36 protein-coding genes are annotated in these 44273 nt (G+C 63.3%); 11 read left to right on the top strand and 25 right to left on the bottom strand.

All coding sequences use genetic code 11. The features are described 5' to 3' along the window. Nucleotides 1–382 precede the first annotated feature (382 nt). Complete coding sequence (locus ACFXIV_RS45710; RefSeq protein WP_379403752.1) at nt 383–3823, top strand: protein kinase; 3441 nt, start codon at nt 383–385, stop codon at nt 3821–3823. 464 nt (nt 3824–4287) lie between these two features. Here the strand turns inward: ACFXIV_RS45710 and ACFXIV_RS45705 are convergent, their stop codons facing one another. From ACFXIV_RS45705 to ACFXIV_RS45665, 9 genes are all read right to left on the bottom strand, one after another. Continuing rightward, the gene (locus ACFXIV_RS45705; RefSeq protein WP_379403753.1) at nt 4288–5058 is read right to left on the bottom strand and encodes an enoyl-CoA hydratase/isomerase family protein; all 771 of its coding nucleotides are present in this window, start codon (nt 5056–5058) and stop codon (nt 4288–4290) included. Nucleotides 5059–5100: 42 nt separating this feature from the next. Continuing rightward, a complete protein-coding gene (locus tag ACFXIV_RS45700; RefSeq protein ID WP_379403754.1) occupies nt 5101–5439 on the bottom strand; it encodes a putative quinol monooxygenase in 339 nt (112 codons plus the stop codon). Between the two features lie 55 nt (nt 5440–5494). Next, nucleotides 5495–7765: a molybdopterin-dependent oxidoreductase gene (locus ACFXIV_RS45695; protein WP_379421471.1), complete on the bottom strand. Its 2271-nt coding sequence runs from the start codon at nt 7763–7765 to the stop codon at nt 5495–5497. Between the two features lie 76 nt (nt 7766–7841). Then, nucleotides 7842–9527: a 4Fe-4S binding protein gene (locus ACFXIV_RS45690; protein ID WP_379403756.1), complete on the bottom strand. Its 1686-nt coding sequence runs from the start codon at nt 9525–9527 to the stop codon at nt 7842–7844. Nucleotides 9528–9585: 58 nt separating this feature from the next. Then, nucleotides 9586–10689 carry an acyl-CoA dehydrogenase family protein gene (locus tag ACFXIV_RS45685; protein WP_379421470.1) on the bottom strand — a complete coding sequence of 368 codons (1104 nt, stop codon included), beginning with the start codon at nt 10687–10689 and terminating at the stop codon, nt 9586–9588. Beyond that, entirely contained in the window at nt 10689–11912 is a 1224-nt protein-coding gene (locus ACFXIV_RS45680) for an acyl-CoA dehydrogenase family protein (RefSeq protein ID WP_379403758.1), read from the bottom strand. The genes ACFXIV_RS45685 and ACFXIV_RS45680 overlap by 1 nt, the downstream gene beginning before the upstream one ends. Nucleotides 11913–11923: 11 nt before the next feature. Beyond that, a complete protein-coding gene (locus tag ACFXIV_RS45675; RefSeq protein WP_379403759.1) occupies nt 11924–12700 on the bottom strand; it encodes an SDR family NAD(P)-dependent oxidoreductase in 777 nt (258 codons plus the stop codon). A 99-nt stretch (nt 12701–12799) separates the two neighbouring features. Further along, nucleotides 12800–13219 (bottom strand): nuclear transport factor 2 family protein, encoded by a 420-nt coding sequence (locus tag ACFXIV_RS45670; protein WP_379403760.1) that lies wholly within the window; start codon nt 13217–13219, stop codon nt 12800–12802. A gap of 28 nt (nt 13220–13247) precedes the next feature. Further along, nucleotides 13248–14468 carry an acyl-CoA dehydrogenase family protein gene (locus ACFXIV_RS45665; protein ID WP_379403761.1) on the bottom strand — a complete coding sequence of 407 codons (1221 nt, stop codon included), beginning with the start codon at nt 14466–14468 and terminating at the stop codon, nt 13248–13250. Nucleotides 14469–14559: 91 nt separating this feature from the next. Here ACFXIV_RS45665 and ACFXIV_RS45660 point away from each other — a divergent pair, with 91 nt between their 5' ends. Both ACFXIV_RS45660 and ACFXIV_RS45655 read left to right on the top strand, forming a co-directional pair. Next, a complete protein-coding gene (locus ACFXIV_RS45660) occupies nt 14560–16731 on the top strand; it encodes a molybdopterin-dependent oxidoreductase (RefSeq protein ID WP_379403762.1) in 2172 nt (723 codons plus the stop codon). A 128-nt stretch (nt 16732–16859) separates the two neighbouring features. Then, entirely contained in the window at nt 16860–17894 is a 1035-nt protein-coding gene (locus tag ACFXIV_RS45655) for an NADPH:quinone oxidoreductase family protein (RefSeq protein ID WP_379403763.1), read from the top strand. 182 nt (nt 17895–18076) lie between these two features. On the opposite strand, the gene ACFXIV_RS45650 is transcribed toward ACFXIV_RS45655, so the two are convergent. Continuing rightward, nucleotides 18077–19429, bottom strand: a complete 1353-nt coding sequence (locus ACFXIV_RS45650; RefSeq protein WP_379403764.1) for an iron-containing alcohol dehydrogenase — start codon at nt 19427–19429, stop codon at nt 18077–18079. Between the two features lie 224 nt (nt 19430–19653). On the opposite strand from ACFXIV_RS45650, the gene ACFXIV_RS45645 reads away from it, so the two are divergent. The 3 genes from ACFXIV_RS45645 (at nt 19654) to ACFXIV_RS45635 (ending at nt 23053) form a co-directional block, all read left to right on the top strand. Further along, nucleotides 19654–20289 carry a TetR/AcrR family transcriptional regulator gene (locus ACFXIV_RS45645; protein WP_379403765.1) on the top strand — a complete coding sequence of 212 codons (636 nt, stop codon included), beginning with the start codon at nt 19654–19656 and terminating at the stop codon, nt 20287–20289. Between the two features lie 507 nt (nt 20290–20796). Beyond that, nucleotides 20797–22002, top strand: coding sequence for a cytochrome P450 (locus ACFXIV_RS45640; protein WP_379403766.1), 1206 nt, complete (start codon nt 20797–20799; stop codon nt 22000–22002). A gap of 91 nt (nt 22003–22093) precedes the next feature. After that, entirely contained in the window at nt 22094–23053 is a 960-nt protein-coding gene (locus ACFXIV_RS45635; protein WP_379403767.1) for an SDR family NAD(P)-dependent oxidoreductase, read from the top strand. 92 nt (nt 23054–23145) lie between these two features. Here the strand turns inward: ACFXIV_RS45635 and ACFXIV_RS45630 are convergent, their stop codons facing one another. Both ACFXIV_RS45630 and ACFXIV_RS45625 read right to left on the bottom strand, forming a co-directional pair. Further along, nucleotides 23146–23772: a TetR/AcrR family transcriptional regulator gene (locus ACFXIV_RS45630; RefSeq protein WP_379403768.1), complete on the bottom strand. Its 627-nt coding sequence runs from the start codon at nt 23770–23772 to the stop codon at nt 23146–23148. A gap of 265 nt (nt 23773–24037) precedes the next feature. Further along, nucleotides 24038–24703, bottom strand: a complete 666-nt coding sequence (locus ACFXIV_RS45625) for a TetR/AcrR family transcriptional regulator (protein WP_379403769.1) — start codon at nt 24701–24703, stop codon at nt 24038–24040. A gap of 479 nt (nt 24704–25182) precedes the next feature. Here ACFXIV_RS45625 and ACFXIV_RS45620 point away from each other — a divergent pair, with 479 nt between their 5' ends. Further along, nucleotides 25183–26655 (top strand): MFS transporter, encoded by a 1473-nt coding sequence (locus ACFXIV_RS45620; RefSeq protein ID WP_379403770.1) that lies wholly within the window; start codon nt 25183–25185, stop codon nt 26653–26655. Further along, a complete protein-coding gene (locus tag ACFXIV_RS45615) occupies nt 26642–27313 on the top strand; it encodes a TetR/AcrR family transcriptional regulator (protein ID WP_379403771.1) in 672 nt (223 codons plus the stop codon). Before ACFXIV_RS45620 ends, ACFXIV_RS45615 begins: the two co-directional genes overlap by 14 nt. 95 nt (nt 27314–27408) lie before the next feature. Here ACFXIV_RS45615 and ACFXIV_RS45610 read toward each other — a convergent pair whose 3' ends face one another. Both ACFXIV_RS45610 and ACFXIV_RS45605 read right to left on the bottom strand, forming a co-directional pair. Continuing rightward, nucleotides 27409–27819 carry a nuclear transport factor 2 family protein gene (locus ACFXIV_RS45610; protein WP_379403772.1) on the bottom strand — a complete coding sequence of 137 codons (411 nt, stop codon included), beginning with the start codon at nt 27817–27819 and terminating at the stop codon, nt 27409–27411. Nucleotides 27820–27965: 146 nt separating this feature from the next. Then, entirely contained in the window at nt 27966–28706 is a 741-nt protein-coding gene (locus ACFXIV_RS45605; RefSeq protein WP_379421469.1) for a TetR/AcrR family transcriptional regulator, read from the bottom strand. Between the two features lie 210 nt (nt 28707–28916). Between ACFXIV_RS45605 and ACFXIV_RS45600 the strand changes: the two genes are divergently transcribed. Next, on the top strand, nt 28917–30206 hold the full coding sequence (locus tag ACFXIV_RS45600; RefSeq protein ID WP_379403774.1) for an acyl-CoA dehydrogenase family protein: 1290 nt from the start codon (nt 28917–28919) through the stop codon (nt 30204–30206). 217 nt (nt 30207–30423) lie between these two features. Here ACFXIV_RS45600 and ACFXIV_RS45595 read toward each other — a convergent pair whose 3' ends face one another. From ACFXIV_RS45595 to ACFXIV_RS45550, 10 genes are all read right to left on the bottom strand, one after another. Continuing rightward, nucleotides 30424–31299 (bottom strand): alpha/beta fold hydrolase, encoded by an 876-nt coding sequence (locus ACFXIV_RS45595; protein ID WP_379403775.1) that lies wholly within the window; start codon nt 31297–31299, stop codon nt 30424–30426. Between the two features lie 4 nt (nt 31300–31303). After that, the gene (locus tag ACFXIV_RS45590) at nt 31304–33121 is read right to left on the bottom strand and encodes an AMP-binding protein (RefSeq protein WP_379403776.1); all 1818 of its coding nucleotides are present in this window, start codon (nt 33119–33121) and stop codon (nt 31304–31306) included. Nucleotides 33122–33139: 18 nt separating this feature from the next. Next, entirely contained in the window at nt 33140–34054 is a 915-nt protein-coding gene (locus ACFXIV_RS45585) for an alpha/beta hydrolase (RefSeq protein ID WP_379403777.1), read from the bottom strand. Nucleotides 34055–34107: 53 nt separating this feature from the next. Next, entirely contained in the window at nt 34108–35703 is a 1596-nt protein-coding gene (locus ACFXIV_RS45580) for an AMP-binding protein (RefSeq protein ID WP_379403778.1), read from the bottom strand. A gap of 38 nt (nt 35704–35741) precedes the next feature. Continuing rightward, on the bottom strand, nt 35742–36791 hold the full coding sequence (locus tag ACFXIV_RS45575; RefSeq protein ID WP_379403779.1) for a phosphotransferase family protein: 1050 nt from the start codon (nt 36789–36791) through the stop codon (nt 35742–35744). A gap of 5 nt (nt 36792–36796) precedes the next feature. After that, nucleotides 36797–38110, bottom strand: a complete 1314-nt coding sequence (locus tag ACFXIV_RS45570; protein ID WP_379403780.1) for an acyl-CoA dehydrogenase family protein — start codon at nt 38108–38110, stop codon at nt 36797–36799. Nucleotides 38111–38150: 40 nt separating this feature from the next. Continuing rightward, nucleotides 38151–38918: an SDR family NAD(P)-dependent oxidoreductase gene (locus tag ACFXIV_RS45565; protein ID WP_379403781.1), complete on the bottom strand. Its 768-nt coding sequence runs from the start codon at nt 38916–38918 to the stop codon at nt 38151–38153. Between the two features lie 218 nt (nt 38919–39136). Continuing rightward, a complete protein-coding gene (locus ACFXIV_RS45560) occupies nt 39137–40309 on the bottom strand; it encodes a thiolase family protein (RefSeq protein WP_379403787.1) in 1173 nt (390 codons plus the stop codon). Nucleotides 40310–40405: 96 nt separating this feature from the next. Next, complete coding sequence (locus ACFXIV_RS45555) at nt 40406–41191, bottom strand: enoyl-CoA hydratase/isomerase family protein (RefSeq protein ID WP_379403782.1); 786 nt, start codon at nt 41189–41191, stop codon at nt 40406–40408. A 197-nt stretch (nt 41192–41388) separates the two neighbouring features. Beyond that, on the bottom strand, nt 41389–42027 hold the full coding sequence (locus tag ACFXIV_RS45550; RefSeq protein ID WP_379403783.1) for a TetR/AcrR family transcriptional regulator: 639 nt from the start codon (nt 42025–42027) through the stop codon (nt 41389–41391). A gap of 250 nt (nt 42028–42277) precedes the next feature. On the opposite strand from ACFXIV_RS45550, the gene ACFXIV_RS45545 reads away from it, so the two are divergent. Next, nucleotides 42278–42922, top strand: a complete 645-nt coding sequence (locus ACFXIV_RS45545; RefSeq protein ID WP_379403784.1) for a TetR/AcrR family transcriptional regulator — start codon at nt 42278–42280, stop codon at nt 42920–42922. Between the two features lie 48 nt (nt 42923–42970). On the opposite strand, the gene ACFXIV_RS45540 is transcribed toward ACFXIV_RS45545, so the two are convergent. Continuing rightward, nucleotides 42971–43105: a DUF1059 domain-containing protein gene (locus tag ACFXIV_RS45540; protein ID WP_379421468.1), complete on the bottom strand. Its 135-nt coding sequence runs from the start codon at nt 43103–43105 to the stop codon at nt 42971–42973. 139 nt (nt 43106–43244) lie between these two features. On the opposite strand from ACFXIV_RS45540, the gene ACFXIV_RS45535 reads away from it, so the two are divergent. Beyond that, nucleotides 43245–44273, top strand: a 1029-nt coding sequence (locus ACFXIV_RS45535) for a hypothetical protein (RefSeq protein ID WP_379403786.1), incomplete at its 3' end; no start/stop codon positions are given.

Genomic DNA, 44273 nt, shown 5'->3' with positions numbered 1-44273 from the left:
TTCCCGGTCAGCAACTCACCCAGCCCGGTCTGTTCGGCCAGCCGCATCACCGGCACCAGACCTGCCAGCGACACGAGATTGCGATCATCGAACACCGCTGACTCCGCGGCGAACCTATGCGAAACTTGCACCCGAAGTGCCCTTCTGAAACCGGACCGATCACTGCCTAGACAACAGCGATCATCCCAGCTCGAAGGGCACTTTTCTCGTTCATCAGGCACCAACGGACACAAGACCGTCGGTGGATCGAGGCTAAGTTCACGGGGTCCCCTGCGGTTGGGGGACACTCGGCCCCCGGATCGAGCTGATCCGGGGTTTCGCCCGGCATAAACTGAAGGGCCGACAACAGGCAATCGCGCGGACGCCAGAACAGAGCAAGCTCATGGCCGCCTCGGACCCGAGGGCAACACAACGCAACCGGCCTCCGGATATCCGGAGGGATCTGGAGGGTACCGGCCTGGACGACCCGCAGGTCATCGGCCGAGGCGGATTCGGTGTGGTCTACCGGTGCTGGCAGCGGGCGCTGAACCGCCACGTCGCGGTCAAGGTACTGACCACGACCAAAGAGGTCGAACCCGAGAACTTCGAGAGGTTCCTGCGCGAGCAGCAGGCGATGGGCACCCTGTCCGGCCACCCACACATCGTGCAGGTCCTGCAGGTCGGCATCACCCGCAGCGGGCTCCCTTACCTCGTCATGCCCTATCATTCCCGTGGTTCGCTCGAGGACCGCATCCGTCGGGATGGTCCCCTTCCAGCCGACGAGTCCGTTGGAATCGCGATCAAATTGGCGGGTGCCCTCGAGACCGCACACCGGGCCGGCATTCTGCATCGTGATGTCAAACCCGGCAATGTGCTACTCACCGACTACGGCGAACCCCAGCTCACAGATTTTGGGATCGCCCGTGTCGCAGGAGGATTCGAGACTTCCGCCGATGTGTTGACCGGGTCACCGGCGTTCACTGCACCCGAGATCCTCCGATCCCGTGGTCCGTCTGTGGCGTCGGATGTGTACGGGCTCGGAGCAACACTGTTCTGCATGATCACTGGTCATGCGGCGTTCGAGCGCCGCTCGGGTGAGCAGTTGGTGGCGCAGTTCGTGCGAATAGCCGCAGAGCCGATTCCGAATCTACGACCCGACGGCTTCCCTGACGATCTGTGCGCCGCCATTGAGGCGAGTATGGCGCCGGACCCGGCCGGCCGGCCCCACACGGCGATGGCCTTCGGCGAGTTGCTACAAGAGATCCAACGCGCCCGCGGGATGCCGGTACAAGACATGACGTGGGCAGAGGCAACCGATGACCTCCCCTCGCCTCCTCCGGAATCAACAAATCCGTTGGTCGCGATACATCCCCAACTGTCACTGTCGCGGCGCTATCCCACCACTCCCCCGGCTCCCGGAACCAAATATCGTCCAGCAGTATCCACTCGGTCGCTGGTACGTCGGGACAGGCTGATGGATGTGCTGCGACGCGGCTCCCGGCCGCGATTGACTGTCATTCACGCACCGGCGGGGTTCGGCAAGAGCACGCTGGCAGCACAGTGGGCTCGATACCTCGCCACGGAGGAGAACGTCACCGTCACCTGGCTCAACGCTGATCGCGACGACAACAACGTGGTGTGGTTTCTGACGCACCTGATCGAAGCGATTCACCGTGCTGACCCCACACTTGTACCGTCGTTGGACCGGATGTTGGAAGAGCAAGGCGAGTCAGCCATCCAGCACGTCCTCACAACACTGATCAACAACGTCCATGAACATCGTGTACGCGTCGCGGTGGTAATCGACGACTGGCACCGAGTGACCGATACTGCCGCAATCGGTGCCCTGCGATTTCTGCTGGAGAACGGCTGCCACCATCTGCAGATCATCGTCACCAGCCGATCATCAGGCGGATTGCCGCTTGCCACCATGCGAGTTCACAACGAACTGGTCGAAATAGACTCCGCAGCTCTACGTTTCGATGTCAGCGAAACGAAGACCTTCCTGGTGGAAACCAGCGGTATTCAGCTCACTGGTGACGAGGTCGCCGAACTACGATCCTGTACCGAAGGATGGGTTGCGGCATTGCAATTGGCATCTCTGACGCTGCGCGAAAACCCGACGCCGGCCGACCTCATCAGCCACCTGACGGGTCGGCACCACACCATTGCAGAGTATCTGGCCGAGAACGTCTTGGACGCCGTTGAACCCGACCTTCTCGACATACTCATGGAAACCTCACTGCCCGAACGGATATCCGGTGCCCTGGCGAACGCACTGACTGGAACTCAGCGCGGACAAGCACTGCTCGAGGAGATCGAGCGGCGCGACCTGTTCCTACGCCGCATCGACGACGACGGGTTGTGGTTCAGATACCACCACCTGTTCGCGCAATTCCTGCGGCAGCGCCTGGACCGTGATCGACCCGAGCGCGTGCCGGCGCTGCATCGCGCTGCCGCCGCCTGGTTCGACGCCCATGGCATGCTGAGCGAGGCGATCGACCATTCCCTTGCGGTTGGCGACGAGGACCGAGCGGTGGATCTGGTCGAGGCCCACGCGATGGATCTCGTTCAGCACGCCCAACTCGCGACCTTGGTCGGACTGGTCGCCAAACTTCCGCCGGCCCGGATGGTGGATCGCCCTCGGATCCACATCGCAGTCGCCTGGGCTTATATGTTGCTACGCCAGCTCGGTGATATGAATACAACGCTGCGCGTGGTTCGAAAATCGCTGGAGGACTCCGGCCAGGGGATCACTTCCGACCTCGCGGTCGAAGCAGCTCTCATTGCAGCTTCCGCGCAAGCGTTGGGCGACAGACTGGACGGTGTTGACGCAGCTGTCACAGAGTGCTTGTCACGCACCGACACACTCAGCCCATGGGTACTCTCTGTGGCGGCAAGCACAGCAGCGTTTCTGGCGGTCTATCGATTCGAATTCGACCGCGCGCGGGCTTGGCACGACTGGGCCGCACCGTACTATCAGCAGGTCAGCGGAACCTTCGGTTCGATGTACAGCCACTGCTTGGCCGGACTCGCCGCGCGCGAGCAACTCGACATTCGTACCGCCGAACAGAGTTTCCGCAAAGCCCGGCATCTGGCGGCTGTGTCGGCCGGTGAGCATTCGTATGCGGCGCGGTTGGCCGGCGCGCTGCTGGGCGAACTTCTGTACGAGCGCGATCAGCTCGATGCCGCCGAGCAACTACTGGACGAAGTCTACGAACTCGGAATCGAAGGCGGAGTGGTGGAATTTCTGATGGCGGCGTTTGCGACCGGCGCCCGGATCAAAGCCCTCCACGGAGACCTCGAGGCCGCAGCCCGGCGGCTGGACGAGGGCGCACGAACAGCGAGGGAGCTTTCCCTCCCGCGCCTGTCCGCACGTATCACCACCGAACGGATCCGGCTTGGATTCGCCGCACCAGGCATCGACGAAAACATCAATGGCGACAACGGAATTGCGAAACTGACAGCCGAGCTGAACGAGGATTCGGCGATCCGCTTATTGCTCCGGGACCATATGCCCGACCGAGTCGATATTGCCTGCGTACGGGCCGAACAGTTGCGGTCCTCCGTCGACGCCGAGCAGCGGCCCCGGGCCGCGCTCTACGCGCGCTTGCTGCTCACGTCCTGCCTCGCCACCGCGGGTCGGATCGACGAGGCGAAGGACGCACTTGTGCCGGCGCTGGCAACGTGCGCAGACCTCGGTCTGATTCGTCCGCTGCGTGATGAGAGCCCTGCGGTCATCTCGCTGATCCGTACGCTCGAACATGACCTCCGCGCAGGTCTTTGGCACGACAACTGGCCGACCGTGTCCGGGGCATTCCTGCTGGCCGTATTGGATGACTGAGCGCAGTAAGTGCAGATCAGCCGGCTGCCAGAATTGAACACAGTCCTCACCTTCCCGCACTGGGCGCATGGCTTCCGCGGAATCGCCCGCACATGGCCGCGCCGTCCTGGCACGGCTGGATGTCGGCTGCGGCCACAGACGGAGCATCGGTCATGGCCCGCGGGCACGGCGGCGGTCGCAGGCGCGACAGATCAGCCTGCAGGGTCAGGGTCAGGGTCAAGACCGGGGGCGAGGAAGCCGCCGAACTGCATCGCCACCAGATCTTCCGAGCCCGAAATGCCTAATGCGCCTGTGACATTCGAGCAAGTCGGCGCTGCAAGAGATACGGCCAGTGTTCGCCCAGAGCGTCAGCCGAATGCGGACACCGCCCCGGCACGCCCTGAGATCAACAGGCCGAAAGCCACCGCAGCGACGGCAGAGTCCCTGGTCACCGCAGTGACCAGGGACTCGCGATTCGCCGACGCTCAGCGACCGACAAACAAAGGCGTGGTCCGATCGCGGCTGGCTGCGATCCCGATGCGGCAGTCTTCAGTGGCCCATTGCTTGGCCTGCTCATCCAGCTCGCGCTCAGTTGCCGCCGCGACTTCGTCGGCGAGATCGCCCCGCATTGTCACCTTCATAGACCGTACGGTCAGCGGTGCCGACGCCGCGATTTCGTTGGCAAAGGCAAGGGCGCCCGGCAGTGGGTCTTCGCCGTCCACAAGGCGGTCCGCCAGCCCGATCTCGACAGCTTCGACGCCGCCGACCTTCCTCGCGGTGTAGAGCAACTCGGTCGCCTTCTGCCGCCCGACGAGGGCCGGCAAACTGGCACTCAGGCCGAAGCCCTGATGGAAACCGAGTGCGGCAAAGTTGGCGTGGAAGCGCGCCGAGGCGACAGTCACCCTGAAGTCCGCCGAGCAAGCCAGGCCCAGTCCGCCGCCGACCGCCGCACCCTGTACGGCTGCGACGACCGGCATCCCGATGCGAAAGAGCCGCCGCGCTTCGCGGTAGAGCCGTCTAGAGGCTGCCGCACGATCCTCGATTGCGCCGGCCCCGCCGAAATCCGCCCCAGCGCAGAAGTGCTTGCCCTCGGAGGCGAGCACAGCAGCCCTGCATTTCTGCATGTCGAGCTCCTCGAGCGCGTCGGCAAGCTCCTGAATCAATGCGAGATCGAAGAAATTTGCCGGGGGGCGGTGCATCGTTACCACCGCGACGTGTTCACGGTGGTCGACCGTGACGACATCCTTGTCTGCCATCGTTCTCCTCGGTGCCGGTATGGGTCGGTATCGCGCAGATCTCTAGCGGGCGACCCGGCGGAAAGGCGTGTACGAGACCTTGATGCCGTAGGTTTCCCGGAACTTGTCGCTGAGCTCGCCGAGCATGGTGACCGACAGCATCTCGGTCGAGGCCGCGAAGTCCTCCTGGCCGGCGGCCGTCCGCTCCATGTGCTTCCAGATGGCGTCCTCGTTCTCATACTGCTCGTGCTGGTAGTACGTCCCATCGGCGCCCTGGAAGATCTCGTACCCGAGGACGTAGGGCTCCTCGGCCTCGGTGATCGGAAAGACCTTGTCGAGATACGCCTGGTAGCGGTCTTCCATGCCAGGCTTGACGTTGTAGCTGAACAGTGCGTCGATCATTCTGTTTCTCCTTATTTTGCGGATGGTTAGGGAATCGGCAGCATTTTGCTGATAGTCAGGGAATCGGCAGCCGAGGAACGCTCTGCGTTGACGGCACGCTGTCGCCGAACCGTATGTGGGGTGTGACCTCGACCAATGTTCCGTTGGGCGCGGCATTTCCGCTCCCGACATCGACGCGGCGCGGCGACATCAAATCGTTCACACTCGCGCCCTCCAGCTTCGAAGCAACACCCAACGTTGTCGACTGATGTCCCCAGCCGTGGGGCGCGCAGACCACACCCGGCATGATGTCCTCGGTCAACTCCAGGTCGAGCGTGATGACACCCTCCGGCGTGGACACATCGACCTGATCCGCGTCGAAGATCCCGCGGTCCCCAGCATCGAGCGGGTTCATCAGCAGAGAACACCGGTTGCCCGTCCCCACGAGCCGGGACACGTTGTGCATCCACGAGTTGTTCGACCGCTGCTGGCGGCGCCCGATCAGCTGCAAGCCTTCGATGCGCTCGTCGAGAATTCGCCGGATGTGCGGGGCCAGCTCGGCCACCGGCTCCGGCAACAACTCGATGTGCTGGTCCGCGGTCCGGACGATGTCCGGCAGCAGTGGGACCATCGGCCCGAAGTCGATGCCGTGCTCTGCGGCCGACACTCGTTCGAGGTTGATGCCGTCGCCGTCACCGAAGTGGTCGCCGAACGGCCCTGTCCGGAAGTACAGATCGAGCAGGCGTTCCGGGTCGGAGTTGCCGTGGAGCATGGGCAGCAGTTCTTCGGGATCCCGGCCATACACATCACTGTCCGGGTTCTCCGTGAATCCGCGGATCGTCTTGAGCAGCACATTTTGTCGCAATGCGAGGACGTCACCGGGCGGATCGGTGGCCATCGCGCCAATGCGCATCAAGATCTCGTCGTCACCCGGTTGGCCTTCGGCCATGGGAAGCATCGGCGGCGAGAACCGGGCGTACGAACGCACGGCGAACTGTTGGCTGTAATACGGATAGAAGGCGCGCTCGAGACCTGCGGGGGACGGAAGGATGACGTCGGCGTGACGGGTCGTCTCGTTGACGAAGACGTCCAGGCACACGACAAGCTCGAGGGCATCCAGAGCCCGGTCGAGGCGAGGCCCTGCGCCTGGTATCGACAGCACCGGGTTGGCGCTGTGGGTGATCAGAGCCCGTATTTGCCCCGGTCCGGGGGTCTCCATCTCCTCGAGCATTGCTACCGCAGGAAGCTCACCGAAGACCTCGCGATATCCGCTCACCCGACTACGCCACCGACCGAGCGCGGGAGGACGCCCGAGCGGCACCTTCAGCGCGTTGAGGCCCGTTGCCGGACGGCAGAACATCGCACCTCCGGGCCGGTCGATGCTCCCGGTCAGGATGTTGACAACATTGAGCCCCCACGCAGCCACCGTCGCGAGTTCTTGGAGTACGACGCCTACTCGCCCGTACACCACCGATCGCTCTGTCTCCGCGAGCCGATGCGCCAGCTCTCGGATCCAAGTGGCACTGACCCCCGACCTCTCGCTCACAGCCTCGGGCGTGAAGTCCGCAGTGAAGTCCCGCACGCGTTCGAGGCCGTTCACCATGCCGGCAGCCACCCCGAGATCGACCAGGTCGTCTGCGAACAGGGTGTTTATCAAGGCAAGCAGTACCAAAGAGTCTGTACCAGGCCGGATGAACACATGTTCGCTCACCAGCCGACTGGTCTCGTTGGCTCGTGGATCGAGCAAAATGACGTCGCCACCGCGTTGCCGAATACTGGTCAGCCGCTTTCCCCAGCCGGGCGCGGTCGCCAGACTCCCATTCGAGATCGCCGGGTTGGCTCCGAAGACCACGAGTAGGTCGGTGCGATCAATATCCGGCATTTGCAGATCACCCGGATGGCCGTACATGAGCAAGGCCGCGAGCTGCTGCGGCCAAGCATCGATCGAACCCGCCGAATACCGGTTCTTGGTCTTGAGCAGCCGGAGGAGCTGCGGGACGTACATCGCTGCGGCCAAATTGTGCGAGTGCGGGTTGCCGACAAAGGTAGCGACCGCGTCCGGACCGTGTTCCGCGATGATCTTCGGAAGCTTGTCCTGCACAACTTGGAAGGCCTCTTCCCAGCTCGCAGGAACGAGGCGGTCGCCTTTCCGTACCATCGGTTGGCGCAATCGATCCGGGTCTGCATCCGCTTCGACCAGCAGTGCGCCCTTCGGACAGATGTGGCCCTTGCTGACCACATCCAGCTGATCAGGCTTTACCTCGAGTCGACCCTGACGGCCGGGACCGATCAGCAGTCCGCAGCCGGCCTCACACAGGTGACAATTCCGGCCATGCACCGAACTCATCCGATCAATCCTCCTTGATCGCCCGCTGATGATTCCCTGGAAACTCCACGAGAAAGCGGATTCAACGCGGCGCCTCCTATTCGCTTCCTCGCGCCGATGCATCTATCGCAGGCACCGCGGTCGCCAATTCAAGAAGCTTCAGCCGATCCACAACCTTCTCGCGTGGGCGCTCACGACTCCCCGAGGATCGCTCGTACGCGTCGATCCTCAACCACCCGTCCCAGCCGAAGGCATCGTCGACCACGGGCGGAAGTTCGGACGGGGTGTCCAATACGCCCGACAGATAGTCATCCAGAAGGGCGGCCACCGTCTCACCAGCGCAAGTCTTGTTCGTGCCAATCACGCCAGATGGGCCCCGCTTGATCCAACCCGAGGTGTAGACGCCGAGAATCGGCTTGCCCTCCGGGTCCACGACTCTTCCCGATGTGTTCGGAATGCGCCGGGTTGCAGCGTCGAACGGTACCCCTGGGATCGGCTCCCCGCGGTACCCGATCGAGCGCAGGACGAGGCCGCAGTCGATCTGCTCGAACTCACCGGTACCGACCGCACGCTGATTACCTGCGTCATCGACAAGGATCTCGTTGCGCTCCAAGCGAATTCCTGTCGCCTTGTCGGTCCCGAGGACCTCTACCGGCGACGCAAGGTAACGCAGGGTGATCGACTTCCGTCCGTTCGAGCGCACGCGCCGGGCATAACGCTGTGCAATCTCGATCTTGAAGCGAAGCTGCTCGTTTCCCCGCTCGTGGGCCATTGCAGTGGTCACCGCATCCAAGGCAGTCTCGCGCGGGTGTGCGAGCACGTCCACGCCTCGCAGATGCTCGAGTTCTATCAGCTCTTTCGTCGTGTAGGCGGCATGCTCGACACCACGCCGACCGACGACCAGCACCTCCTCGACGGCGCTACCGGCGAGCAGTTCAAGCGCCCGTCCGCTGATGTCCGTCCGGCGAAGGCCGTCCAAGTCGGAGACGAGGATGCGCGCGACGTCGAGCGCGACATTCCCGTTCCCGATCACCACCACACGCGGATGCGACAAGTCGAACTCGCGCCCACTGTGGTCGGGATGCCCGTTGTACCAGCCAACGAAATGCGTGGCCGGATGGCTCCCGGGCAGATCCTCGCCCGGGACGTCCAGCCTGCGGTCGGATGGGGCACCGACGGCGTAGAGCACCGCGTGGTGGCTGGCCGCCAACTGCTCGTGCGTAACGTCTCGACCAACCGAGGTGTTGAAGTGGAACGTCACCCCGCGCCGCGAGGCAGTGCGTCCGAATTGCCGGAGAACCCGCTTGGTCCGCAGGTGGTCGGGCGCAACCCCGAACCGGGCCAGCCCGAATGGGACGGGCAGCCGTTCGTACACGTTCACGGTAGCGTCCAGGCCGCGACGCGAGAGGAGCGACTCGATCGCAAACATCGCCGCTGGGCCCGCCCCGACGACAGCGACACGAAGCGGCTCCCGCTCGGTCACTGTCACCGGTAGCCCGGGAAGGGGCAGCTCCCTCCTGGCGTACGAGCGCGCACTGTAGTGGAGGCGGTTCAGCTCGATGAATGCCCGGTCTTCCTGCTCGAGCGTGGCATCGGACGAAATGGCGTCGACCGGGCAAACATCGACGCAGGCCCCGCAGTCGACGCAAACCGCCGGATCGATATAGAGCATCTCTGCGGTCTTGTAGCCCGCTTCGCCCGGTGACGGATGGATGCAGTCCACCGGGCACGCCGACACGCAGGCGGCATCATTGCAGCAGGATTGGGTGATTACGTGAGGCACCGTGCGCCCCTTCCTGCACCGGCTCGCACTGCGTCCGCCACGACCTCGCACCTACGTGTCACGGAACCGGTTCGAGATCGAGATCGAGGTTCAGCGCAGCGACTGTTCGACGGTGGCTGCCGGCAGTGCCGAGCAGTTCCTTGTCGACCTGGGCTCGGCGCCAATACAGGTGCGCGTCGTGCTCCCAGGTGAATCCGACGCCACCATGTGTATGGATCAGCGTCTGGGCGGACCGGTTCAGCACGTCGGCTGCGTAGGCGCCGGCGGCAGCGGCGTAGAGGCCAAGGTTCTCCGGCTGGGCATCGGCCGACCAGGCGGCCAGCCATACCAGCGAGCGCAGCTGCTCCTCACCGACGTAGGCGTCGACCAGAGCATGCTTTACCGCCTGGAAACTGCCGATCGGGCGGTTGAAAGTATGCCGGGTCAGAGCATAAGCGCGGGCCAGCTGGTTCGCCTGAGTCGCTGCCCCCAAGTCCTCCGCTGCCAGCAAGACCACGGCAATGTTTTTTGCCCGGTCCCAGGCAGGCTGAACTGGAGCCTCAGCCGAGAGGATGCGGGCCGGAGCGCCACTGAGTTCGAACACTTCGAGACCCCGTGTGGCGTCGAGCGGCTTCGGGCCGATACGGCGAACCGCCGTGCTCGAGCCAGTCAGGTCAACCGCGACCACAACCGGGCCGGCCTCGGTCTCGGCCAGCAGGATGACGTCGGTCGCTGCAACGCCGTCGAGCACTGGCGCAGTCCTGCCGTGGACCGCGCCGGCCTGATCGAGCCGAAACTGTTCGGCGGGGTGCCTGGTGCAATCCGCGACGACGACATTCCGTTCGCCGGTGAGACCGGCATCCAAGAGAGCCAACGCTTCGGGTGAGCCGAGCATCTCCAAGAGGGTGACCGCCCGGCCGGCGAAACTCACAAGCCGTGCGGGAGTCAGGTGCTTGCCGGCCTGCTCCGCGACAACCGTGAGGTCCAGGACTGTTCCGCCGCCACCGCGCGACTCGTCTGCGAGCAACTCCATGGCTCCCAGCGAGGCCCACGCCTCACTTTTCGGGAAGGGAATGTCGTGTTCGAGTGCGGCGCGCGCGTACTCCAAGCCCGAGTGCTTGGCGAAGGCATGCCCGGCGACCTCGGCGAACTCGATTTGGTCCTCCGATAGATTGAATTTCATCACGCACCGTCCCGAGATTTGGCAGGCGAAGTGTTCGACGCGGCAGAAGCTGTCACTCGAGGCTCCGCCGGGAGCCCGAGAATCCGTTCGCCGAGGATGTTCTTCATGACCTCCGGCGTTCCTCCGGCCAGTGAAAGCCCCGGCGCGAACATCGCGACGTGCTGCCAGTGGTTGGTGCCATCGGGACCGGCCGCGAAAACGGCGCTCTCACCCTGGAGCGACAGTCCGAGGCTGCTGACTCTCTTGAGGAGGGCCCCGAGGGCAAGCTTGCCGACGCTCCCCTCCGGACCGGGCTCCTCGCCCTGGGACATCCGCGAGATCAGTCGGTTGCCAGTCATTCGGCACGCCAACGCCTCGATCCAGCAGGCGGCGTACTCCTGGAGCACCAGCTCGCGACTGCTCACCGCGAGCTGCGGCAGCGCCTTCTTCACCTCCGCGGTCAGGGCCCCGGGTCCTGCCCCATAGGTCGACCCGTCGCCGCCGACGACATACCGCTCGTTCATAAGCATCGTCAAGGCCACGGACCAGCCCTGCCCCACTTCACCGAGTACAGCGTCCGAGGGGAGCACGACGTCCTCCAGGAAGACCTCGTTGAACGCCGCGTGACCGGTCATCTCGCGCAGCGGACGTACCGTGACGCCTGGAGCCGACATGTCGATGATGAAAGCGGTGAGGCCCCGGTGACGGTCCGCGGGACTGCCGGTCCGGGCGAGGACCACCCCGTAGTCGGACCAATGGGCGCCGGTGTTCCAGACCTTCTGGCCGCGCAACACCCAGCCATTGTCGATGGGGAGAGCCTTGGTCGATACCGCCGCGAGGTCACTGCCTGCACCGGGCTCACTGAACAGCTGGCACCAGATCTCCTCGCCCGTGAGGATGTTGGTCAGGTATCGATTCTTCTGTTCGTCGGTACCGTGGGTAATGATCGTCGGCCCACAGAGGCCAACACCCATCCATCCGATCAGCCGTGGAGCCTGTGCGCGGTCCAGCTCCTCGTTGATGATCAGCTGCTGGACGACCGACCCGCCGGCGCCGCCGTACTCCTTCGGCCATGTCACACCGACAAGCCCGCCGGAGTAGAGGACGGACTGCGCATTTTTCAGGGCGGCAACGGTGTCCGCGGACGCTCCGCGGGCCGAGACCAACGAGGCAAGGTTCGCCTCGATGAACTCGCGCACGACGTGGCGGAATGCGCCTTCTTCTGGGCTATCGCTGATATCCATCGGTCCCCCGCTCAGCGGTAGCGGAGGCGGGCGGCTGCATCGAGCCGGACGACCTCGCCATTCATATAGGTGTTCTCGAGCAGGTGCAGAGTCAGCGCCGCGAACTCCTCAGGCTGTCCGAGCCGGGCCGGAAAGACGACGTCTCGAGCCAGCTTCTCTTTGAAAGCCACCGGATCAGCGACCTTGTTGTAGATCGGGGTGTCAATGAGACCCGGGGCAATTGCGTTGACACGGATGCCGGCGGGTGCGAGGTCACGCGCGGCCGGAAGGGTCATCCCCACGATTCCGCCTTTGGAAGCCGAGTAGGCCACCTGACCGATCTGTCCGTCGAAGGCCGCTACTGAGGCCGTGTTGACAATCGCGCCTCGCTCGCCGTTCTCGTCCGGTTCGTTGGTCGACATAGCAGTGGCGGCGATCCGCATGCAGTTGAAGGTGCCGATGAGGTTGGTCGTGATGATGCGCGTGTAGCGCTCGAGCGAGTACGCGCTCTCGTAAGTACCATCGCGGCCGATGATCCGGGCAGACCCGCCGAACCCGGCGCAGTTGACCAGCACCCGCAGCTCACCGAGTTCGCGGGCTCGGTCCACTGCCGCGATGACCTGGTCCTCACTCGTGACGTCCGTGCTGACGAAATGCGAGCCGGACTCCTGCGCAACCGTGTCGCCCTTGTCCTTCTGGACGTCGGCGATCACGACCTGAACCCCGCGGCTCGCCAAGGAGCGCACAACACTTTCTCCCAGGCCGGACGCACCGCCGGTGACCACCGCTGAAGCACCGGTGAACTTCATGAACACTCCTTAGCAAGATGATGCGCGAACCGTTCTCCGGGTTCGCAGCGAATATTTGACGGATGAAGAGAAGCCTCCGAGGAGGGACGTTCGGCGGATCTACTTCTCCGCTCGACGGTCCCGCTCCTCGATCTCGGACGGCATCAGACGTATCGAACTGACCCCCGCGTGTTCGATCAGGCCACCACGGAAGTGGAAGATCCACCGCATCCGCACGGTGTCGTCCGAAGACTTGGCGTTCTCGTACTTCGAATACCCCGGCACCGCGATCCGCCCGTATACGGTGAGGCGGCGGTCGTTCCCCTGCACCCACAGCTCCGGCTCGCCGAAGTCGATACCCTTCGGCCGCGACTCCCCGAACGCTCGCAGCGCCGCAGGTCCCTCAGTGTGTCGACCACTGCCGTCGTCGAGGGAGCCATCGTCGGTGAACAGCGCCGCAAGGCCCTCTCCATCGCGGTTCTCCAGACACCTGAAATAGGTCCGCGCGGCTTCCCGCTGGCTCTCCTGAATCTCCACCATTCAACTCCTTTGTCTGGGCGTTACTCGATCAAGCGGCTGGACTTGCTTTGTCCGGTTGTTCCACAGGCCCCGTCAGCCCACTCGGTACCTCGATAAGGCTCAAGAACCTTTCGCGGTGGGCAGCCGGAGATCCCAGGAAGAATTCGCTCGACTTGGCTCGTTTGAAATAAAGGTGAGCGTCGTGCTCCCAGGTGAAGCCGACTCCGCCATGGACCTGGATGGTCATCGCAGCAGTAGATACAAAGGCGTCCGAGCAGAGCGCTTTGGCCATGCTCGCGTGGGCGGGAAACTCTTCGGCACCCGCGGCAGCGTCCCATGCCGCTCGGTAGGCCGCCGACCGTGCGGATTCGACGTCCAAGAGCGCATCCGCACACATGTGCTTGATCGCCTGGAACGATCCGATCGGACGCCCGAATTGGTGCCGTACCTTGGCGTACTCGACGCTCATGTCCAAACACTGCTGCGCGCCACCGACCTGCTCCGCGGCCAACGCGACACTCGCCAGGTCGAGGACCCGCTGCAGCACCGGCTCAGCTGCGCCCTCCTCACCCACGAGAACCGCCGGGGTGTCATTGAGGACGACAGTTGCGAGCCGACGGGTTGAATCCAGCGCCTCCTGCGGCGTGCGGACCAGTTGGGAAGCTCCGCCCTCACAAGCGAAGAGCGATATTCCGCGCGAAGTACGAGCCGCCACGAGGATCAAGTCCGCGACCATACCGTCGACGACGAAGCACTTCTCGCCATTGAGCCGCCAGTTGCCCTCGCTCTCCCAGGCCGATGCGCGCACGTCGGTCGCCGACCACGACCCGCTCGACTCCGCGAGCGCGAGCGTCGCCACGATGCTGCCGTCCGCAATCGACGGGAGGTACTCCCGCTGTGCCTTCGCGTCACCGGATTCCATCAGCGCGGTTGCGCACAACGCCACCGTCGAGAAGAAGGGCGCGCAGAGCAGCGACCGGCCCATCTCTTCGAATGCAACCAGCAGCTCGACCCAGCTGCACCCGGCACCTCCGAACTCCTCCGGGATGTGCAATCCGTGGAGTCCGAGTTCGCCTGCCATCTGAGCCCAGACGGCCTTGTCATAGCCCGATGGGCTGTCCATCAAGCGCCGAACCTCGGCAGGTCCCGACTTCGCCGAAAGAAATCGCCGAAGTGCAGCGCGAAATTCCTCCTGCTCACTACTGAATTCGAAGATCACAGCACCGACTCCACTCTCATGCTGCCGAGCGTAACCCAATTCGACATGCATGTCGAGTTGCGCTCCCCCTCCCCCGGCAGACCCCGATCCACGCATGGCGACCAAGTCGACAATGATGTCGATCAGAGCCTATGCTCGTCACGTGAGCGAAGAAGCAGGACGGGTTCCCGCGGTCAGCGCGCCGCAAGTGAGCACAGTCCCGACGTTCTGCCGAATCTGCCCCGGCATGTGTGGCTTGCTCGTCACCGTCGAGGACGGCGTTGTCGTGGGTTCGATGGGCGACCGTGACCATGCCGCGACCGAGGGATACTGCTGTCGCAAGGGACGCAACATCCACAAGCTGCACACGAAACCGGACCGCTTCCTCCAGTCGCAGCGCGGCAATCGCCGCGGCGGTTTCGTGCCGATCGAGACGGCGACAGCGATCAGCGAAATCGGTGAGCGCCTGAGTCAGATCCGCCACGAACACGGACCCGACTCGATCGGCCTCTTCCTGGGAACCCAGGCGTATCAGGCGACGCCGACCATCCCCGTGGTAAAGGCGTGGCTGCGCGCCATCGGCACCCGGAAATACTTTCGGACTGTCTCCATAGACCAGTCCGCCAAATCGATAGCTGTAGGCAGGCTCGGGGCTTGGGCAGCCGGGAACCAGCGATTCGACGAGTCGGATGTATGGCTGTTCGCGGGCACCAACCCGATTGTGTCGATGCAGGGCGGGCCGGCGAGCTTCCCGATCCATCGCGGACGACGCGCGCTTCGTGAGGCGCGTGAACGCGGTATGTACATCATTGTCGCGGATCCTCGCCTGACCGAGACCGCCCGCGAGGCGGACTTGCACCTGCCGCTACGCCCTGGCACCGATTCGCTCCTCGCCGCGGCGATTCTCCACGTCATCCTCGAGGAGAACCTTCACGACGCTGAGTTCTGTCGTGACCACGCCACCGGGCTGAGCAAACTCGCGAGGGCTCTCGAGCACATCACACCGGGCTCGGTTTCCGCAGACACCGGCGTCGACCCCGGCGACATTGTGCTGGCGGCCCGCCGTTTCGGAACAGCCACCCGCGGAATGGTCACGACTGGGACCGGCCCGGATATGAGTGTGTGGTCCAACCTCAACGAACATCTATGGCAGTTGCTCAACGTCATCTGTGGCCGCTTCCCCCGTGCCGGTGAGCTCCAGGCCGAGTATGGCGTGCTCACGTCCAGCCAGTCCCGCCAGGCGGAGGTAGTGCCGCCCGGTCGACCGTGGGAGTCCGGCTATCGCAGCCGACTGGGGTACGGTCTGCTGGCCGGCGACCTCCCCACTGCTTCGCTGCCTCGCGAAATCACCGAACCCGGGCCTGACCGGATCCGAGCGTTGGTCGTCGTGGGCGGCAACCCCTTGGCGGCGATCCCGGACCCCGCATCGGTCCGAACAGCATTTCGGCAACTCGACCTTCTCGTGGCCCTGGAGCCGTTTCCGACCGAGACGGCGGAGCTGGCGGACTACGTGCTTGCTCCACGGATGATCCTCGAGCGACCGGACATGACCCGGATGTTCGACGAGTGGTACGACAAACCCTTCGGCCAATACACGCCCGCGGTGGTCGAGGGACCAGCGGAGACGATAGAGGATTGGCAGTATCTCGCCCGTATCGCCGGCGCCATGGGACTACCTCTGACCATCGGGTCGTTCGAGGTCAGCAACAGCGAGAGCGCCGTTACCACCGAGCAGCTTCTCGATCACTTGTCGCGCAAGGGGCAGGCTGATCTGAAGGAACTTCGTCGACGACCGCACGGTTACGTATTCGGCAACGCGGCACGCCCCGTTGTCGCCCCGGCCGCGAGCTCGGCCGGGCGCTTCGACATACTCCCGGACGACGTCGCCGACGAGCTCCGCGCTGCGCTTGCCCGGGAGCGGATCACGCTGGCCGCCGCGGACGCCCGACCGGATGAAGCGCTGCTTACTGTCCGACGGACGCAGGGGGTCATGAACAGCCTCGGCCGGGACGTCATAACAATGACTCGGACGCCCTACAATCCCTGCCATGTCCATCCGACGCAGCTGAGCGCGGTCGGCGCAATGACGGGCGATCTGCTTCTGCTCGAGACGCAACACGGTCGAGTCATCGCCGTAGCGGAAGCGGACGACACAGTTCAGCTCGGAACGGTGACCTTGGCCCACTGTTTCAGACCGCAGGATGATGGCGATCCAGGCCAGAGCGGCGCGAATCCCGGGGCGCTCATCTCCTTGCACGAGGTTGCGGAGACGATCAACGCCATGCCGCGGTTGAGCGGCGTCCCGGTCCGCCTCGCGCGGTATCGCGCCGATTGATCCGGGACCTTCCGCAGGCGCCGGACCGTGCGCCGCATGCCGATCCCCACGGCCGCTCGGGGCAGCTGTCGCAGCAGAAGCCGAAGTCCCGTGCACTTCATATCTTGTCGAACCCAGGAGGAATAGCGATGACCCCGTCCCACACGAAGCCCCGAGGCACGATGAGCGCTTGGGTTATGGACGGGCCAGGAGAGCCGGTCGAATGCCTGCGGATCGAGGAGAAGCCCATCCCCGACCCCGGCCCCGGGCAGGTACTGATCAAGGTGGCCGCAGTAGGGATCAGTTACGGCGACCTCCTCCTGAGTCGCGGGGAGTACCAGGAGGGCGCAAGTTTTCCGTTCACGCCCGGACAAGAGGTGGTTGGGGAGGTCGTGGCCAGTCACGCTGATGCACCCACCGCGGTGGGGACGCGGGTCATCGCATTGCCGGCCCAGCGTAACGGGGGCCTCGCGGAGTACTGCCTTGCCGATCAAGCCGGGGTCTTCCCCGCCGGAGACTCGCTGAGCGACGCCGGCGCTGCGGCATTCCCCATCGCCTTCCATACCGCTTGGTTCGCCGTGCATCGCCAGGGAAGACTCCAGCCTGGGGAGACTATGGTCGTGCACGCTGCGGCGGGTGGGGTAGGCGCTGCTTGCGTCCAGCTCGGCGTGGCAGCGGGGGCGCGGGTTATCGCGGTCGTCGGCGGCGAGGCCAAGGTCGCGCTCTGCCACAAGCTCGGCGCGCATGTCGTCGTCGATCGCCTCGTCGAGAACTTTGGCGAAGTGGTCCGGCGGGAAACGAACGAGCGCGGTGCCGACGTCATCATCGACCCGGTGAACGGTGACGTGTTCGACCAGTCACGGCGAGTGATCGCTTCGGAGGGTCGGCTCGTTGTCGTCGGATTCGTGGGCAACCGAATCGCCGAACTACGGACCAACCACGTACTGCTCAAGAACTACTCGGTCACCGGCGTCAATCTGTCGTACTACTACAACGACAGCAACGCGATCGAGCTCGTCCGAGCGGCACATACCGAGCTGCTCGAACTCCACCGGCAGGGCTCGATTGTGTCCCTGGTTCAGCGGGAGATCCCCTTCGAAGCGGCTGCCCGGGCGATTTCGGACATCCAATCGATCTCTACCTGGGGTCGCACGGTGGTTCGGCCGCCCACGCCACGCCGGTAATCACAGACAGCAACGACTCACAGACAGCGATGAGATTGGCGGCGTGGATCTCCGCCAGTGTCATCGGAAATTTCGGATAAGCGTGCAACTGACATCACCGGCTGGCCCGGTGCAAGGCCCAGGCCTCGTGCCACGGCGAGGGCCCAGGCGCGCGGGTCAGCTTTGTGAAGGGTTGAGGTTCCTCACCAGATCGCGTGGACGACGGTGGCCAGCTCCTCCGGGCTGACGGATCGTCCGAGTGTGCCGCCCAGCGTGACCTGTTCGTGTAGCGCCGGGATGACATCGTCAAGGTCAGACTCCAAGATGCCCAGGTCGAGATCCCGAACTCTGGTGGGAACGTCGAGATCGGCGATGAACGCTGCCAGCGCGTCCACACTGGCCAGTGCACGTGCCGACGGGTCCAATCCCGGGTCTACAGCAAATGCGTCAGCGATCGCGCCGAAGCGTTCGGGGGCGATACCGGCGACGAACCGAGCGGCATGTGGGAGGACGATCGTCGATGTAACGCCGTGCGCGATGCGCCATTTGGATCCGATCTTGTGGCCAATGGCATGTGACAAGCCGTATCTCGTATTCGTCGCTGCGAAGTTGGACAGCCACGCGCCGGTTTGGGCGAATCCGCGATGAGTCAGACGCTCGGACCCATCGGTGTGGATCGAGGCCGGCAGGTGAGCGAGTAGCAACCGTGCTGATTTCTCGGCCAATGCGTCGGTGAAACTGCTGCTGTGAGCGGAGTACAACGCCTCGACCGCGTGGTCGAGAGCCTTGATTCCGGAACTGGCCCAGAGCAGATCAGGTGTTGCGAGAGTCAATTCGGGGTCGTTGATGATGACAACCGGACCGGCGGGATGGCCCATGATTGCCCTCTTCATGCCGTCTTCGCTGGTGACGCCAGCTCCGGAGTTGTATTCGCCAGCGGACAGCGTGGTCGGTACTGCGATGTGGCCGAGAAGACGGCCGGGCTTCGTGACCTTGGTGTCCGGATAGAACTTCGTGCTGATCTCCGCGGTCAGGTCGCGGCCGGCGAGGATCGAGGCGAGCGCGATCTTGGCTGCGTCGATCGGGCTGCTGCCGCCGAAACTCACGAGCGAATCGGCCTCGGTTCGCTCGACTTCGGCTACCAAATTCCGCACGCTGGCCGTTTGTACGTGTTCGACTCCACCGATGAACACGCCTGCGAGGCGGTTGCCCAGCGGGCTCAGGATTTTGCCCAGAAGCGGCGAGGATCCCAGCGTTTTGCCGGTAACTACCAGAGTCCTGGTGTACCCGCGAGAGTCGAGTTCGTCACCGATAGCCGAAATCGCGCCTGGACCGTACAACACCTTCTTCAGGTCACCCATGACCATGGAGCCAGATGTCTTGTCCATTTCCTGCCCTTCGTGAGTCAAGTTGCGATCCGGCACGTTCAGCCTGCGCGAATCGAGCCGAGTCAGCGCTTTCGGCAGGCAATTCGGACCCCAGGGAATACGTGTAGCGCCAGTCATCGAAATCGTCTTGGCGTCGACCTGGCGTTCGAGTTCGCTTTCATTTCCCATTTAATCGAACGATCGTTAGACTAGCGATGACGGTAGTCACCGTCAAGGCCAGGCGGCTTGAATACCCCACCGGCGTTCGAGTTGAGGACTCGCATGATTGCTGCGTGTCTTCCGTCCTTGCCTCGCCGAGATCGACTTCACATGCGAAGGCCGAGATACCGCGCAGATCGCCCCGAGAGTAGCGATTCGCCATCCAGGCCTCCCGAGAGTTAGGAGAGTCTTGCATGACGAGGACATCGACCGGCAGGAAGAACGGTCGGGCGAAGTTCGGCGACGGCGGGGAGGACACCGGCCTACTCCTGACCTCGATTGCGCGAAAAGCGTTTGCCGAGAACGGGTACCACGGGGTGTCGATTCGGGATATTGCCAAGATGGCGAACTTGAGCCTGGCTGCGCTCTACTACTATCACCCGAGCAAGCAGCACCTGCTCTATGCGCTGCTCAAACAAAGTACTGTTGACTTCACGAACGGTTTCCATGCCGCACTGCGCGCCGCCGACAACCAGCCTGTCGCCAAACTGGATGCACTCATTCGTTCCACGATCGAATACCGCGTCCACCACCGGGTGGAGAGCGATCTCATTGCCACCGAAATGCGCAACCTTGATCCGGAATCGCTAGATGAGCTTCTGAAGCCGTGGGACGAGGCCAGGGATGTCCTCGAGGAAATCATTGTCGACGGTGTCGAGGCGGGGGTCTTCACCATTCCCGATCCCAATGACGCCCGGCATAGTGTGCTGGCGATCTGCAATTCGATTGCGGGATGGTACGACCCGAATACGTCAGTCAGCCTCGATGAACTCGTCACCAGGTACCAATTCCTCTGCCATGAACTGCTGGGCTACAGCCCGAAGAGCTAGTCGTATCACACCGAAGACCGTCGCACAATACGACCTTTGATGCCTTTTAGCTATATTTCTACTGTGGATTCGACACAGACGCCGGGCATCTTGGCGCGCGCCGGGGGCGGCGCGCCGCCCCCGGTCACCCCGGCGTTGCACGTCCCCTGAGCTCTTTGCCACCGACAAGGCCTGACGCTTGACGAGTGAAGGCATCAACGCATATTCTAACGATCGTTCGATTAGCAGTGATTGGAGTCACGCAGCCGCACATTGCAGATTTGATCACTTAGGGCAAACCGCCCTCGCCATCGGAGTCGGCTCAGTCCCGGACACCGAGTTGGTTGCTGCCGGCGGACCGGAAATCTGCAATGCAACAGGAGCTTCGACACGCGACCGGTTGGGCTACCAAATCTGACTCATCTAGAACGTGAGCACATTGACGAAACATGCGCCCCCGGGCATGAGACATGCTCAGTCCACGAACGAACGTCCGAAGTGATTACCCGAGCCTACCAAGGATCGAAAATGACCAAACTGGATGAAGTCCCATCGCATGTTCCGACCGACCTCGTCGTCGACCTCGATTTCTATGCCTTGCCGAGCAGTGAGGACGACCCGCAGTTGGCCTGGCGGGTATTCAGCGAATTGGGCAGAGGGCCGTTCGTCTACTCGCCTTATCACGGCGGATATTGGGTAGCCACCAATGCTGCCGACGTCATGCAGTTTCAGCGCGACAACAAGAACTTCTCCAGCCACTCCATCACACTGCCCGAGCGTGAGGGGCCAAGGATGATTCCCTTGGAAGCCGATCCGCCGAATCACGGTGTCTATCGCCGGAACATCATACCGTTGATGTCCGCCAAGGCGTTGAAAGAGTTGGAACCGGGCATTCGAGCGCTGACGGTCGAGCTCGTCGATGGTCTGCACCCACAGGGCGGATGTGATTTCATTTCGGACTTCGCGCTCAAACTTCCGATCATCGTATTCCTTCAGCTGATGGGCTTGCCCATCGAGGATGGAGAGCGGCTCAACCACTACGTCGATCTGTTCGCGCGTGACCCCGACCCCGGGGTGAAGCACGAGGCGTCCGTCGATATGGCGACCTACATCGCCGGCTGGCTCCAGCAGCGCATCGCAGAGCCGAAGGATGACGGCATTACTTCGATCACCAGGGCAACCATCGACGGACAGCCCTACACATTCGACGAGATGGTGAGCACGGGAACGCTCTTGGCACTCGCGGGTCTCGATTCGGTCGCGATGCATATCAGTTTCATTGCCCAGTATCTGGCCCGCAATCCGGGTCAGCGGCACTATGTGACGGCCCATCTCGACAACCTGGGCCCGATTGTCGCCGAGTTCGCTCGCCGGTTCCCGATCGCGAACTTGATGCGAAAGCTGGCGAACGATTTCGAACATTCCGGGGTCACGATGAAGGCCGGAGACATGGTCCTGATCTCTGCTTCCACCTATAACTTCGACGGGGATCTGTTCCCCAACCCAGGTGAAATCGACTTCACTCGACCTTCCGGCAAACCGCACCTGACCTTCGGTACCGGACCGCACGCTTGCCCAGGCTCTGGACTGGCGCGACTCGAGGTGGAGATCTTCCTCCAAGAGTGGTTGCGACGGATTCCGGATTTCCACATCCATCCGGACGTGCCGCTGCGAATGCATGCCTCCGCGACCAATGCGGTCGATCAACTGTCCTTGCAATGGGCTACCGCATAACCCTTAGAAATACCCCCGAATCCGGTACCAGCCGTCCTCACCACTCACGAAAATCACCAGTCGCCATAAACTGGATAGGAAAGGCAAGAAGATGGTTCAATCTGCAAAACCGCTGGCAGGCAAGGTCGCTCTCGTTACCGGTGCAAGTCGCGGTGTAGGCAAGGGTGCCGCTATCGGACTCGGCGAAGCCGGTGCGACGGTCTACGTGACGGCCCGCGCCTCGGGCGCTGCCGGTAACCTCCCCGGAACAGCCCGGCAGACCGCCGACGAGGTCACCGCAGCCGGCGGCAAGGGTATCGCCCTGCTATGCGATCACACCGACGACGCTCAGGTCGACGCGGTCATCGAGCGAATCAAGGCCGACGAGGGCGGACTCGACGTACTCGTCAACTCTGTGTATTCGGCTCCCGGCATTCTGACGACTGCCGGGCCCAAGATGCCCGGCGGCGCTCCCTTCTGGGAAACGCCCGTCGAAGACGGCTGGGAAGCGGCGTTCACGCTGGGGGTCCGCGCGCACTATGTCGCTACGCGGAAAGCGATGCCATTGCTGCTCGATCGGTCGGGCCTGATCGTGGATATCGGGTCGCCTGGTAATTACGTCTACGTCGTCTCCACCCTGTACGGGATGGGCAAGGCGGCCGACGAGCGAATGGTGGCCCTGATGGCCCAGGAACTCGAGGATTACCCGGTGTCCATCCTGACACTGTGGCCTGGAGTCGTCCGCACCGAAGTCACGGGCAACGCTATGGATCATGACCCGGCCACGATGCGCAGCATTCTTCGGCTGCACTGGGAGAGAGTCCCCGGCGGCGAGGAGGACCTGGCGCGGATTCCCGACGGCGAGCTGATGGCCTTGACCCAATCGCCGACCTTCACCGGCCGCGCTATCGCGGCACTTGCGTCGGACCCGAACGTCAAGGCCAAGTCCGGCACAGTGATCTCGGTGCCGGGGGCCGCAAAGGAATATGGCTTCACCGACGTCGACGGAACGATTCCGGATGGACTGCGGTACCTCGATACCGAGGCCTGGCCACCGCTTGCGCCGCGGTAGCCGTCACCCGGTATAGGTAGGCAACGGATCGGGTGGATGGGGCCCCATCCACCCGGCAACCATCGCATGGTGCCTGCGTGAGGCGCCGGATTTCAATCGCGAGGATGAAGCGGTACCTGGGACAATCCACCCCAGCATAGAGCGATCACCGCGGCGACAGCTTCCGTCTTCGGAACGGCCCGCCCGGTTTCGAGCCAGTATCGCGCCGCGAACTGGCTGGCGCCTACCATCCCCACTGCGAGTATGCGGGCTTGGTGGGCGTTCAGTTCGGAGTTGTGTGTGACTATCTCGCAGACCGCACTTACGCAAGCGTCGTGGGCCCTTCCGACGTGCCACTGCACCGATGGTTCGGAAACCAGGTCGGAATTGAACACCAGCCGGAAGCCTTGCGTCTCGTTGTCCACGAAGTCGAAAAACGCCTGCACCACGCCGCGTAGTCGACACTGGTTGACAGCAGAGGCGTGCAGCGCACGCTGCACGCTCTTGGTCAGTGTGTCGGCGTTATCCTGCAGCACCGCGAGATACAGCTCGAGCTTGCTCGAAAACTGGCTGTACAGAGCGGGTTTGCTGTACCCGGCGTTTTGAGCGATTTCGTCCATGGTGGACGCGTGATAGCCGCGCGTCACGAACACCTTCGTGGCCGCAGCAAGAGTGTGTTGCCGCGCTTGCTGTCGCTGAACCGCGCGCATCGTGCGGTCGTAGATTCTTACCGACACCATGATCGGCCTCCGCTCTCACACTCAAACGGCTTGGATGGTTGTCGGCTGGTCCTCTCGCGACGGGACGGGACGACAACCATCACTTCCCAGGCACGGTCAACGAGTCTGCGCGGACCAAGATTCGCCGGAACCCGGTGTCACCGGGCTTGTCGATCGCGGTACAGCCGCCCTGGCGATCAGTCATCGATAGACTACCTTAACGATCGTTCGAACATTTGAGACGTGGGTCACGGACATGATCCGGGGCTCCGCAACCTTCGACATATCAGCTGTTCCGATCAAGGCTTTCCTGTGAAGCTACCGGTGGGCGGTAACTGACGAGAGTCCGTGCGAGACACTGGTATCGGACGATGAGATCTTCGAGCGGGACCGGTCCGTCCGGGTCGTACCAGCTGGTTATCGAGCTGCACATCGAGAACACCGAGCGTCTCGCGTCGTCGGGGTACGGGGTGGCGAAGATGCCGGTTTCCATTCCGGCGGTGATGATTTCGGTCATCACCGCCGAAGCATCCTCCTGCGGCAGGCTCAGCTTGTCCTGCAGCTCGGTATCGAGATTGCGAAGCTCGTTGCGCATCAGGTTGCTCTCGATCCTGTGATACGCGAGGTACTCGATCGTCGCGCCCACCAGCGCATCGAACCGAGCCAAGGGATCATCGCCAGCCGCTCCGAGCGCTGCGCCACAGATTCGGCGATTCTCGTCTATCCCGTTCCGGAGCAGCGCATATAGGAGTTCCTGCTTGCTGGGATAGTAGTGATAAAGAGTCGAGAGGCTCACGTCCGCGTCTCGGGCGATGTCACGGATGGACACACGGTGGAATCCGTACTCGGAGAAGGCTTTCAGGGCGGTCGAGGCGATCAAGGTGCGGCCGTCGCCGCGGGCTCGTAGCCGAGCGGCGGTCGGTCGGCCAGCCTTTCGACCCGCCGACGTCATCGGTCGGCCTCCATCCCGCCGGGTGATGTCACGTCGTTCGGGTCCAGTCGGCGTACCTGGACGGCATGACCGAGCTGGCAAGAACACTTCAGCTGGTTGTTCACCTTTTCCTGCCGTTTGCGTAGATCGGATCCGGCCCCGCGATTCTCGACGTTGCCCTGCCCCGCGACAGGCGGAGCCCGGACGCGCGGAGAGCGGGTTGCCTCACTGGTTCGTCTCGACCACGGAAGGCCGCCGGACGCCTTGACCGGCTCTATGATAACCATCAATTTAACGATCGTTCGAGTTCCGGTGGCGATGCTCGCATTACCCAGCCCGGCTTCCCCGATGAATCCCGCGCCCCGCCGCCATGTCACGGGCGATCGAGACCTCCTGACATAGCCGTGTGATCCATCTCCTATGCGGAGCGAGCGCTCCGCTTACGGTGTTATTTTTTTGCTTATCCGGAGTCGATCCTCCGGTTTGACGAGGAGTCATCAATGGAAACCGCCCGTCGAGCGCACTTTCAGGTGACGTTCGCAGTTCTCGCTCTGGGTGTGGGCGCCTACGCGCTGTTGCAGTCGCTGGTGATGCCGGTACTGCCGACCATCCAGGATGCACTGGGTACCAGCCAGACCAATATCACCTGGGTCCTGACGGCCTACTTATTGTCGGCGTCGATCTTCACCCCGATCATGGGCCGCCTCGGCGACATGCACGGTAAGAAGCGACTATTCGTGATCGCGCTCGTCGCGCTCGGGGCGGGCTCGCTGCTCGCGGCGCTCGCTACGAGCCTGTCCTTGATGATCGTGGCGCGGGCCATCCAGGGTGTCGGTGGTGGTGTGCTGCCCTTGGCATTCGGGATCATTCGCGACGAGTTCCCCAGGGAGAAAGTTCCCGGCGCCGTCGGCATCATTGCCGCCTTGACCGCAGTGGGCGCCGGACTGGGCATCGTGTTCGCCGGCCCCATCGTCGACGTTCTCAGCTACCACTGGCTGTTCTGGATCCCGCTCGTCATGATCATCATCGGCGCGGTGGCCGCCTTCTTCCTGATCCCGGAATCGGAAAACCGCAATGAGGGCAAGGTGAACTGGGGCACCGCACTGTTGTTGTCCGGTTGGCTGGTCACGCTGCTGTTGGCCGTGAGTGAGGCGCCGGGCTGGGGCTGGGGCTCGTCCAAGGTGCTCGGCCTGCTGGTGGCCGCGTTGATCATCGTGGTCACGTGGGTGATCGCCGAGGCACGCTCGTCCAATCCCCTGATCGACATGAAGATGATGCGGATTCGTACGGTGTGGGCGGCGAACCTGGTGGCGCTGTTGATGGGTGTCGGTATGTACGCGAACTTCGGCTTTCTGCCCCAGTTCTTGCAGACCCCGAAGTCGGCCGGTTACGGCTTCGGCGCTTCGGTGACCCAGTCTGGCCTGATGCTGCTTCCCATGACCGTCGGAATGTTCTTGCTGGGCTTGGCCTCCGGGCCGCTGGCGGCCCGCTTCGGTTCCAAGAACGTCCTGTTCGCGGGCTCGCTGATCGGCGCGGTGGGCTACTTCATGCTGGCGTTCCTGCACGAATTCGAGGTCGACATCTATATCGCGATGGCGATCGTCGGTATCGGCTTCGGTGTCGCCTTCTCGGCCATGTCCAATGTTGTTGTCGCCGCGGTATCTCCGGCGCAGACCGGTGTCGCCAGCGGGATGAACGCCAATATTCGGACTATCGGCGGTTCGCTCGGCGCCGCTTTCATGGCCAGTATCGTCACCATCGGGGCCGCACCCTCAGGGCTGCCGAAGGAATCCGGATACACCAACGGGTTCGTCATGCTCGGCATCGCAGTTGCATTGGGCGCCTTCGCCGCATTGTTCATCCCCGCAGTCAGACGGAACCAGGACTCACAGCTCGAGGATCCGGCTGAGCTCGCCCACGGCGAGTTGGCGCTGGTCGCGGGCGGTACCGTTGTGGGCGATGAATCTGAATGAGCCCAAGGTTCTGCGCCGCGATGCCGCGCAGAACCGTCAGCGGCTTCTGGATGCGGCCGAGCAGGTTTTCACCGAGCATGGGATGGACGCGAGCGTCGAGGAAATCGCACGCGTCGCCGGCGTCGGGATGGGCACGCTCTACCGCCGGTTTCCCACCAAGGACGCGCTGATCAGTGCGCTGGTCCGCAAGGTGTTGAACGATTTGCTGGCCATCGCGAACGCAGCCCGCGGCCGCACCGACGGCCGCGGGCTGGAACAGTTGCTCTACGGGACGGGCGAGGTCGTCGCATCACAGCGCGGCTGTCTGCCGCGATTGTGGAATGACGAAGAGACCCAGGAGCTGAAGGCCGAGTATTGGCGCATCGTGACCGAACTGCTTATCGCGGGCAAAGCGGCGGGCCGCATCCGTCAGGATCTCACCGACACCGATCTCGAGATCCAGTTCTGGGCGATTCGCGGCGTGATCGAAACAACCTGGGGGGTCGCCGACAATGCGTGGAAGCGGCATCTGGCGCTGTGTCTCGCCGGAATGCGGCCTGGCGCAGAGGAACTCGCCGAGGCGCCACTCGATGAACAGCTCGCGGCGCAGGCCCGGAGCCGCTGGCATTCGCGCGGAGAGAGCACGGAGACCGGTGCCGCAAGCCGGTCGGCCGAGTAACCGGCACGGTGTCACCGGCAACGAAACCAGGTGAGTTGCGTATCGTTCAACGGCAGTTCTGATACGCGGCCGGCGGCTCTGCCACCATTGGAACGCTACCTGAACAGAATGTCGGTGGCATTGATGTCCAAGTACTCGCGCAGCTCGATGATCTTGCCGTCCCGACACAAGAACACGAAGTGGTAGACATTTCGGTACACCCCGCCCTTCTTCAGGGTCGCCACGCTCTCAGCCTCAACTGCAAGGCGATCGCCGTCGATGGTGAACGCGACTGGCTTGATATCGATCTTTCCATCAGCCGACAGCTTGAAGAATTTTCGCAATCGCCTGGCAAAGTCCGATCCGGGCAACGTCTCCGGCAGATTGATCGCGCCGATCCAGTAACTGCTGTCCTCACTCATGCACGCGTTGACCCCTTCGGCATCGCCCTGGGTCATGGCCTGCAGGAACCGCTCGACGATCTCCTTGTTGGCCAGCTCTCGCGCGTCGTATTCACCTTCCGGCATGGTTCTGCTCTCCTCAACAGTCGGACTGCGTCGATCCCGACGACCAGAACAGCACTGTCGGGTCAAGCAAACACACCGTAGCGATATTCGACAAGTATGTCGAGTCTTGCGCAAGGGGGGCCGACAGTCCTTGTCGCACCTCAGCGCTACCGATCCCGAAGACCCGTTGCTCGAACCCAGATATCGGTGATGGCAACAACGGGATCGTCAGGGCAGCCGGCCTCGTCGCCACCGACAAACCACCAGTAACACGAGTTGGAGGTGAGCGAGACCAGCACCGATGCTGTCGTCAGCGGGTCGATCGAGAGGTCCGCGAGGCCGCGCCTTTGCCACCGTGTGATCGTGGACGCCACACGCTCGACATTTGCCCGCCGACTCTCCAGACGCTGCCGATGCACCTCGGGATCCATCGTGGCAACTTGCTCGATCAGCCCGTACATCCGCGCATTGGCCTTGTACACCTCGATGTACCGGCGATTCGAGTTCGTCAGCGCTCCGATCACCCCGACGTTCCCACCTTCTCGGCGAGCCGAGACGGCTGTGTCGATCTCTTCACGCACCTGCGAGGAAAGTTCCCTGAACACGTCGCTCTTCGTGGAGAAGTAGGTGTAGAAGGTCCCGCGGGACACACCGAGCCGGGTGACAATGTCCTCGATGCTGACGTCCACGTAACCGTGCTCCTCGAAAAGGGCCCGAGCAGCTGCAAGGATCGCGGATCTGGTGTTCTTGCCGCGGTCGGTACCGCGCGCCTCATGCGCAGTGCGGCGACTCGCTGCAGTGCCGGTCGGAACCCATCCTCCGCGGGTAACGTTCGACCTCGCCTCACCCTTGTCCGACTCCCCGGAGCGCGGCCCACGTGGCAACTGTTCTCGAGGACTGGCTTCCATCGGGCACCCTCCATGTCTGTCATCCGCGATCGAACACGCATCGCCCCTGCAGACTAGCGGCATGCGAACCCCGGGGATTTCGCGTACGCATCACGTCGGTCGAGACCAGTCCGTCACGGATGGCGAACCGCGTGGGGAGGCTCTGCGCCAGTTTCATTGTCACAACGACCGCAAATCGACATTGATGTCGAGTTTAGTTATGCTGGCGTCGTGAGCAGAGAAGGCGAATTGCTAGCTGGGGCGAACACAGACGAACAACAGGACACTCGCGCCGACGCACTGAGGGCGGAGATCCGCGCTTGGCTTGCGAAGAAGTGGGACTCGGACATGTCGTTGGTCGACTGGCGGCGGCTGCTGATCGACGAGGGCTGGGCGGTTCCATCGTGGCCACGTGAATGGCTCGGCCGAGGCCTGCCCCGGTGGGCCGACGCAGTCGTCGCCGAGGAGATCGAGGCCGCGGGGGCCGTGGGGAACCCCCTTGGGGCCGGTACAGGTCTCGCTGCTCCAACGATCCTGGCCCACGGCTCGAATGCCCTCCGCAAACGTTTCCTCCGCCCGATCCTTACCGGTGAGGAAACGTGGTGTCAGCTATTCAGTGAGCCAGGTGCGGGATCCGATCTCGCCGGCCTGGTCACTTCGGCTCGCCTGGACGGGGACGAATGGGTGATCTCTGGACAAAAGGTATGGAACACGAGTGCAGACCACGCAGACTTCGGGCTGTTGTTGGCGCGCACCGACACATCGGTGCCGAAACATCAGGGCCTCACCTACTTCGCGCTCCCGATGCGACAGCCCGGGGTCGAGGTGCGTCCACTACTGCAGATGAACGGGCATTCCTCATTCAACGAAGTTTTCCTCTCCGAGGCCAGGATCCCAGCCGAGTACGTCGTCGGCGAGGTGAACGGTGGCTGGTCGGTCGCGCTCACGACGCTGCAGTACGAGCGTCGATTCGGCGCGATGCGCCATGCCGACTTCACCGACCGCAGCGGGAAAGCCATCGACGAGGCGAAGCGCGAGGCCCAGCGGCATGCCGAGACCTACAAGTGGTATCCGCAGCGGGCCGGCCGCGTCGATCTCGTCCTGGAACTCGCCCGCAGTCTCGGCCGGGATCAGGACCCGATCGTCCGCCAGGAGATCGCTAAACTCCTCTCCCTGCACCGGGCTAGCGCCTGGACAGCCGAGCGCGCGCGGATTGCGCTCAAGCGCGGAGCGCGGCCCAGCGCCGAAGGCTCGCTGGGGAAGCTGGCCAACAGCCAGATTGCCAGGCAGGCAGCCGCGGTGCATTCCCTTGTTGCCGGCACCCACTGCATGCTGTCCGGCCCCGAGAGCCTCATGAGTGGCGTCATCGCCGAAGTCCTGGTGTCGACCCCGGCGCAGTCGATTGCCGGCGGGACCGACCAGATCCAGCGCAACATCGTGGGCGAGAAGATGCTTGGGCTCCCCAAAGAGCCGTCGGTCGAGACCGGCCGTGCGTTCCGCGATGTCCGCAGGGGCGGATAACAGATCGCTGCGATAAACGAGCCCGGGCATGCAGGTTCTGCCCGGGCTCGTTCGTCTGTCGAGGTTCATGTCCCGTGCTCATCCGGGCGATCTGCGACGTCACCGGAAGACGTCACCGGAAAAGGAAGAGGCCCAGGCAGTCGCTGCCTGGGCCTCTTCTTTTATTGCCAGTGATGCGCCGTTGTGATCCGACTCCGTCGGATCGCGGAGGGTGGGATCAACCGCGCGCCCGCGTGCACTCCTCGAGGAAGTCCAGCATCTCTCGCGCGAAGAGATCGTTGTCGTCTCCGGCCACCATGTGACCAGCCCCGGTTACGTTGACGAAGCGGGCGTGCGGGATCACAGCCAGCAGCTCCTGAGCACTCTCTGGGCTCACGATCCGCGATCCGCCGGCGCGCACGAGCAGTGCTGGAACTTTCAGGGCGGCAGCTGCGTCCATCGCCCGCCGGGTTCGCGCAGAAATCGTCTCGGGCGTGAGCTGCTCTGTCCGGGTGTCGAGGAACTTTGGATCCCAATGCCAATACCAGCGCCCGTTGCGCATGCGGAGGTTCTTCCGCATGCCCTCCGGCCGCGGTGGGCGCTTCCGGTTCGGGGTGTAGGCCATGACCGCTTCCGCCGCCTCTTCCAACGAGGCGAATCCCTTGCTGCCAGAACGCATGAATGCAGCGATTTCATCACGTCCCTCGGCCTCGATGCGAGGTGTGACGTCGACAAGAACGAGTCCGGAGGCCAGGTCCGGATCCTCGCCCTGCGCCAGGAGTGCCGTAATGCCGCCCAGCGAGGCACCGACCAATACCGGGCGCTCGCCGAGTGTGTCGATCACTGCGCGCAGGTCAGCGACCAGGGCATCCGGGGTGTAGTCCGAATCGGGCGCCCAGGAGCTGTCGCCGTGGCCCCTCGCGTCCAGTGCAATGGCAGTCCAGCCATGTTCAGCGAGCCGCTCTGCCGTGCGCTTCCACGAGTGGCGTGTCTGCCCGCCCCCGTGAAGAAGCAGTACGGTACCGAGCTGTTGGTGATCGGCCGGCGGACTCCAGCGGTCTGCGGCCAGAGTGACGTCTCGTCCGGCAAAGGTGAGCTGGTCGTGAATCACCATGTTTCTATCCCTTCTTCACCGGCGCCGACCGGCGCGTCGCTGCCAGATCTGTCTCTTGACGGTCCCAGGTCGTCGCCGTCCGCCCCTCATCGCGGAGCTGGAACTTCAAGACCCGACCGACCATGTTCTTCGGCAACTCATCACGGAACTCGATGAAGCGCGGCACAGCATAGGCAGGAACATGGTCCATCGACCACCTACAAAGCTCGTACTCCGTCAGGGAAGCGCCGTCGTGCAGAACGATGGTTGCCTTGATCTCGTCCTCGGAAAGCTCCGAGACGACCGCGTGCACCGCGATCTCACGGACCGCCGAATGCTGAAGGAACGCGCTCTCCATCTCGAAGCTCGAGATGTTCTCGCCGCCCTTTCGCAGGTAGTCCTTAGCCCGGTCGACGAAGAAGAAATAGCCATTTTCGTCCAACTTCCCGATATCTCCGGTGTTGAACCAGCCATCCTGGATCGCCCGGCTCGTGGCCTCTGGATTGTTCCAATAGCCATCCATCATCGCGTGCGGTTGAGTCGGCTTGACGAAGACCAGGCCCGGCACGCCCGCCGGGCATTCGTTGCCGTTCTCGTCGACGATTTTGAGGTCGAAGACTTCGAAGCGCCTTCCGGAGCTGTTAGCCGGCGACGGCTCGGCGATCCGGTTCTGGGTCACGATGGACGCTTCTGTGATGCCGAAGCCCGCGGGTCCCGAGTGTGGAACGCCGAACCTGTCTTTGAACAGCTGCTGCTCCTCGGCGCCCAACGGTGCGCCCTGGATCATTCGCAACTGTCCCTTGCACCTGATCGAGACGTCGGTGTCCGGCGCGTGCGCGACCAGCGTGACCATGGTGCTGATCAACATCGCGATCGTTGCCTTGCTTCGCTCGATCGCGGGCCAGAAGTCGCTCAATGAGAACTTCGGCGCTATCGACACGGTCGATCCAGTGATCAACGTCGGCGTGACGGCGGATCCCAGGCAGCCGAAGTAGTACATGGGCGCCGAAATCCAGAGGATGTCATCCTCACGCAGTTCGTAGCAGCGGATCATGGACCTGCCGCAGGTCGTGATGTAACCATGGCTTACGACACAGCCCTTGGACGGCCCCGTGGTCCCCGACGTGTACATCAACATTGCGGTCGTAGCGGGAGTGATGTCCGAGTCGTCCACTGCCTCGTTGCTGCCGGACTTGACCTCGTCGAGGCTGTATACCGTCAGATCACCCGCTGGCACCACATCGCCACGCACAATCACGGTGCGGACGAACGGGGCTCCGCCCGCGACAGTGGCGACCCGATCGACATACCCCGACTCGGCGACGACTATCTCCGTCTGGCTGTCAGCGATCTGATGACGAAGAAACTCGCCTTTGTACGCGGTGTTGATGGGTACGACGATCGCGCCCAGCCGCATCAGGCCAAGCCAGACGATCATGGTGTCCGCATGATTGTCGAGCATGTAGGCGACCCGCTGCCCGCGCTCGACACCGAGAGCCTTGAAGCCGTTGGCTGCACGATTCACAGCTTCGTGCAGCTTGCCATATGTCCACTTGTCACCCGAGAAGTCGCAGAAGACGTGATCAGCCCTTCGCGAGGCGTGATAGGACAGAATCTGCGGTGCCGTGAGAGCACTGAGGTTGTCAACGGTCATGGTCGGCCTTTCTCGGGCATATTTTGGATCACTGAACAGAGCGGCCGGGCCAGAAGCGACCTGGAGGGCTCGGTTCGGGGCAAGGTTTGTCGGATCGAAGCGCTCCGGGATCCACGAAGCGCCCTCGACAGGCCCTTTCACGGTCACGATGCCGAGGCTCGCGAGGACGTCGAGGATCGCTTCGAGCAACCGAGCCGGTGTCGCACGTCAGTCCTCCTTCGCCGCTTTCTGGCGGCCCAACCACGCGGCGACCATTCCGATCGACTCATCGGCCTCCGGCATGTTGCCGACATAGAGCTGATGCACGTGCGGCAGGTCATCCCACATCGTCAGGTCGACGTTCACGCCCGCGTGATAGGCGCGGTCCGCGAGCTTGGTGGCGTCGTCGAACAGAATGTCCTGTTGACTCACCTCGATGTGGAGCGGCGGGAGGTCAGCCATCGATGCCAGACCTGGCGAGATTCGCGGGTCGAAGGGGTCCCGGTCGCCGACGTACAGATTGCACGTCAGATCCAGCATTTCGGGCGTGGAGGCTTTATCTACGTCGGCCCTCGCCTTGATGGAAGGGTTGGTGAGCGTGAAATCGACGCACGGCGAGAGCAGGACGCAGCCACCGGCGCGGATACCCTCGTCGCGGAGTGCCTGCACGGTACCGAGAGCGAGCGAGGACCCGGCACTGTCGCCCCCTACCACGATCTGATCGGCCGGGTAGCCCTGCGACTCGAGCCACCGGAACGCCGCCATGGCGTCCTCGAGACCGGCGGGGTACGGGTTCTCGGGTGCGAGGCGGTAATCGAGGTTCAGCACTGGCCAGCCGGACCTGACGGCCAGGTGCCCCAGCAGGCGTGACCATCCTGCGGCGGCACCTGTCACCAATCCGCCCCCGTGGCAATGCATGTAGACCCATCCGACGCCACTGGTCTCGGGCTCATGCAGAAGTGCCGACGCGGTTCCGGCTTCGACCTCGGTCGTGCGGACTCCGGTGGGCTCGGTAGCCAGTGCAGCATTCGACAGGGATCGCCTACGAAGGTCCGCCAGCGTGGGAACCCACCCACGCTCGACAAGCTTGGTGCGGTAAGCGAACAGTCGTTCGTTGATGGCCTCGGCCTGCGGACTGACCATATCGGCTCCTATGCGGATCAGGTGGTTGATGGGTTCTTGGCGTACGCCCGCAGTCAGCCCTGCGGAGCTCCGTCGGCCTGCTCTGCCAGTACCGCCGCGCGCAGCGCGGAGCGGTTGAGCTTGCCCGTGTCGGTACGGGTCAGAGTCCGAAACTCGATGGATCGCGGCTGCTTGAACGACGCCAGCCTGTCCACCCAAAGGGCTTTCAGATCAGACAGGAGCTGAGGCCCGGGGATCACGCCTTCAGCGGGAGAGATCACCGCATGGACCCGGCTTCCCCATACCTCGTCAGGCAATCCGATAACTGCCGCGTCGCACACCGCGGGATGCTCGAGCAGAACGGCCTCGATTTCGGCGGGGTAGATGTTGACCCCTCCAGAGATAATCAGGTCGGACCGTCGGTCCGAGAGGAAGAGCCAGCCGGCCTCATCGAGATACCCCATGTCCCCCGCGGTGAAATACTCACCGTGCTGGGCCGCGGCAGTCTTCTCGGGGGCGTTGTGGTACTGGAACCGTTCCGGGTTTCTGAAGAAGACCATTCCGACCTCCCCCGGTGGCAGCTCCCTCCCGTTGTCGTCGAAGATTTTGACGTCGACGCCTTCCCAAGCCTTTCCCACGGTCCCGGGATGCTCGATCCAGTCCTTTGGCCAGACGGAGGTGCCGCCGCCCTCGGTCGAGGAATAGAACTCGTAGATAACGGGTCCCCACCAGTCGAGCATCGCTCGCTTCTCATGCGGTGGGCACGGAGCCGCGGCGTGCACAACAAAGTTCAGCGAGGAGATGTCGTACTGGCCGCGTACGTCCTCCGGCAGAGCAAGCAACCGGTGAAACATGGTGGGCACCATGAACGAAGAGGTCACACCGTGTGACTCGATGGTTTGCAGACACTCCTCCGCATCCCATTTCTGCATCAGAACGACCCGATACCCGCGCTGGAGGGCGCTGTAGGCATAGTTGTTCGGCCCTGAGTGGTAAAGCGGAGCCGTCACCAAATGGACGCCGGGTTCAGCGGGCCAGCCCATCCGGCGCGCCATCAGCGGATGCCGCAGTGCGAGAACATCTTCTGGCGCCTTCGACGAAGTCGGCCGCACCACTCCCTTGGGCTTGCCTGTTGTGCCGGATGTGTAGTACATCGACTGCCCCATGACGCGACGGCTGGCATCGATAGGTCCGCTGTCAGGAAGGTCGGTCAGGCTGCGGAAACCTGCCAAACCGCGACCGGCCGCGAAGCGCCGGTCGGCGTCTATCGGGATCCGATGGACGACCTCGAGCGCGAGATCGGCGAGTTCGGAATCTGTGAACAGCGCGGTCGAACCGCTGTCCCGGACGATGTACTCCACCTCAGTGGCCGTTTGGTGCCAGTTGATCGGTGTCAGGACGATGCCGAGCTGCGAGGTGGCCAGTTGCACTGCGAGCGAGGCAGGGACATTCGGGAACATGCTCGCGACGGTGTCGCCGGGTCCGTATCCCAGGCGGATCAGCTCGTTGGCGATCGAGTCCGACCAGCGCCGCAGTGCGCCGAAGGTGAGCGTCGTGCCATCGCCGGCCACGATCGCGACCTTGTCGGGCAGTTTGTCGGCGATCTCCCAGAAGCCAAGCGCCCCTTCCACCAGGTATGGAAGCAATTCGGGCGGATGAGAGGTTGTCATGATTCTTGCGTCCTTGCCTTCGCTCGTGTCCTGGTTGCTCAGCTTCGCCAGCCGGCGGTAATCGCGTTTCCCTGCTCCACGAATGCCTGTGCCTTGCCATGCAGGCTCAAACCCACCCCGATGTCGCCGCTCCCCTGGATCGCCCGCACATGTGAACCCTCCAGAATCACCGCCAGGCGGTAGCACGCATACGCCTGGTACCACTCGATCCTGTCCGGATCGGCCGAGGTTCGTTCCCGGTAGTGCGCCACGATCTCGGCGCGGGTGGGCAGCCCTGGCATCGGCCGCGCCGTCCCAACGAACCGAGGGTCGGGCGGGGTCGGCCAAGTGCACAACATCTGCCCCAGATCCAGAAGAGGATCACCGACCCGCGCGAGCTCCCAGTCGATGATTGCCTCGACGCGGTAGTCCCGTTCATTGAAGATCAGGTTGCCGATGTGGAAATCTCCATGCGTCAGCAAGAATTCCTGGTCGACGGGCATCGTCTGTTCGAGTCGATCCGCCAGCACCTCGATGCCGTCGAGATCGGCCGAGGACCAACCTTTTACCGATCTGTACTCGGCGAATACCGCCCGCAGGCGATCGAACTGCCCCCGAACGCCTGTTGGTGCTCGCCCGTCACGAACCAGCCCGCACGCGACCGGATCGACATGGCGCAGGGTGATCAGCGCATCGACCATCGCCAGCCCCAGCCTTCGCTGCCCCTCCAGATCGTCAGCCAATGCGTCCGAGACCGACAATCGAGGGCTGAAGCCCTCCACCGCCAGTGCGATGTAGAACGAATGGCCGAGTACATCCTCGCTGTCGCAGCAGGCGACCAGCCGGGCGTGAGGCACCTCTGTCTCGCCCAGCGCCGCGAGCAGCGCCGACTCCCGACGCATGCCCGCGCTCGCGCGGGACCCGGCACCTGGAGCCGGGCAGCGAAGGACGTACGAAGTGTCCGACCTCCTGAACCGCACGAGGATGTTCTGGGTCCCGCCCCCGAGCGCCCGCACATCCTCGATCGGCCCTTGACCAACGCCGTGGGTGTCCAGCCACGGCGTCAGGGCCGTCCAGTCGACCCTCGACTCTGATCCCAGCGCCGGCACTGTCACTACTCCTGCTCCAGCGAGGTGGCCGCTCGGACTTCTGCCAGCTCACGCGCGAACTTGGCTTCGGCCTCCTCCCGCAAACGCGGAAGATGATAAGACGGGAATAGCTCAACCGAGGGCTCGACATTGCGCATCAATTGCCGGGCCAGGCCCACCTTGTGGACTTCTGTGGCACCGTCGGCCAGTCCGTGGTGGTAACTCTCCAGGAGCCACTTGCCGAATACCAATTCCTTCGACACCCCGAGCGATCCATGGATCTGGATTGCTCGGGACGTGATGTCGTGCAGGACTTTCGGCAGCGCGATCTTGACTGCGGCAATATCCTTGATGACCTTCTTGTAGTCGTTCTCCTTGTCGATACGCCAGGCGGTCCGGAGCACCAACAAGCGGAATTGCTCCAGCTGGATCCACGAGTCGGCGAGCATGCCCTGAACGAACTGCTGATCACCCAGCCGCCGGCCGCGGGTCTGCCGTGACACGGCGCGCTCGAGCGACATCTCGAGGGCCTTGGTCGCCTTGCCGACAGTGCGCATCGCATGGTGGATACGACCGCCGCCGAGCCGGGTTTGAGCGACGAGGAAGCCGTCGCCCACGCCGCCAAGGATGTGATCGCTCGGGATACGCACGTCCTCCCACCGCGCGTAAGCGTGGGTGCCCTCTGCGTAGTCATGGCCCCACACACCGGTGTTCCGGACGATCGTGATGCCTGGGGTGTCCTTCGGGACAACGAACATCGACAGTCGCCGGTGCGGCGCCTCGTCCGGGTCCGTGACAGCCATGATGATGTAGAAATCTGCGAAGCGCTGGTTCGAGGCAAACCACTTCTCGCCGTTGATGACCCACTCGTCGCCGACCAGTTTGGCGGTGGTCCTGAACTCGGTCGGGTTCGATCCGCCCTGGGGTTCGGTCATCGTGAAACAGGAGACGATCTCGTTCGCGATGAGCGGCTCGAGATAGCGCTTCTTCAACTCCGGCGTCCCGAAGTGGGCCAGGATCTCTGAGTTCCCGGAGTCCGGGGCCTGCGTCCCGAACACGATCGGGCCGCTGTGCGTGCGCCCCAGGATCTCGTTGATCAGGCTCAGCTTCACCTGCCCGAACCCGGCGCCACCCAGTTCCGGCGTCAGGTGCGTGGCCCAAAGGCCGCGTTCCTTGACAATCTGCTGCAGAGGCGGAATCAGCTTCTGCCGCAAAGGATCCGACATGTCCCAGGCATGAGTGATGACCCTGTCTACCGGTTCGATCTCACTGGTGACGAATTCGTCGATCCAGTCGAGAGTCTTCTGGAACTCGGGATCCGTCTCGAACTGCCAACTCACACTCATGCCTTCCATCTCAGGTCGTTGTCGAAGGGGAAATTCAGCCGATAGAGGTGCGGCCGCCGTCGACGGCCAAGATCGCCCCCGTCGTGTACGACGACATCGGGCTTGCCAAGTAGAGAGCAGCGCCGACGATTTCCTCGGGGGAGCCGGCACGCCGGAGCGGGTAACGCTCCAGGTTCTTCGCGGCCTTCTCCATGTTCCAGTGTCGGCTTACGTCGGTCAGGAACGGTCCAGCCATGATCGCGTTGACGCGCACCTTCGGCCCGTACGCCTGCGCGAAGCCTTTCGTGATGATATTGAGCCCCGCCTTCGCGGCGGCGTACGGAAGCTCTACCGGCGTAGGCCGCTCGGCCGCTACAGAGCTGACGTTGATGATCGAGCCGCCGTCGCCATCTCGCATGTAGGCGCCGACGATTGCCGAGAGCCGGAATGCTCCCTTCAGATTCACGTCGAGGACCTTGTCGAAAAGCGCCTCGGTGACCGACTCGAGAGAGTCGTACAGGGGAGAGAGGCCAGCGTTGTTCACCAGTATGTCCAGTCGACCGAACTCATCGAGAGTCTTCGACAGGGCATCCGGCAGGCTGTCCCAGTCCCCGACATGACACTGCAGCGGAAGCGCTCGACGCCCCGTCCGCTCTCGCACCTCTGCCGCGGTCTTTTCGCAGGAATCCAGGTTCCTGCTGGCGATCACCACATCGGCCCCGGCTTCAGCGAACCCGAACACGATCTCGCGCCCCAGTCCCCGGCTACCGCCGGTGACCAGTGCGACCTTGCCTTCAAGGTTGAAGTCTTGTTGCGGCGCCATAGGTTATCCCATCTTCCTGATCGACTCGTACAAATCCGCACCGCGTTCATTCGGCAACCAGGTTCTCGAACGATCGCTAGAATAATAACTCGTGCCGATCACCGAAAGTTCGCGAAAGTCGTCCGCAGACAATCCCCATCCTGCGGAAACACCAAATCCAGCAAGGTCGGGTTGCGGATGATCGACGGTGGTCGTTCCGACGGCCACGCACACGCCGTTCACGCTCGCTCCAGATTCTCGATGATGGTCGCGTTCGCCATTCCGCCCGCCTCGCACATCGTCTGCAGCCCGTACCGGAGCCCGTTGTCCCTGAGGTGGTGCACCAGGGTGGTCATCAACCGGGCGCCGGAGCCGCCGAGTGGATGCCCAAGCGCGATAGCACCGCCGAGAGGGTTGAGACGCGCCGGATCGACCCCTGTCTCACTGAGCCAAGCGGCGGGGACACTGGCGAACGCCTCGTTCACCTCGAACGCGTCGATATCACCCACACCGAGGCCAGTCTTACGCAGCACTTTCTCGGTAGCCGGGATCGGTGCGGACAGCATCAGAATGGGATTTACGGCGGCGAGGGCACCAGCGTGATAGCGAGCAATCGGGCGCAGGCCCAACTCCGCAGCCTTCTCGGAGGTGGTGATGAGCAGGGCCGCGGCACCGTCGGAGATCTGGGAGGAATTGCCCGCAGTAATGACGCCGTCCTCGGCGAACGCAGGCTTGAGCCGGCCAAGAGCCTCGAGTGACGAGTTAGTGCGAATACCCTGGTCGTGAAGCATCTCGAAGGGGTTGCCGTCCGCGTCGAGGCCCTCGATCGGAGCAATCTGGCCGGTGAACGCACCGCTCTCGGTTGCGGCGGCAGCCCGTGCATGCGACTCGAGCGCGAACTCGTCGAGTGCGGTGCGAGACAGCGCCCATTTCTCGGCCATCATTTCTGCGCCGACGCCCTGGCTGAATCGTGGCTGACCGTATCGGGACGTGATCGACGGGCCATACGGTACGCCTGGTCCGTTGTTCTTGTTGGATCCCATCGGAACTCGGGTCATCGACTCGACCCCGCCTGCGACAACAAGGTCGTAGGTGCCGGCGATGACGCTCGCGGCAGCGAAGTCGACCGCCTGCTGAGAAGACCCGCACGCCCGGTCCACAACGGTACCCGGGATGCTTTCGGGCCAACCCGCGGCCAGCGCCGCGAACCGCCCGACATTGCCCGACTGCTCACCAGCGGTGGTCACACATCCCCAGACGACGTCCTCGATGAGGACCGGGTCGAGCGAATTCCGATCGACCAACGCCTTGAGAACATGCGCCGAGAGGTCAACCGGATGCCACTCGCGCAAGGCGCCGTTCCGCTTTCCAACCGGAGTCCGAACAGCGTCGACGATTACTGCATCGCGCATTCCAAGGCCTTTCTTCTGCAATTCCTGTTTGAGTTCGGTCGTGCATACGCTTCGACGCGGCGCCGTCGGCCGGGCCGCACCGCCCAGCGCCATTCGTTATGACTCCGGAGGGTCGTTGCGCCCCATGGCAGCGAGGCCCTCGTAGGCGAAGCCCATTCCGAGCAGGTCGACCATCTGCTTGCGAATCGGCTGAACCAGCAGCGCCCGGGTGAATCGACGTGTGATGTCCGGTTTCGCGGCAATCTGATCGGCAATCTCCCTAGCCCTCGGCAGAACGTCAGCCGCTGGGAGGACCTCGGCGACCAGCCCGAGTCGCAATGCCTCGGCAGCATCGATCACGCTGCCGGTGTACATGAATGCCCGGGCTCGGTTGACTCCCATCAACATCGTGGAGACGACATGGATGCCGTCACCAGGCACAAGGTTCTGCAGGTGAAAGTGCGCCGAGTCTTCGAACGAGGCAGTCTCGGACGCAATGATCACGTCCGACAGGAGAGCAGTCTCGCAGTGCCGGCGGACCGGTCCGTTGACCGCGCAGATCACCGGCACCGGAATGTCGAGAATGGCATTCACCATCTCGCGGCCGTCACTGAACGCCTCACGCTCCCAGTAGGTTGCGTTGCGATCGGGACCGGCAGTCTTCCCGTCCGGCTCGCTGGCCCGCGGCCCGAGGAACTCTTCACCGGACCCGGTCAGAAGCACCGCAGAGTTGCCCCGATCCAGTGCGATATCCCGGAATGCGCGCGTTAGGCAGCGGTGAGCGGCCGTGCCCCACCTGAGCGAACCACCATCGGTATGCAGGACAACTTCGAGTACGCCGTTCTTCGCGCGCGTCATCTGTACGAACTCATGACGATCGAAATAGTCCTCGAACGAGGGCATGCTCATTTCCTCCACTCCACTGTGGGACTTGGAGACCCAGGTCACCAAATCGGCACTTTGTCTCGAACGTTCGTTAAATATAGGCAGCACCGCTTCATTGGTCAAGCCGCCCCGTCGCCGGCAGATGACCGATCTACCGCGACCGACGCCGGAGCGACCATGGGGACGCTCGACGCCCCCTCGAATCAACCGGCCGATCAGACCGCGTCGACGCTGTCGCGGTACCCGACGAGAGTGTGCGCCAGATACAGGCTCCGCGTCACGATCTCGTCCAACGGGAGCCGCCCTTGCGGGTCATACCACTGAGCGATGGAGTTGCACATCGCCCACACTGCCCGCCTGGCCTCGTCCGGATAGGGCGTGTCGAACACCCCCGCCGCACGACCTTCTTCAATCACCGATGCCATCTTCTTCGTGGCATCCCGCTGCGGCTTCGTCAACTCGTCCTGAGCCCACGGCTCGAGGTATCGCAGCTCGGTGAGCATCAATCTACTCTCGATCTGATGCGTCGCCCGGTATTCGATCAGGCCCGACGTGAGCGCGTCGAACTGGGCAACAGGGCCCTCTCCGGCAGCTCCGAGGCGCCGATCAAGGATCCGCCGATAGTCCTCGATCCCATCGCTGAGGATCGACTTCAACAGGTCGTGCTTGTTCGAGTAGTAGTAGTACAGCGCCGAGAGGCTCATCTCCGAGCGCTTGGCGATGTCACGGATCGACACTCCGTGGTAGCCGAGCTCCGAAAAAGCCACCTTCGCGACCTCTGTAATCACCGCCCCACCATCGCCCCGGACCCGCGGCAGTGCGCCTGCGGTCCTGGAGTGGTTCCCTTGTGTCATGTCGGCTCCCTAGACTTCAGCCTGCAGCCTGCTGCGTCGGCGACGGCGAATCTGAACGTTCGATAAAAACAAGCATTTTAGAAGATAGGCTCCCTGTCAACGCAGATGCGGTGGAATGTTCCCATCGCCCGCACAGGTAGCACGTCATCGCGGTTCCCGGAGCACGGCCCGAGGCTCGGTGGCGATCCCGCAGGGGTGTGCCGCCATACCTCTGCGACACTGGACTGACCACGATCGAGGAGGCCGGATCATGCCGGAGTCGCCCACCGCGCGAAGCCGGCGGTCCAACCATCGCTATCGCCCCAAGGGCATGGGCGCCGTCCTGATTACCGAGGCGGCGACGCGCGCGTTCGCTGAGCGCGGATTCCACGGAGTCTCGATTCGCGAACTTGCCGACGGGGCCGATGTCAGCCTCTCGACATTTTACTGGTTCTATCCAAGCAAGCAGGACGTACTCTTTGCCGTGATCGACGAGGCGCTGCGCGGCCATCTGAAGATCATCTCGGCCGCGATGGCGGAAGCCACAGACGACCCGGTAGCCCAGCTTGATGCGTTCGTCGGGGCAGTGGTCGAGTACAGAGCGCGACATTCTCTCGAGAGCCTACTGCTGAACGAGACTCGCAATCTCAGTCCCGAGATGATCACCAAGCTCGACGAGGCGCATGGCGAGTCGCGAAGGCTCCTGTCGACGATCATCAATGCCGGGATTGCGACCGGCACGTTCACCACCCCGTACCCCGATGATGCGCGACGAGCAATCATCGCAATGTGCAACGCCATCCCTCGTTGGTACGACGCTGACAGCTCGATCGCCGTGCCCGAACTCGTCGCACGCCATCGTGATCTTGCCCGTGCTCTTGTCGGCGCCGAGGCGCCGACAAGACCGTCGGCGTAGTTACGAGGAACCGCCGTCGTCGATCGCGGGCCGACTACCTGACCGAGGTCACAGGTAGTCCGCATTCTCGCGCTGCCACCGGGCCATCAGGAGGATCTCCTCGCGGTCGTAGCTGCGACCGGGGTGACGCCGACCCAAGTGGTCGAGGGCGCGCCGTACCAGATCGTCGGAATCCTCACCCACGATGGTCTCTCCGCAGGGGCATCCCAGCCGAGTCTCCATTTTCTATCTCCCCACTACTGGATCGAACGTTCGGAACATGCTTCAATGCTAACCACCACTGTTACGCCCGCCACAATCAAGACCGACCAGGATGCCGAATATGATCAACCTCGATACCATCCCTGCGCACGTTCCGCGCGAGCTCGTCGTCGACTTCAACCTGTACGACCTGGAGGGCGGCAACGACGACCCCCAAACGTCCTGGAAGCGGAACCTCGGAGCCGCCCTCAAAGAGCCTCTGCTGTACACCCCGCACAGCGGCGGGCACTGGATCGCCACACGTCCCGAAGACATCGCCGCGATTCAGCGCGACGCAACCGCATGGTCCAGCCAAGACGTCACCGCCCCTAAACACGTCGGCGACCGGTTTCTCCCCCTCGAATCCGACGACCCGGAACACGCTGCCTACCGCAAAGCGTTCCTGGCCATGGTGTCGAACAAGGCGCTGCGCGAGATCGAGCCACCAGCGCGCGCATTGGCCGTCGACCTGATCGAGGGTTTCCAGGAAAAGGGGCACTGCGACTTCATCAGCGACCTCGCGCTCAAGTTCCCGCTCGCGGTCTTCCTCAACATCATGGGCCTGCCCGTCGAAGACGGGATCATGATCAACGATTGGCTCCACACGTACGTAAGCACAAGCGTCGTCGAGGAGAAGATCAGAATCGCCGGACAGATCGCGACGTACGTCCGGGCTCAGGTCGATGATCGGATCGAGAACCCTCGCGATGACGGTCTCACCCAGATCACCAAGGGTCAGATGGGCGACCGCCCACTGACACGGGAAGAGATCTACAACATCGCCCAGATGCTCACCATGGGCGGAATCGACTCCGTCGCCATGCACCTGAGCTTCATCGTCATCCATCTCGCGCAGAATCCCGACAAGCGCGAGTACGTCCGCAACAACCTCGACTCGCTCGAACGCATCATCACCGAGTACGGTCGCCGCTACTTCATCAACAACATGTTCCGCACCGTCACCGAGGACCGCGAATTCCACGGAGTCCAACTCAAGGCAGGCGACCTCATCGCATTGACTGGGCCCCGATGGCGGTCCACCGGCTATGCGAGTTGTAGCCGTTGCTCGAACTCGGTCGGTGACCATTGCTGCCGGAATGCTTGCGGGGTA

It is taken from the genome of Nocardia sp. NPDC059236, from assembly GCF_042754085.1.
Lineage (GTDB): Bacteria > Actinomycetota > Actinomycetes > Mycobacteriales > Mycobacteriaceae > Nocardia.
The sequence above is the reverse complement of the archived record's forward strand: the minus strand, read 5'-3'. Positions and strand labels throughout refer to the sequence as shown.

What these genes read in the sequence shown, in the direction of transcription:
- ACFXIV_RS45585 (WP_379403777.1), bottom strand. Translation starts at nt 34,054, where the DNA reads ATGGTCAGTCCGCAGGCCGAGGCCATCAACGAACGACTGTTCGCTTAC.
- ACFXIV_RS45545 (WP_379403784.1), top strand. Translation starts at nt 42,278, where the DNA reads ATGCCGGAGTCGCCCACCGCGCGAAGCCGGCGGTCCAACCATCGCTAT.
- ACFXIV_RS45555 (WP_379403782.1), bottom strand. Translation starts at nt 41,191, where the DNA reads ATGCCCTCGTTCGAGGACTATTTCGATCGTCATGAGTTCGTACAGATG.
- ACFXIV_RS45680 (WP_379403758.1), bottom strand. Translation starts at nt 11,912, where the DNA reads ATGGATATCAGCGATAGCCCAGAAGAAGGCGCATTCCGCCACGTCGTG.
- ACFXIV_RS45605 (WP_379421469.1), bottom strand. Translation starts at nt 28,706, where the DNA reads ATGGAAGCCAGTCCTCGAGAACAGTTGCCACGTGGGCCGCGCTCCGGG.
- ACFXIV_RS45610 (WP_379403772.1), bottom strand. Translation starts at nt 27,819, where the DNA reads ATGCCGGAAGGTGAATACGACGCGCGAGAGCTGGCCAACAAGGAGATC.
- ACFXIV_RS45620 (WP_379403770.1), top strand. Translation starts at nt 25,183, where the DNA reads ATGGAAACCGCCCGTCGAGCGCACTTTCAGGTGACGTTCGCAGTTCTC.
- ACFXIV_RS45550 (WP_379403783.1), bottom strand. Translation starts at nt 42,027, where the DNA reads ATGACACAAGGGAACCACTCCAGGACCGCAGGCGCACTGCCGCGGGTC.
- ACFXIV_RS45640 (WP_379403766.1), top strand. Translation starts at nt 20,797, where the DNA reads ATGACCAAACTGGATGAAGTCCCATCGCATGTTCCGACCGACCTCGTC.
- ACFXIV_RS45670 (WP_379403760.1), bottom strand. Translation starts at nt 13,219, where the DNA reads ATGGTGGAGATTCAGGAGAGCCAGCGGGAAGCCGCGCGGACCTATTTC.
- ACFXIV_RS45705 (WP_379403753.1), bottom strand. Translation starts at nt 5,058, where the DNA reads ATGGCAGACAAGGATGTCGTCACGGTCGACCACCGTGAACACGTCGCG.
- ACFXIV_RS45650 (WP_379403764.1), bottom strand. Translation starts at nt 19,429, where the DNA reads ATGGGAAATGAAAGCGAACTCGAACGCCAGGTCGACGCCAAGACGATT.
- ACFXIV_RS45665 (WP_379403761.1), bottom strand. Translation starts at nt 14,468, where the DNA reads ATGCATGTCGAATTGGGTTACGCTCGGCAGCATGAGAGTGGAGTCGGT.
- ACFXIV_RS45630 (WP_379403768.1), bottom strand. Translation starts at nt 23,772, where the DNA reads ATGGTGTCGGTAAGAATCTACGACCGCACGATGCGCGCGGTTCAGCGA.
- ACFXIV_RS45560 (WP_379403787.1), bottom strand. Translation starts at nt 40,309, where the DNA reads ATGCGCGATGCAGTAATCGTCGACGCTGTTCGGACTCCGGTTGGAAAG.
- ACFXIV_RS45675 (WP_379403759.1), bottom strand. Translation starts at nt 12,700, where the DNA reads ATGAAGTTCACCGGTGCTTCAGCGGTGGTCACCGGCGGTGCGTCCGGC.
- ACFXIV_RS45710 (WP_379403752.1), top strand. Translation starts at nt 383, where the DNA reads ATGGCCGCCTCGGACCCGAGGGCAACACAACGCAACCGGCCTCCGGAT.
- ACFXIV_RS45615 (WP_379403771.1), top strand. Translation starts at nt 26,642, where the DNA reads ATGAATCTGAATGAGCCCAAGGTTCTGCGCCGCGATGCCGCGCAGAAC.
- ACFXIV_RS45565 (WP_379403781.1), bottom strand. Translation starts at nt 38,918, where the DNA reads ATGGCGCCGCAACAAGACTTCAACCTTGAAGGCAAGGTCGCACTGGTC.
- ACFXIV_RS45635 (WP_379403767.1), top strand. Translation starts at nt 22,094, where the DNA reads ATGGTTCAATCTGCAAAACCGCTGGCAGGCAAGGTCGCTCTCGTTACC.
- ACFXIV_RS45655 (WP_379403763.1), top strand. Translation starts at nt 16,860, where the DNA reads ATGACCCCGTCCCACACGAAGCCCCGAGGCACGATGAGCGCTTGGGTT.
- ACFXIV_RS45645 (WP_379403765.1), top strand. Translation starts at nt 19,654, where the DNA reads ATGACGAGGACATCGACCGGCAGGAAGAACGGTCGGGCGAAGTTCGGC.
- ACFXIV_RS45685 (WP_379421470.1), bottom strand. Translation starts at nt 10,689, where the DNA reads ATGAAATTCAATCTATCGGAGGACCAAATCGAGTTCGCCGAGGTCGCC.
- ACFXIV_RS45625 (WP_379403769.1), bottom strand. Translation starts at nt 24,703, where the DNA reads ATGACGTCGGCGGGTCGAAAGGCTGGCCGACCGACCGCCGCTCGGCTA.
- ACFXIV_RS45595 (WP_379403775.1), bottom strand. Translation starts at nt 31,299, where the DNA reads ATGGTGATTCACGACCAGCTCACCTTTGCCGGACGAGACGTCACTCTG.
- ACFXIV_RS45580 (WP_379403778.1), bottom strand. Translation starts at nt 35,703, where the DNA reads ATGACAACCTCTCATCCGCCCGAATTGCTTCCATACCTGGTGGAAGGG.
- ACFXIV_RS45700 (WP_379403754.1), bottom strand. Translation starts at nt 5,439, where the DNA reads ATGATCGACGCACTGTTCAGCTACAACGTCAAGCCTGGCATGGAAGAC.
- ACFXIV_RS45695 (WP_379421471.1), bottom strand. Translation starts at nt 7,765, where the DNA reads ATGAGTTCGGTGCATGGCCGGAATTGTCACCTGTGTGAGGCCGGCTGC.